At 70.8% G+C, this 57,671-nt stretch carries 48 protein-coding genes and 4 pseudogenes (1 of these 52 running past the window's edge); 28 read left to right on the top strand and 24 right to left on the bottom strand.

The window, feature by feature from the left end:
- From ABT129_RS31955 to ABT129_RS31945, 3 genes are all read left to right on the top strand, one after another.
- Nucleotides 1-1,719: the 3' portion of a glycosyl hydrolase family 28-related protein gene (locus ABT129_RS31955; protein ID WP_351908588.1), read on the top strand. Its footprint begins 240 nt before the window's first position; the window shows 1,719 of its 1,959 coding nt (coding positions 241-1,959); its start codon lies beyond the left edge, outside the window; it ends in the stop codon at nt 1,717-1,719.
- 100 nt (nt 1,720-1,819) lie between these two features.
- Nucleotides 1,820-3,616: an ABC transporter ATP-binding protein gene (locus tag ABT129_RS31950; protein ID WP_351908574.1), complete on the top strand. Its 1,797-nt coding sequence runs from the start codon at nt 1,820-1,822 to the stop codon at nt 3,614-3,616.
- Nucleotides 3,617-3,867: 251 nt separating this feature from the next.
- A complete protein-coding gene (locus ABT129_RS31945; protein ID WP_351908572.1) occupies nt 3,868-4,245 on the top strand; it encodes a PaaI family thioesterase in 378 nt (125 codons plus the stop codon).
- 109 nt (nt 4,246-4,354) lie between these two features.
- On the opposite strand, the gene ABT129_RS31940 is transcribed toward ABT129_RS31945, so the two are convergent.
- Entirely contained in the window at nt 4,355-5,521 is a 1,167-nt protein-coding gene (locus tag ABT129_RS31940; protein ID WP_351908570.1) for a cytochrome P450 family protein, read from the bottom strand.
- A gap of 281 nt (nt 5,522-5,802) precedes the next feature.
- Here ABT129_RS31940 and ABT129_RS31935 point away from each other — a divergent pair, with 281 nt between their 5' ends.
- From ABT129_RS31935 to ABT129_RS31925, 3 genes are all read left to right on the top strand, one after another.
- Nucleotides 5,803-6,042: a type II TA system antitoxin, ParD family gene (locus tag ABT129_RS31935; RefSeq protein ID WP_351908568.1), complete on the top strand. Its 240-nt coding sequence runs from the start codon at nt 5,803-5,805 to the stop codon at nt 6,040-6,042.
- Entirely contained in the window at nt 6,042-6,416 is a 375-nt protein-coding gene (locus ABT129_RS31930; RefSeq protein ID WP_351908566.1) for a toxin Doc, read from the top strand. The genes ABT129_RS31935 and ABT129_RS31930 overlap by 1 nt, the downstream gene beginning before the upstream one ends.
- 406 nt (nt 6,417-6,822) lie before the next feature.
- The gene (locus ABT129_RS31925) at nt 6,823-7,209 is read left to right on the top strand and encodes a barstar family protein (RefSeq protein WP_351908564.1); all 387 of its coding nucleotides are present in this window, start codon (nt 6,823-6,825) and stop codon (nt 7,207-7,209) included.
- Nucleotides 7,210-7,456: 247 nt separating this feature from the next.
- On the opposite strand, the gene ABT129_RS31920 is transcribed toward ABT129_RS31925, so the two are convergent.
- On the bottom strand, nt 7,457-9,364 hold the full coding sequence (locus ABT129_RS31920; protein ID WP_351908562.1) for a hypothetical protein: 1,908 nt from the start codon (nt 9,362-9,364) through the stop codon (nt 7,457-7,459).
- Between the two features lie 639 nt (nt 9,365-10,003).
- Between ABT129_RS31920 and ABT129_RS31915 the strand changes: the two genes are divergently transcribed.
- Together ABT129_RS31915 and ABT129_RS31910 are read left to right on the top strand one after the other, a co-directional pair.
- Complete coding sequence (locus ABT129_RS31915; RefSeq protein ID WP_351908560.1) at nt 10,004-10,813, top strand: NAD(P)H-dependent oxidoreductase; 810 nt, start codon at nt 10,004-10,006, stop codon at nt 10,811-10,813.
- Nucleotides 10,814-11,023: 210 nt separating this feature from the next.
- The gene (locus tag ABT129_RS31910; RefSeq protein ID WP_351908558.1) at nt 11,024-11,368 is read left to right on the top strand and encodes a hypothetical protein; all 345 of its coding nucleotides are present in this window, start codon (nt 11,024-11,026) and stop codon (nt 11,366-11,368) included.
- A 134-nt stretch (nt 11,369-11,502) separates the two neighbouring features.
- Here the strand turns inward: ABT129_RS31910 and ABT129_RS31905 are convergent, their stop codons facing one another.
- Entirely contained in the window at nt 11,503-12,027 is a 525-nt protein-coding gene (locus tag ABT129_RS31905) for an Imm21 family immunity protein (RefSeq protein ID WP_351908586.1), read from the bottom strand.
- Between the two features lie 182 nt (nt 12,028-12,209).
- On the opposite strand from ABT129_RS31905, the gene ABT129_RS31900 reads away from it, so the two are divergent.
- The gene (locus tag ABT129_RS31900) at nt 12,210-13,508 is read left to right on the top strand and encodes a HEAT repeat domain-containing protein (protein WP_351908556.1); all 1,299 of its coding nucleotides are present in this window, start codon (nt 12,210-12,212) and stop codon (nt 13,506-13,508) included.
- Nucleotides 13,509-13,887: 379 nt separating this feature from the next.
- Here ABT129_RS31900 and ABT129_RS31895 read toward each other — a convergent pair whose 3' ends face one another.
- The gene (locus ABT129_RS31895) at nt 13,888-14,484 is read right to left on the bottom strand and encodes a hypothetical protein (RefSeq protein WP_351908555.1); all 597 of its coding nucleotides are present in this window, start codon (nt 14,482-14,484) and stop codon (nt 13,888-13,890) included.
- A gap of 193 nt (nt 14,485-14,677) precedes the next feature.
- Here ABT129_RS31895 and ABT129_RS31890 point away from each other — a divergent pair.
- From ABT129_RS31890 to ABT129_RS31880, 3 genes and pseudogenes are all read left to right on the top strand, one after another.
- Nucleotides 14,678-15,093 (top strand): annotated as a pseudogene (locus tag ABT129_RS31890) (IS5 family transposase); the annotation flags it as partial.
- A gap of 83 nt (nt 15,094-15,176) precedes the next feature.
- Complete coding sequence (locus ABT129_RS31885) at nt 15,177-15,743, top strand: DUF4291 domain-containing protein (RefSeq protein ID WP_351908551.1); 567 nt, start codon at nt 15,177-15,179, stop codon at nt 15,741-15,743.
- A 203-nt stretch (nt 15,744-15,946) separates the two neighbouring features.
- A pseudogene (locus ABT129_RS31880) lies at nt 15,947-16,569 on the top strand (transposase); the annotation flags it as partial.
- Between the two features lie 60 nt (nt 16,570-16,629).
- Here ABT129_RS31880 and ABT129_RS31875 read toward each other — a convergent pair.
- The 6 genes from ABT129_RS31875 to ABT129_RS31850 form a co-directional block, all read right to left on the bottom strand.
- The gene (locus ABT129_RS31875; protein WP_351908549.1) at nt 16,630-16,962 is read right to left on the bottom strand and encodes a CPCC family cysteine-rich protein; all 333 of its coding nucleotides are present in this window, start codon (nt 16,960-16,962) and stop codon (nt 16,630-16,632) included.
- A 217-nt stretch (nt 16,963-17,179) separates the two neighbouring features.
- Nucleotides 17,180-17,521 carry a transposase gene (locus ABT129_RS31870; protein WP_351908584.1) on the bottom strand — a complete coding sequence of 114 codons (342 nt, stop codon included), beginning with the start codon at nt 17,519-17,521 and terminating at the stop codon, nt 17,180-17,182.
- Nucleotides 17,522-17,723: 202 nt separating this feature from the next.
- Nucleotides 17,724-17,978 carry a transposase gene (locus ABT129_RS31865; protein ID WP_351908547.1) on the bottom strand — a complete coding sequence of 85 codons (255 nt, stop codon included), beginning with the start codon at nt 17,976-17,978 and terminating at the stop codon, nt 17,724-17,726.
- A gap of 6 nt (nt 17,979-17,984) precedes the next feature.
- On the bottom strand, nt 17,985-18,905 hold the full coding sequence (locus tag ABT129_RS31860; RefSeq protein WP_351908546.1) for a squalene/phytoene synthase family protein: 921 nt from the start codon (nt 18,903-18,905) through the stop codon (nt 17,985-17,987).
- 496 nt (nt 18,906-19,401) lie between these two features.
- Nucleotides 19,402-22,074, bottom strand: coding sequence for a class III lanthionine synthetase LanKC (lanKC, locus tag ABT129_RS31855; RefSeq protein ID WP_351908545.1), 2,673 nt, complete (start codon nt 22,072-22,074; stop codon nt 19,402-19,404).
- 345 nt (nt 22,075-22,419) lie between these two features.
- Nucleotides 22,420-23,064 carry a GAP family protein gene (locus ABT129_RS31850; RefSeq protein WP_351908543.1) on the bottom strand — a complete coding sequence of 215 codons (645 nt, stop codon included), beginning with the start codon at nt 23,062-23,064 and terminating at the stop codon, nt 22,420-22,422.
- Between the two features lie 448 nt (nt 23,065-23,512).
- Here ABT129_RS31850 and ABT129_RS31845 point away from each other — a divergent pair, with 448 nt between their 5' ends.
- The 4 genes from ABT129_RS31845 (at nt 23,513) to ABT129_RS31830 (ending at nt 28,227) form a co-directional block, all read left to right on the top strand.
- Nucleotides 23,513-24,778, top strand: coding sequence for an alpha/beta hydrolase (locus ABT129_RS31845; RefSeq protein WP_351908541.1), 1,266 nt, complete (start codon nt 23,513-23,515; stop codon nt 24,776-24,778).
- Nucleotides 24,779-25,037: 259 nt separating this feature from the next.
- A complete protein-coding gene (locus ABT129_RS31840; RefSeq protein WP_351908539.1) occupies nt 25,038-25,622 on the top strand; it encodes a S1 RNA-binding domain-containing protein in 585 nt (194 codons plus the stop codon).
- Nucleotides 25,623-26,240: 618 nt separating this feature from the next.
- Entirely contained in the window at nt 26,241-26,546 is a 306-nt protein-coding gene (locus ABT129_RS31835) for a trypco2 family protein (protein ID WP_351908582.1), read from the top strand.
- A gap of 1 nt (nt 26,547) precedes the next feature.
- Complete coding sequence (locus tag ABT129_RS31830; protein ID WP_351908537.1) at nt 26,548-28,227, top strand: trypsin-like peptidase domain-containing protein; 1,680 nt, start codon at nt 26,548-26,550, stop codon at nt 28,225-28,227.
- Nucleotides 28,228-28,309: 82 nt separating this feature from the next.
- Here the strand turns inward: ABT129_RS31830 and metX are convergent, their stop codons facing one another.
- From metX to ABT129_RS31815, 3 genes are all read right to left on the bottom strand, one after another.
- Nucleotides 28,310-29,443 carry a homoserine O-acetyltransferase MetX gene (gene metX, locus ABT129_RS31825; RefSeq protein ID WP_351908535.1) on the bottom strand — a complete coding sequence of 378 codons (1,134 nt, stop codon included), beginning with the start codon at nt 29,441-29,443 and terminating at the stop codon, nt 28,310-28,312.
- A gap of 8 nt (nt 29,444-29,451) precedes the next feature.
- Nucleotides 29,452-30,867, bottom strand: coding sequence for a bifunctional o-acetylhomoserine/o-acetylserine sulfhydrylase (locus ABT129_RS31820; RefSeq protein ID WP_351908533.1), 1,416 nt, complete (start codon nt 30,865-30,867; stop codon nt 29,452-29,454).
- Between the two features lie 521 nt (nt 30,868-31,388).
- On the bottom strand, nt 31,389-33,980 hold the full coding sequence (locus tag ABT129_RS31815) for a hypothetical protein (RefSeq protein WP_351908531.1): 2,592 nt from the start codon (nt 33,978-33,980) through the stop codon (nt 31,389-31,391).
- 365 nt (nt 33,981-34,345) lie between these two features.
- Between ABT129_RS31815 and ABT129_RS31810 the strand changes: the two genes are divergently transcribed.
- The 4 genes and pseudogenes from ABT129_RS31810 (at nt 34,346) to ABT129_RS31795 (ending at nt 38,349) form a co-directional block, all read left to right on the top strand.
- Entirely contained in the window at nt 34,346-35,317 is a 972-nt protein-coding gene (locus tag ABT129_RS31810; RefSeq protein ID WP_351908529.1) for a LysR family transcriptional regulator, read from the top strand.
- A 350-nt stretch (nt 35,318-35,667) separates the two neighbouring features.
- Nucleotides 35,668-36,141, top strand: coding sequence for a hypothetical protein (locus ABT129_RS31805; protein WP_351908527.1), 474 nt, complete (start codon nt 35,668-35,670; stop codon nt 36,139-36,141).
- Between the two features lie 146 nt (nt 36,142-36,287).
- Nucleotides 36,288-36,734: pseudogene (locus tag ABT129_RS31800) on the top strand (NB-ARC domain-containing protein); the annotation flags it as partial.
- Nucleotides 36,735-37,290: 556 nt separating this feature from the next.
- Nucleotides 37,291-38,349, top strand: a complete 1,059-nt coding sequence (locus tag ABT129_RS31795; RefSeq protein ID WP_351908525.1) for a tetratricopeptide repeat protein — start codon at nt 37,291-37,293, stop codon at nt 38,347-38,349.
- 238 nt (nt 38,350-38,587) lie between these two features.
- On the opposite strand, the gene ABT129_RS31790 is transcribed toward ABT129_RS31795, so the two are convergent.
- Entirely contained in the window at nt 38,588-39,496 is a 909-nt protein-coding gene (locus tag ABT129_RS31790) for a hypothetical protein (RefSeq protein ID WP_351908523.1), read from the bottom strand.
- A gap of 126 nt (nt 39,497-39,622) precedes the next feature.
- Here ABT129_RS31790 and ABT129_RS31785 point away from each other — a divergent pair, with 126 nt between their 5' ends.
- From ABT129_RS31785 to ABT129_RS31765, 5 genes are all read left to right on the top strand, one after another.
- The gene (locus ABT129_RS31785; RefSeq protein WP_351908521.1) at nt 39,623-40,729 is read left to right on the top strand and encodes a DUF5954 family protein; all 1,107 of its coding nucleotides are present in this window, start codon (nt 39,623-39,625) and stop codon (nt 40,727-40,729) included.
- 245 nt (nt 40,730-40,974) lie between these two features.
- Nucleotides 40,975-41,730: a (5-formylfuran-3-yl)methyl phosphate synthase gene (locus tag ABT129_RS31780; protein WP_351908580.1), complete on the top strand. Its 756-nt coding sequence runs from the start codon at nt 40,975-40,977 to the stop codon at nt 41,728-41,730.
- An 8-nt stretch (nt 41,731-41,738) separates the two neighbouring features.
- Nucleotides 41,739-43,142, top strand: a complete 1,404-nt coding sequence (locus ABT129_RS31775) for an aldehyde dehydrogenase family protein (protein ID WP_351908519.1) — start codon at nt 41,739-41,741, stop codon at nt 43,140-43,142.
- A gap of 3 nt (nt 43,143-43,145) precedes the next feature.
- Nucleotides 43,146-44,252: an NAD(P)-dependent alcohol dehydrogenase gene (locus ABT129_RS31770; RefSeq protein ID WP_351908517.1), complete on the top strand. Its 1,107-nt coding sequence runs from the start codon at nt 43,146-43,148 to the stop codon at nt 44,250-44,252.
- 98 nt (nt 44,253-44,350) lie between these two features.
- A complete protein-coding gene (locus ABT129_RS31765; RefSeq protein WP_351908515.1) occupies nt 44,351-45,256 on the top strand; it encodes a class I SAM-dependent methyltransferase in 906 nt (301 codons plus the stop codon).
- A 77-nt stretch (nt 45,257-45,333) separates the two neighbouring features.
- Here ABT129_RS31765 and ABT129_RS31760 read toward each other — a convergent pair whose 3' ends face one another.
- From ABT129_RS31760 to ABT129_RS31725, 8 genes are all read right to left on the bottom strand, one after another.
- The gene (locus tag ABT129_RS31760; RefSeq protein WP_351908513.1) at nt 45,334-45,867 is read right to left on the bottom strand and encodes an EF-hand domain-containing protein; all 534 of its coding nucleotides are present in this window, start codon (nt 45,865-45,867) and stop codon (nt 45,334-45,336) included.
- 315 nt (nt 45,868-46,182) lie between these two features.
- Complete coding sequence (locus tag ABT129_RS31755; RefSeq protein WP_351908511.1) at nt 46,183-47,049, bottom strand: WD40 repeat domain-containing protein; 867 nt, start codon at nt 47,047-47,049, stop codon at nt 46,183-46,185.
- A gap of 326 nt (nt 47,050-47,375) precedes the next feature.
- Complete coding sequence (locus tag ABT129_RS31750) at nt 47,376-48,785, bottom strand: CLIPPER-2 domain-containing protein (protein ID WP_351908509.1); 1,410 nt, start codon at nt 48,783-48,785, stop codon at nt 47,376-47,378.
- Between the two features lie 591 nt (nt 48,786-49,376).
- On the bottom strand, nt 49,377-49,961 hold the full coding sequence (locus ABT129_RS31745) for a restriction endonuclease (protein ID WP_351908578.1): 585 nt from the start codon (nt 49,959-49,961) through the stop codon (nt 49,377-49,379).
- Between the two features lie 92 nt (nt 49,962-50,053).
- Nucleotides 50,054-50,215 carry a hypothetical protein gene (locus ABT129_RS31740; RefSeq protein ID WP_351908507.1) on the bottom strand — a complete coding sequence of 54 codons (162 nt, stop codon included), beginning with the start codon at nt 50,213-50,215 and terminating at the stop codon, nt 50,054-50,056.
- A gap of 374 nt (nt 50,216-50,589) precedes the next feature.
- Nucleotides 50,590-50,940, bottom strand: a complete 351-nt coding sequence (locus ABT129_RS31735) for a GYD domain-containing protein (RefSeq protein ID WP_351908505.1) — start codon at nt 50,938-50,940, stop codon at nt 50,590-50,592.
- Nucleotides 50,941-51,375: 435 nt separating this feature from the next.
- Entirely contained in the window at nt 51,376-51,777 is a 402-nt protein-coding gene (locus ABT129_RS31730) for a peptidoglycan-binding domain-containing protein (RefSeq protein WP_351908503.1), read from the bottom strand.
- A gap of 867 nt (nt 51,778-52,644) precedes the next feature.
- Nucleotides 52,645-53,457, bottom strand: a complete 813-nt coding sequence (locus ABT129_RS31725; RefSeq protein ID WP_351908501.1) for an aminoglycoside phosphotransferase — start codon at nt 53,455-53,457, stop codon at nt 52,645-52,647.
- Nucleotides 53,458-53,858: 401 nt separating this feature from the next.
- On the opposite strand from ABT129_RS31725, the pseudogene ABT129_RS31720 reads away from it, so the two are divergent.
- A pseudogene (locus tag ABT129_RS31720) lies at nt 53,859-54,129 on the top strand (transposase); the annotation flags it as partial.
- 175 nt (nt 54,130-54,304) lie between these two features.
- A complete protein-coding gene (locus ABT129_RS31715) occupies nt 54,305-54,754 on the top strand; it encodes a hypothetical protein (RefSeq protein WP_351908499.1) in 450 nt (149 codons plus the stop codon).
- Nucleotides 54,755-55,007: 253 nt separating this feature from the next.
- On the opposite strand, the gene ABT129_RS31710 is transcribed toward ABT129_RS31715, so the two are convergent.
- On the bottom strand, nt 55,008-55,211 hold the full coding sequence (locus ABT129_RS31710) for a hypothetical protein (RefSeq protein WP_351908497.1): 204 nt from the start codon (nt 55,209-55,211) through the stop codon (nt 55,008-55,010).
- A gap of 166 nt (nt 55,212-55,377) precedes the next feature.
- Here ABT129_RS31710 and ABT129_RS31705 point away from each other — a divergent pair, with 166 nt between their 5' ends.
- Nucleotides 55,378-56,118, top strand: a complete 741-nt coding sequence (locus ABT129_RS31705) for a class I SAM-dependent methyltransferase (protein ID WP_351908495.1) — start codon at nt 55,378-55,380, stop codon at nt 56,116-56,118.
- A gap of 926 nt (nt 56,119-57,044) precedes the next feature.
- On the opposite strand, the gene ABT129_RS31700 is transcribed toward ABT129_RS31705, so the two are convergent.
- Nucleotides 57,045-57,671, bottom strand: a 627-nt coding sequence (locus ABT129_RS31700) for a DUF4394 domain-containing protein (protein WP_351908493.1), incomplete at its 5' end; no start/stop codon positions are given.

The raw sequence follows: 57,671 nt of genomic DNA, 5'->3' as shown, positions 1-57,671 counted from the left end.
TCCGGGCAGCACGTCGAGTTCGTCCTCCCGCGTGCGGCCAACGCCCTCACCGTCCGCTACAGCCTCCCCGACGCTCCCCAGGGCGGCGGCATCACCGCTCCGCTCGACGTCAGTGTCGACGGACGCCACCGCAAGACGATGACGCTGACCTCCCAGTACTCCTGGCTCTACAACCAGTACCCCTTCACCAACGACCCGCGCGCGGACCTCCTCCACCCCGACTGGTGGATCACCGAGTGCGCGTGCGTCCCCGCCGCCACCACCCCGGCCCCGGAGATCACCAAGCCCTTCCGGCCCACCCACTTCTACGACGAGCAGCGGCTCCACCTCGGCCGCACCTACAAGGCGGGCGACCGGGTCCGCCTCTCCGTCCCCGCGGGCAGCCCCGCCGCCTGGACGGTCATCGACCTCCTCGACACCGAGCTGGTCGCCGCGCCGCACGTGGAACGCGGCGGCGTGAACGTCCTGGCCTTCGGCGCCGACCCCACCGGCCGGCGTGACGCGGCACCCGCCATCGAGCGCGCCGTCGCCCTCGCCCGCCGGATCGACCGTCCGGTCTACTTGCCGCCGGGCACCTACCGGGTCGACCGCCACATCATCGTCGACGACGTCACCATCGTCGGCGCCGGCAACTGGCACACCATCCTCAAGGGCCGCCAGGTCACCCTGGCCGCGCCCGCAGCCGACGGATCCCGGCACACCGGCGTCGGCCTCTACGGGAAGAGCGCGGCCCAGGGCGGCAGCCGGAACGTGCACCTGCGTGGCTTCGCCATCGAGGGAGACGTCCGCGAGCGGATCGACAGCGACCAGGTGAACGCGATCGGTGGCGCCATGAGCGACTCCACGATCGACCGCCTCTACCTGCACCACACCAAGGTCGGCCTGTGGTTCGACGGCCCCATGTCGAACGTGAGGGTCACGAACAACGTGATCACCGACCAGATCGCCGACGCCCTGAACTTCCACACCGGAGTGACCGACTCCCTCGCCCACAACAACTTCGTCCGCAACACCGGCGACGACGGACTGGCCATGTGGTCGGACACGACCACCGACGCGCGCAACGTCTTCTCCCGCAACACCGTCCAGTCCCCGACTCTCGCCAACGGCATCGCGATCTACGGCGGCGAGGACAACACCGTCAGCGGCAACCTCGTCGCCGACCCCGTCCGCGAGGGCAGCGGTCTGCACGCCGGCTCCCGGTTCGGGGCCGAGCCCTTCACCGGCACGCTCCGCTTCACCGACAACACCGCGGTCCGCTCCGGCACCCTGGACCTCAACTGGAAGATCGGCCTCGGAGCGATCTGGTTCTACGCCCTGGACAAGAGCATCGACGCCGACATCCAGGTCACCGGCGATCACTACCTGGACTCGACCTACAACGCGATCATGCTGGTCAGCGAGTACGGGGTGAAGGACAAGGTCGACGTCCCGGCCGTGCACTTCAAGGACATCCGCGTCGACGGCACCGGGACCTCGGTGCTCAGCGCCCGGGTGAAGGGCTCCGCCACGTTCGAGAACGTCGACGCCCGCAACGTCGGTGCGGTCGGCGTGAACAACTGCGGCTCCTTCAACTTCCCCGCCTCGGGCTCCGAGTTCGCCCTCGTCGACCGCGGCGGCAACGACGGCGGCTGGCTCGCGCCGTGGATGCTGCCCAACACCATCACGTGCGACGACCGACCCCCGGTCGTCGCCCCGCCGGCGCCCTCCACCTGGTGACGCGAGCGCGGCAGGCATAAGGGGTACGGGCGGCGCGACCGGTCCACGGGCCGGCGCGCCGCCCGCATCCTGCATTCCGACACAGCAGAGATGACATGCGATGCGACAGAGACAGCCCACCCCACGGACGACCGCCCTGCCCGGTGACCACACGTACAGCGGCGAGCACCCCGTTCGCACCCTCGGGCGGCTCCTGCGTCCCGAGCTTCGCCGACTGACGCTTGCGGTCCTGGCGTTCGTCGCGAAGCACAGCCCGATCTGGCTGCTGCCGCTGATCACGGCGGTGATCCTCGACGTGGTGGTGGAACACCGGCCCGTGTCCGAGCTGTGGACCGCCACCGTGGTCCTGCTGACCGTCCTCCTGCTGAACTTCCCCCTGCACCTCGTCTACGTCCGCTGCATGGGAACCACCGTGCGCGGCCTCGGCACCCTGCTGCGATCTGCCCTGTGCGCGCGCATGCAACAGCTGTCGATCGGCTACCACTCGCGGACCAGCGCCGGAGTCCTGCAGGCCAAGGTCATCAGGGACGCCGAGGCGATCGAGCAGATGCTCATGCAGTGCGCCGACCTCGGACTCGCGGCGGTGGTCACCCTCATCGGGGGCCTGGTCGTCATCGGGCTGAGGGTCCCGTCGTTCCTGCCGGTCTTCCTGATCGTCGTTCCGGCGGCGGGGCTGCTGGTGATGCGGCTCCGGGGCCGCCTGCGGGACCAGAACGAACTCTTCCGCCGTCGTGTCGAGCAACTGTCTTCACGCGTCGGGGAGATGACCACACTCATCCCCATCACCCGGGCCCACGGCCTGGAGCACGCGGCCCTCGGCCGGGTGAACGCCTCGCTGCACGAGGTCCGCTCGGAGGGCATCCGGCTCGATCTGCTCAACGGGCGCTTCGGCTCCCTGGCGTGGATCATCCTCAACACCCTCGGTCTGCTGTGCCTGACGGGTTCGGCGCTGGTCGCCCACCACGGCTGGCTCCCCGTCACGGCCGGCGACGTCGTCATGCTGAGCGGCTTCTTCACCGTTCTGACCGGTTCCGTCACCACACTGCTCAGCCTCGCTCCGGTCCTGAGCAAGGGCCTGGAGTCGGTCCGGTCCATCGGCGAAGTGCTCCAGGAGCCCGACCTGGAGCAGAACACCGGCAAGGACCGGGTCTCCACCGTCGAGGGCCGCATCGACTTCGAGAACGTGACCTTCGCGTACGAGGAGCCCGGCGCGGCGGACCGCAGGACGGCCGTCGAAGAAGTGACCCTGTCGGCACGGCCCGGCGAGACCGTCGCTCTCGTCGGGGCGTCGGGAGCGGGCAAGTCCACCGTCCTCAACCTGCTCATCGGCTTCATCCGTCCCACCGGCGGACGCGTTCTCCTCGACGGGACCGACATGGCCCGGCTCGACCTGAGGAGCTACCGCCGCTTCGTCTCCGTCGTGCCCCAGGAGTCGATCCTCTTCGAGGGCACGATCGAGGAGAACGTCACGTACGGTCTGCGTGACGTCGGCAAGGACGCCGTGCGACAGGCCCTCCGGCACGCCAACGCGCTGGAGTTCGTCGACAGCCTCCCCCATGGCCTCGACACCGTCGTGGGGGAGCGCGGCGCCCGGCTCTCAGGAGGCCAGAGGCAGCGCCTGGCCATCGCCCGTGCTCTCATCCGCGACCCGCGCGTGCTCGTCCTCGACGAAGCCACCTCGGCACTGGACACCCACTCGGAGGCCCTGATCCAGCAGGCGCTGAGCCGCCTGGTACGGGGCCGGACGGTCTTCGTGGTCGCACACCGCCTCTCCACGATCCGCGACGCCGACCGGATCGTTGTGATGGACCGCGGTCGCATCGCGGAGGCGGGAACCCATGACGAGCTCATCGACCGGGGCGGGCCCTACACGAGGATGCACCGGTCGAAGAGGTGAACCGGCCCGCTTCCACCCGGTCCGTCACCCGGACCGGCGGTGCCATGATGATCGCCATCGGCGTGTTCCCACGGGTGGCACGCCCGGCCGGAGGACCCCACGGGTGGCCCGCCCGGCATGCTGAGGAGCCCGTACCGCTCCACCCGACACGGCCCCGAAGGAGAGCGCGTAGGGAAGACCGGAGTCAGCAGGAACAGGCGAACCCCGCGGTCAGGAAGCGTGTCCAGGACAGCTTCGACCTCCAGGGTCTGATGTCCCACCTCGGCGCACACCTCGCTCACATCGGCCCCGGACAGGTCCGTATCGTGCTTCCGGCCCGTCCCGAGGTGGGTCAGCAGCACGGCTACGTCCACGCCGGTGCCACGAGTGCCATCGCCGACAGTGCCGGCGGCTACGCCGCGCTCACCCTCCTCGACGAGGACTCCGAGGTCCTCACCGTCGAATACAAGATCAACCTCCTCGCGCCCGCCGTCGGCGACCACCTGGAGGCGATCGGGACCGTCCTGAAGCCCGGACGGGCGCTGACCGTATGCGGACTGGAGGTGTTCGGCGTCCGGCCCGGCGGCGAGCGCAAGCTCGTCGCCACCGGCCAGCAGACACTCATCCGCGTCGACCGGCGCGGCCGGTGAGCGCACCGCTGCGGCCCTGAGGGGCGCCGTGGCAGCGACCGTTCCCCATGCCGACACCTCGCTCACGCACGGGCGCGAGCGGCTCTGGTCCGCAGCGGGTCCCACTTCTTCACCTCAGCAGGGGCAACGATTCCAAGCCCCGGATCAGCCGGGTCCGTCGCCACCGCAGCTCTCCAGGAGGGTGGGCGAGCCGGACTCCCGGGAACCTGAGCACCGACCGTAGGGCGATCTCCAGCTCGGCCTTGGCCAGGGGCGCACCGACACAGCGGTGGATGCCATGACCGAAGGCGAGGTGCGCGGCCGCGTCCCGGTCCAGATCGAGCTGGTCCGGCGCCGGGAACCGCGCTGGGTCCCGGTTGGCAGCCCCGAGGGCGACCAGGACCGGAACGCCGGTCGGGATGGTGGTGCTGCCGAGCGTGACGGCCTCCGTGGTGAACCGGAAGGTGGCCGTACTCACCGAGGAGTCGAAGCGGAGGAATTCGTCCAGCGCGGCAGGGATCTCGTCCGGGTGCGCCCGAAGACGATCCAGCGCGCCCGGGTTCTGGAGCAGCGCCAGGACGGCGTTGCCGAGGGCGCTCGCGGTGGTCTCGTGACCGGCCACGAGCAGCAGCACGGCCAGGGAGACCAGCTCCTCCTCGCTCAGGTGGTCGCCTCCGTCGCGCGCCGAGACGAGTCGGTCGAGGAGGGAGCCGCCCGGGTCCCGGCGCTTGGCGGCGATGAGGCCCGTCATGTACTCCGCCACCGCGTGAGAGGCCGTATCGATGACGTCGGGCCTTCCCGCCGCGAACAGCTCGGCGGACCAGCGCTGGACGTCGGACCGGTCGCCCTCAGGGACTCCGAGCAGCTCACAGATCACGGTGACCGGCAGGGGTACCGCCAGGCCGGCAACGAAGTCGAACGGTTCGCCGACGCGCCACTGGTCCAACAGCTCGTCCGTGACCCGGGCGATGAACGGACGCAGCTCCGCGACGGCCCCCGTGGTGAACGCCTTGGTCACCAGCTTGCGCAGCCGGGTGTGCCGGGGCGGGTCGCTGGCCAGCATGGTCTGCGCGACCGCGGGGTGCAGGCGACGTCGTGACTCCTTGCCTGAGAAGAACGCCGCCGTGTCCTTCGAGAGCCGAGCATCGCCGAGGGCCTCGCGGGCCTCCGCGTAGCCGGTGACCAGGTAGCCGGGACGGTCACCGGAACCGGCGGGCACAAGCCGCACCGGCCCTGCGGCCCGCGAGGCCGCGTAGGGCTCCGGGAGGAAGTGGGGGTCCTGAGTCGGTCCGCTCATGATCTCAGGCTCCAACGGGCTCGGACTGGCTGCTGTCGGCGACATGCCCGACACGGTCGACGGAGTCATCCGATCCACGGACCCCGCAGAGTCTACGGAGACAGCCGGAGAGCAGCGCTGATGGGTACTGCGCCGGCGGGCGGACGCGTTGGCACGTCCGCGCGGTTCGACGCTGCGGTGACATGAACGGTCCTGCGGGCGAAGCAGCGGTCTGGGACAGCCGACGGGCACCGGGACGACATCCATGGCGTGACGCGGTACCAAGTAGGTACCCTCGGGATATGCCGTCCTTGAACGTCACCTTCACCGAAGAGGAGCTGGAGGAGGTCCGCGCAGCAGCGGCCGCCGAAGGCAAGTCCCTCAAGCAGTACGTCCACGACCTGTCGCTGCGCGAACGCCGACGCCGCCAGTTCGTCCGCTACGCCGCCTCCTGGGGCGAAGCGCACCAGGCCGAGTTCGACGACGCCTTCCCCGACGAGGCCCCGCCCGCCACCCGCGACCGCGGGGCGGACGCCGCCTGATGATCCTTCACATCGACGTCCCCTGGCTCCTGGACGTCCAGGAACAGGCCGTCCCCGAAGACGTCAGCGTCGCCGACTACTCCGCTCTCGTCGCCGCAGTCGCCCGCCACAGAACCCGCATCCCGCGCCCCACCACGGCCGACCCCGACCCCGCCTGGCGGGCCGCAGCCCTCCTGCACACCCTGATCCGCCTGCAACCCCTCCCGCACCGCAACAGCCTGTACGCCTGTCAGGTCACCGCGTCCTACATGCACGCCTCCGGCGAGGGCATCGACCCGCCGCACGGTGCCATGGTCGACCTCGTCCGCGACATCCAGGCCGGCAAGACCACCGTCTACCAGGCCGCGGACCGCATCCGAACCTGGCGCGGCTGACCCAGCCCGCCACAACACCGGGAGGGCTCGGCGTCTCCCCAAGGGTGCTGGGCTTGAGCGACACCATCGACTGAACGGCGGCCGTGCCGCCCGCCCGGCGAGTGGACTGACTCACGCCGGTGCTCAGCTCCCCGACACCGTGCGGACCGAGTAGGGCTGGCAACGCTGGTCTTCGTCTCCGGGAACGACACCGGCGGCCTCGCGTCCGGGTACGACACCGGCGAGCTCGTGGACCTCGCGTCCGTCGAGGTCGGGCCGAGTCCGGCAGTCACCTCACGCGATGGCGAGGCGCAGCAGGAGGAGGCGCAGGAGCAGGCGCAGGGGGAGCCTGCATGGCCGCGTCGGGAAGGCACCCCACGTACCGCGCTGACAGCAGCCTCCGAGCGGGATCGCCTATCCTCGCTCGGTGACAAGGATCTACGTTCTTGACGGCAGCCGGATCGAGACGCTGGAGGACTTCTGGCGCGCGATAGGCGAAGCGGTCAACGGTCCCGGTGGCTACTTCGGGGGGAACCTCGACGCGTTCAACGACTGCCTCCATGGCGGATTCGGCACACCGGACGACGGTGACTTCACCGTGGAGTGGCACGACCACACCCACTCCCGCCGGGCGCTCGGCCACCTGGAGACAGCCCGTCAGCTGGAGATCAGACGGGGCCGCTGCCACCCCACACATCGACCCTCGGTGGCCCACGAGCTGGCGGCGGCCCGCGCCGGCGAGGGCCCGACTGTCTTCGACTGGCTGGTCGAGGCCTTCGCGTACGCGGCGCCCGGCACCCTGTCCCTGCGCTGATTGATGACTGCCGTCACCGCTGATCCTGTCTCTACGGCGGAGTGGCTGAAGTGAGTTCGCTCGCCACAGCAGTGAGGTCGGCGACTCTCGGCGCCCCCTAGGGCAGACCGTCAACACGCAACACCCAGGCGTCGTCAAGCGCCCCGCTTCCGCTGCACAACTGGGCCCAACTCCAGCCGTCCGGAACGGAGGGCGCCGAATTCAGGGTGAGGCAGCCTTGGCCGCGCCGCGCCGCGCCCGGCGGGGTTCAGCGTCCGGCTGCAACGGCTGCCGCGGCCGCGGTCAGGATGCGGTGCAGGACGGGGACCGGGATCGCCGGATTGGTGACCGCCGCGCATGCCGTGTCGCGGTCGTGCAGCAGCCCGGCGAGGACGCGAGCAGGCAGTCGCAGATTGCGCATCGCCGCCTGACGGACATGGGCCACTGGGTCGTTCAACATCCACACCGCGTCGGCCGGTGACAGCCGCGGGTCCTCGGCCGCGCGGTGGCGCACCTCGGCTGCGGGATCGCGGGCGAGACGCGCGACGTCGGCAGGCGTGGACTCCGGATCGTCCAGGGCCAGGCGGCGCATCCGCCCATCGGGGTCGCCTGCGAAGCGCAGCAGGCCCTCACGTGGGAAGTGGGGGTGGCTGCGAGGGCGGTCGGGGTGAGAGAAGCTGCCGTCCCACCAGCGCCAGACCTCCAGCAGCATCTCGGCCGGCGCGTCATCGCAGGATTCGGCGAGAAACAGGCGGACCGCCCGGTCCTCGTCCCCCGCCAGACGCTCCACGACGTCCGGTGGAAGACGCCGTGCGCGGGCCACGCTCCGGCGGATGAGCGGATGGGACGACGCCGAGAGGCGGCGCATCGCGTCGGCGTCACCGTGAAGGCCCTCGACCCAGGGCAGAGTGTGCGACTGCAGCAGCGGGTCGAAGTCGTGGCGCACCGCTGCACGCCGCTCCTCGTCGAGATCGGGCCGCAGCGCCACCAGGGAGCGGATGTCGCCGCAGGCGTCCTCCGCAAGGACGGCGACGCTGTGCGCACTGAGCCACGGGTTGACGGCCAGCGCTCGGCGTACCTCCGTATCCCCGTCCCGGACCACCTCCGCCTCCAGCTCGGGCGAGAGACGGCACTGCTCGAGCGCGCGCCGGGGCGCGGGCAGCGGTGTGAAGACCTCGCGAGGCATGGGGACGGTGGTGTGGTGGGCGAGGAGCGCCGCCGTATGCACCGCTTCGTCGGTGTCGGCCAGCAGCCGCGCCCGAAGCGGCGCGGCGAGGTCTTCCCACCGGGCGCAAGCAGTCGCCCGCACCCGGGGATCGGCGTCGGACGCGAAGCCGCGGAGGTGGTGTGCGGGGACTCCCGGGAGTTCCGCGGCCTGAGCGCGGGACGGGCCGGCGAGGAGGATGTCGTACAGGTCCTCGGGGAGTTCGACACCCCAGGCGCACGCGCGCTCGGCCCAGAGCACGCGTCTGCTCGGCGACGGTTCGGCGCGGACCAGACGTATCCACTGAGCGGATGTGAGCTTGGGCCGGAAGGTGTCGGCCGGTCGCGAGCGGACCTGCGGATCGGGATGTGCGACGGCGGCGTCGAGCACGGTGGGCCGGTCGCAGCCGTGCAGGAAGCCCACCTCCACATCCAGCAACCGGATCAGCAGCTCGTCCGGCGCGGCCGGATTGAACCCGATCCCCTCCGCCCAGTGCAAAGGCCATGCCGGCCGGCCGGGCACCGCCGCCCACACCTCGGCACGCTCGGCCTCCGTCTCGCGTCCGGCGGCGGAGGCTGCCTCCTGCAGCCGCTCCGGCAGTCTGTCGAGGGCCGTCACCCGAAGGCCGTCCGTGCCGGGCACCTCCGCCAGCAGCACCTGGCCGTCCAGGGAGAGCGCCACGAACCCGGGGCCGCCGGTCAGCCCCGGCACATCGCTGCCGGCATAGCGGACCCGAGTCCAAAGGGAGTCGTTACCGCCGATCCGATGGCCGAGGACGGCCACCAGGAATTCGCCGTCGGCATCTGCGAGGCGGCGCCACCACGCGCCGTCGAGCTTTCCGCACACCGCGCCGTCCGGCGCCGCGATTCCCCGGGCGATCCGCCAGCCGGCCTCCGGTGGCAGCAGGTTGCCCGGGGGCATGTCCTCGACGACCGTGAGTCCGGCATGGGGGAGCAGCTCGTGGAGTTCCACTCGGTGTCGCACGTGGTCATGATCCCCGCGCACTCGCAGCGGGACAAGTCACTCGGGCGAAGCGCGACCGGCCCCACCTGCCTGCACGTCCTTGACTGTGATGGTCTTCGGCCACGCCCCAACGACTCAAGTGGCCGCACCGGTACATCAGGGGCTTCCGCCCGCCACGGCAGAGACCGGGCCACGCGCGCCGACATCAGGCCGCGTCGAGCCGTCACGGATCTTCACGAATCGGCGCCCCTTGGAGTCGCCATTCGCCACGGACCGACATCGGACGGCGACCGACCTCGACGAGGAGCGACCAAGTCCCAGTTCCGCAGCGCCGGCAAGGGCACGTCACCTCCTTCGCCTGGGGCTCGGCGATGGCGTCGGGTGCCTACGACCACTCCATCCTCCCGACGCTCTCCGCATCGCAGTTCAGCACGCTGAACAAGCAAGTGCGTGACGCCTTCGCCGCACGCGCAGAGGAACTTCGCGGCGGGCGCCCGGGGGGACTGCGCGCGGCCATCTCCCACCAGGTGACTGCCTGAAGCGCGAGGGGCACCCCCATGACCGGTGGAGGTAACCGTCCACACCCGGTTGTCTCATGGCGGTCCGGGTACGCGCGCAGCGATCGTGCCCCGCCCGAAAGGAAGCCCCGTGCAAGTCCTCTGGCTCACCGCCCACCCTGAACCCCGTTCCCTCAACGGCTCCCTGCACCACGAGGGCCTCCGCTTCCTCCAGGAGCAGGGCCACGAGGTGCGCACGTCCGACCTGTACGCGATGGGCTGGAACCCGGTCGTCACGGCCGAGGACTTCTCCCGCCCCACCCCCGGCGAGGGCGCGGAGCGGCTGGTCGTCGGCAGCGCGGCCGAGGAAGCCGTCCGCCGGGGAACCCTGGCGCCGGACATCATCGCCGAACACGACAAGCTCGCCTGGGCCGACACCCTGATCGTGCAGTTCCCGCTGTGGTGGTACGGGATGCCTGCGATTCTCAAGGGCTGGTTCGACCGCGTCTTCGTCCGCGGCTTCGCCTTCGGTCTCCACGACGACCAGGGCCGCCAACTGCGGTACGGCGAAGGCGCGCTCGCGGGCAAGCGGGCCATGGTCGTCGTCAGCGCGGGCGCCCGCGAGGCCAGCTTGGGGGAACGCGGTATCAACGGCTCCCTCAGCGATCTGCTCTTCCCCTTGCAGCACGGCACTCTCTGGTACGCCGGCATCGACGTCGTACCGCCCCTGCTGGTCCATGGAGCCGACCGCATGGACGCCACCGCTTACGCAGCCCACGCGGACGCCCTGCGCCGACGTCTCAAGGACCTTCCTCACACCCGGCCGCTGCCCTTCCGCCGCCAGAACGGTGGAGACTACGACGAGAACCTGGTCCTGCGCCCCGAACTCGACTCGGCCACCACCGGCCTCGCCGCCCACTACTCCACCGCAGCCGAGGCTCCCACCCCGGGCAGCACCTGACTAGCACCCGGGATGGCCAATGCCTTCCCCTCAGCCCTGCGGCCGCGATCCGCATCGCTGCCGCATCGGCCCCAGCCCCCCCCCCGCGTGCGGTCCACCCCCGACCGGGTGACGGCGGGGGCAGCTCGGCCGGGACGCGGTCCGGGGTGTGCGGTGGCGCCGTCAGACTGCGAAGGGCCCGACCACCACCGCGTACACCGGAGCCCTCTCATGCCCCAGCCCTCCGCCCTCGGGCCCACGGAGCCCGAGGCCTTCCTGGCCGTGTGCAGCCACACCCACCTCTTCCCCGGCGCCCGCTGCCGCCTCCAGGGATTGCCCGACCCCCAAGCGTTCGTGGCCAGGCCCCAGCCGGTCGAGGTGCTCCTGCGCTTCTCGGACGCGGTCGTCACCGACGCTGAGGTTCGCACCGACGGCCCGGCCGACGCGGTGCTGTCCGTTCCGGCCTACACGACCGGGGCGGGCACGCCGATCGAGGGCCGTGTCTGGCTGGTCCGGGAGTTCGTCCGCACGGGAGACGAGGTGGAGCTGACGATCGGCGGGATCGCCCCGGTCTGAGAGCCCGCCTGCGCAGCTGGCGTCCGTTCGCCCGTACATACGGATGGACGGACAGACCGGGCGCGGTCGGCAGCAACCCGCAGGTCTGCGCTAGCGCGCCGCGACTGACCACACCTGACCGAAGCGCTCCCCGTTCAGGATTCGGCGGGCAGGAGCTGGACCAGGCCGACCCAAGTCTCTTCGCCCACCCAGGTCTGCGTGGCGCGGACCCTCCAGTGGCCGGCGGGCACCGGGACCGATGCCTGGGCGGGCATCCCGCCGTCGGGATATTCGATGCCCAGGTCGGAACCCGCTTCGGCGGAGTCCATGAGCACCGCCGGACCGTCCGAGTCCCAGATTCCGCACTCCTCCCACACGGTGGCCGGGTCCGCGAGGACAGCGTCCGCCGCAGCGATCAGTCCGGCCTCGGTTTCGGCGGCGAGCCACCGCAGGAACGCTCGGTGCTGGGGCAGGTAGCAACTGGTCGCCGGCTCGTCCGCCAGTACAAGTGCCTGGGCACCGTTCTTGTCGATGGGTATCACACCGGCCAGATCGTCCACTGCGCAGGCCCGGTCGTAGTCGTCTGGAGCGGTGGGGTCTCCCGCCGTAAGACCACTCTCCGTGCACCCACCCCAGGAGGCCAGGGCGGAGACGGGGACGACGACCAAAGGGCCGCCCATCGACTCCACCCATACAGGTGAGGGGAGGAATACATCGTCTGCGCTGGATGAAGAGGCGATCATGCAGTCAGTGTGCCCTCACCCGCTGACAACGTCCCAGCACTCATTGGAACCCAGCACGGGGAACGGCTCAACGTCTTGTGGCAAGCAGCAGTTAGCAGGACAGCCCTTAGGCTGCACCCATGCTGACCAGCGAAGACGAGTCGAGCAAGGCGTACAAGGCGTACGAGGCGTACGAGGTCGTGAGGCGACTGGCTGCCGGAGTTGCTCTGGACCTGGCGCTCGATGTGACGGACCCGGAGTCCTGGATCGGCCTTGACTTCGGGGCGCGTGAACTGGCCTGGCAGCGGCCGGAGCAGTTCCACTCGAACGCGTCGAGATCCGGGCGGCGGCTCAACCGGGAGCAGGACGCGTCACCGCCGAACGTCACTTGGTCCCAGAATCCCGATGACGCCGAACTCGCCCTCGCTCTCTGCCACCCAGACGGCCGGATTCGTGAGGCCGCGCTGGAACACTCAGAGGAGCGCCCCGCGCTGCTCGCGCTGGTCGTCATCCGCTGCGCGGACTGGGTGGGGCCGGTACGTGAACGTGCCCGTCGGCTCATGGCCGGCTCGCCCTCGCACCAGCTGGTCGAGCACACGGCACTGATCCTGCGGGTCGGCCGTCGTTCCCGAGGCGACTTCGCCCAGGAGCTGCTGACCGCGGCGCTGCGCACGGGCCCTGCCGCACAGGTCGGGGCGCTGCTCGACAGCGGCGACCGGGCCACGGCCCGCCTGGCACACCGCATCGTCGTCGAACGGAGATTGCTCTCCACGACACGGCTCGCTCAGACCGCCGCCCGCCACCGCGACGTCGTCGTGCAGGATGTGTGCGCCGAAGCGGCAGTGGCCGCCCTCGGCGAGGGCGCCTGCGACGGGTTCGCCGAGGTCGTGGTGCCGCTCCTCGGCTCCAGGCAGCCCCGAGTCAGGTCGGCAGGGGTGACCGCGCTGCGCCGTGTCGGGCGGCACGCCGACGCGGAGCCGTACCTCACCGACCGGTCAGCCGTGGTCCGGGCGTGCGCCCGGTGGGTGCTGCGTCAGGGCGGTACCAACCCGGTGCCGCTGTACCGCGCGCTGTGCGCCGCCCCCGCTGCCCGGCCAGCCGCCGTTGTGGGCCTCGGCGAGTGCGGTGTGCGTGAGGACGTCGACCTGATCCGGACGCTCCTCACCCACCCCGTACCCGGCGTGCGTGCCTGCGCGGTGGCAGGGCTGCGGGCGCTGGACGCCGTACGAGTCGATGACGTACGACCGCTCCTGGACGATCAGTCGGCGGCGGTCGTCCGCCAGGCGACTGTTGCGCTGCTGCCATGGGCCGACCGTGTACCGCAGGAGCCGCTGCGCGGACTCCTGGCCGAAGGCCGGCCGCGCCACCAGCGGGTCGCCGCGTTTCGGTTGCTGCGGGCCGCCGGGATACCCACCCAGGGAGTTGCCGAACAGCTCTGATCCGACCCACCGGACAAGCCTCGGCCGGCCGGCTGGACGCCGACGGGTCCAGGAGTCCCTGCCTCGCTGACGAACAACGAGGAAACGCCGGCTTGGCCTGCCCGGTAGGACGAGGGGCGGAGGTGCAGGAGAAGCTACGGGTATCCGGCGGGATTTCCCGCATGTTCGACAGCAACCGTCCCGGTGACAGCAACCGTCCCGGTGACAGCAACCGTCCCTGTGACGGTGACGTCACCGGCTGGTTCGGAGCACCGCAGAGGACATCTTCGGCCTGCCAGGCGAGTACGCCGAGCCTGGCGGGTTCATGGCGGACGAGGCGGCAAGCCGGAAGAGGAAGGGCGCTCGGAGTGGGAGCCCCGGGGCGTGGGCGTCTCCCCGCTCAGCGAAGACCGCGCTTCTCGCGTTCGGCTTCGATCAGCTCCTCCATGAGTTCCTCCGGGGCCACCCTGTACTCGGTGTCATCAAGGGCGTCGTAGTCGTGGGTGCTGAGGGGCAGCCCCAGCTCAGCCAGCTCAGCGGCCAGTTGTGTGAACGCGATCCGCTCGTCGGGCTCATCCTGGTAGCCGGCCCGCTCGGCGGCGGCCCCCTCGGCCAGGGTGAGGCCGACCGGACGCCAGAAGGTGAACTCGGTGTCCAGCTCCGTGAGATGCCAGGCCCGGTCCGTGGGCTCGTCGGGGTGCAGCCAGTAGCCGATCCACCCCTTTCCGCCCTTCGCCACGAGCTTGACGTACGTGGCCATCTCGGCGGCTGCGGCGTTGATGGCCTGCATCTCGGGGTCCGCGAGCTCCGTTTCGCTCAGGTAGCTGGTGTCCAGGAGCGGGTGGACCTCTCCCGCCTCGAAGAATTCGAGGACGAGAAGGTCGGTGAAGTCCGTGCGGCCTTCCCACTGCGCCACCAGCAGAATACGCAGATCGTCGGGTACCGGACGGCCGTCCAGTCGCTCGCGGGAGAAGTCAGCGAGCCGTTCGTCGTACATGCGCCCTATCCAGACGTCGAAGCAAGATCCTCGCGTCAACGTAACAGTGATGTCTGACAAGAGGCCGTCTATGCGGGCGACCGCCGACCACGCCCGTGATCCAGGATCGCCACAGCTCCTAGGGCGGGCGTTTACTGGAAGGGAATCTTGGGTTGTGAACGATCACGGTTCATGGGTTGGGGAATCTCACTGACAGAGGAACAGCACCTGGCAGCGGATCCTCACCCACCTCCAGTCCCTGGCCGACGCGGAAGCCGCGATCGCGTGGGACTTTGGCGTCGCCGCCACCGTGTGCCGCGCCCATCAGCACGCGGCCGGGGCCCGCAAGCAGGGCAACTTGCAGAAGGAGCCACCGGGCGGCACCTGCGCCGCCACGGGACCCGCTGCACCATCCCGGACGAGGCCGACCAGGCGCGCAACCGCAAGAACCGCGGCTCCCGAGGCGGCCGCCCACCGAAGTTCGACCCGCAGGACGACAAGACTCGTCACGCGGTCGAGTGCGCCATCAACCGCCTCAAGAGACACCGGGCCGTCGCCACGCGCTACGACAAGCTTGCCGTCCGATACGAGGCGACCGTCCTCGTAGCGGCCATCAACGAGTGGTTCTGAGCAGCACATTCGAACCGGCCATCGGGGGCGGTAAGGCAAAATCGGCTCGCCGGGCCGGCGGACCGGATGGCAGGGTGCGGCGCATGACGCCCCCGTATCAGATTCGTGCTGACTACGACGCTCGCACGATCGTGGTCTACCAGGCGTACGCGCCTGCCATCGCTGACGCGGCACTGCGGGCAGGCCGCTTCGTTGCGCCGTTCTCGTTCCACCGAATGACGTGGATCAAGCCGTCGTTCATGTGGCTGATGCACCGCAGTAACTGGGCCCAAAAGCCGGGCCAGGAACGTGTTCTGGCGGTGCGGATCACTCGGGAGGGCTGGGAGGACGTCCTGTCCCAGGCCGTGCTCACGACCGCCGACCCGGCGGCGCTGGCCCAGGCAGCCGTACATGTCCAGTGGGACCCGGAGCGCTCGCCGCGCGGAGCGGCACTGAACCACTACAGCATCCAGGTCGGCATCAGCCGCCACTTGATCCGCACATTCACCGACGACTGGATCGTCAGTCTCACGGACCTCACCCCGCAGGTACGCAAGGCCTCGACACTGATCCAAACCGGGCACGCCACCAAGGCTCATCGACTGTTTCCTGTGGAACGCACCTACCCAATGCCGCAATCACTGCAAGACGTCGTTTCTCCAGGTAGATGACAGGCAACGTGCGAGGGGTCACCCACTGCCCACCACATCACGAGCACTTCCGATACACGGCTTAGCTTGTCATTTACGGTCTGGTGTCGAGCGGGGCTGGAACTTGATCGGTGCTTTTGCAGTTCAGCGGGGGCGGTGGCCTTCGTCTGATTCTGTTCTCCGTCACAGAGTGGACCAGCGCGAAGGGCGTGGTCGTGGGATTCGTGCATCAGGGCGCCCTGCGGGATGCGCTCGCGGAAGCGTCACGCTTCCGGTCGGAGTTGTACGCGTGTCTGACCGCGCGGGGCGACGCCTTGTTCGAGATGTGCGACGCGCTGTTGTGCACGGACGGACCCGTGAGGACGCTGGTCGATCTCGCGCTCGCGCCTGAGTATCGTCGTGGTCACGGGGCTCTGTACGGCGGACTCAATCAAGGCCGGATGGATGTCGTCCGGCTGCGTCGGGCCCTTGTCGGGGTGCCGCTGCCGAGGACGGAAGGCCGTAACGACCACGGACACCCGGCTCTACGGGAATGAGACGGCTCAAGCGTGGGACCGGCTGCACCCACGGCTGACCCGCCGAGCCGCCTGGCTCGACCATGGCGGACCGCTGCCCCTCATCGAGCACTGTCATCCGCCTGGCCGTGGAGAGGCTTCCCAGCGGCGGGGTCAACAGGCCGGTATGGCTGTGTTGGTCGGGCACCGGCGCCACCAAGGCGGACGTCGACCGCTGCTGGCAGTCCTTCCTGCGACACTTCGACATCGAGCACATGCTTCGCCTGTTCAAGCAGTCCCTTGGCTGGACTCGACCCAAGCGTCGAGACTCCGCCACAGCCGAGTCCTACACCCGGCCCGCGCACCACAAGGTCGGCACCAAGCCCAGACGAGCCGCAGGCTGAGCAGCCGTGTTACTGCTCTTCGGGAAACGGAGCCCGGACGTACTTGACCCACCTTGGATCGCACGCACCTGTCTCTTCGAAGTTGCGTTGTGCCTGAACAAGGCTGAGCGATCCGTTTGGGCCTCCTCGGACAACGTCGTCATCGTGCTCGTCCTGGCCGTCGTCCTCCCAGTAGCACACCGTGCATATCTCGTGAGCGCCACGGGCCTCCAGAGTTAGGCAGCCGCAGCAGGGACACGCGTAAGGACCGTTCTCAGGGCCGAGAACGATGTTGAACCACCGGGGATCTGGGGCGCTGTCTTCACTGGTCACCACATGACAGATACCAGTACCCGCCGACATCGCGTGACCGCAGCCCCTCGCAACAGCAGCAGAGGTTAAACGACAAGCTTTGGGCCTGTTGCGAAAGTGACTGAGGAGGCGATCCCGAACACCCCCGTCGCTATCCTGGGTACGACCCTGATGCAGGGCGCAATGGTGGGAAGAAGAGTGCGGCGGGCCGCAGGAACGCTGACGTTCCTGGATCTGCTCTGGCATCCGGGGCGTCTCATCGAGCAGTTCACGGGAACCGCTGGCGACGGCCCGGTGGCGCCTGAGTCGGTTGATCCCGCACTCGACCGCGTGCCGCTACTTGCAGTCGTCCCTGTCGAACTTCGGCGGTCGTCCGCCGAGGCCGCCACGCCCCAGCCGATTGCGGACCCGGTCCGGCCGGCACCGGAATGGTGGCCTTGATCCCACGTCTACGCAGGTAAGCGCGGTTGCTGCGGGAGTCGTATGCCTTGTCGGCCCGCACCCGGTCCGGGCGTTTGCGCGGCCTGCCCAGCCTGAGCCGGGGCACCCGGATCGCCTCCAGGACTGGCTCGGACTGTGGTGAGTCACCCCGCCGGCCGACTGTGATCACGAACGACAAGGGCTTCGGCCTGTGCTCCACCGCGAGGTGGATCTTGCTGGTCAGGTCGCCCCGGGACCGTCCGAGCGCGTGGTCCGGCGGCTCGACGAAGGTGCCGCCGGGCGGTTCCTTCTTGGAGATCCCGTTTTTCGCCGCCCCGGCGGCGTGCTGGTGGGCCCGGCAGACGGCGGAGTCCCGTTGACCTCCCAGGTGATCAAGCCCTCGCGAACGCCCCTGCCTGAAGGTGGGTGAGGATTCGCGCCCACGTGCCGTCCCTCTGCCAGCGCCGGAAGAGGTTGTAGACCCGATCCCACGGCCCGTACCTTTCGGGAACTTCGCGCCACGGCGCACCAGTGCGAGTCCGCCACCGTATGCCGTCCATCAGACGCCGCCGTGTCCACACCTGCGGAGGGCCCGGCTTGATGCCCCGCGGCAGCAGCGGTTCAAGCCGATCCCACTGCCCGTTCAACAGGCTTTAGTCCCCTGGCTTCTTGCTACTCCGCAGCCCCTGCCGGGCTCGGGCGCCCGTCTCGCGCAGCAGCAGGAGGGCGGCCGCGGGCGCCGGGGGACCGGAGGTCCGGGTGGCCAGGGACGCTCCGGCGCGGCGGACCGCGTCGAGGCGGAGGTGCTGGACGCCGATGAGGGCCCGCAGGAAGGGCCGGTACGACGGGTTCACCACGTTCGGGAGGGATGCGGCCGCAGCCAGGTCGGTGGCGGCCCGGTCCGCCTGCTCCGCGACGAGCCGGCCCAGCCCGGCGCCGGGCCGGGAGAGATCAGCACCGTGGCGGGCCACCGCATCGGCCGGTACACCCGTCCGGCCCGCGCGCACGTCCTCGGACAGGTCCTCCAGGAAGTCGAAGCGCTGCATCGCGCGGATGAGCCGGTGGCAGCCGTCCGTGAACACCAGACGCGCCGGCGCGTCCGCAGGCGCCAGGAGGCAGGCCGTGAGCATGAGCGCGGGGAGGGAGTACGCGCGTACGTACTGCTCTAGTTCCTCGTCGTCGGCGATGGTCTGCCACGCGACCTCGCGCTCGCAGCCTCGCAGGAACGCGTCCACATGAACACGCACCTCCGGGTGCAGCTCGGCGGTGCGTACCAGGCAACGCAGCCCGGGCAGAGCGGAGTCACCTTCGACGAAGGCCTTCTGCACGAGCCCGTCCCACTGCGCCAGCGCGGCGGTTCGTTCCTCCGGGGCCCCGCGGTCGATTCGGCCGTCGGTGTCGTGCATGAACGCGACGGCGGCCATGACGTGCGGCAGCAGGGTGGCGGGAAGCAGCAGGCGCGCGGCCGCGTACTCGGCCGGTGCGAACCTCCGTACCGCCCGTCGTTGTTCCGTGTAGTCCTGCCGTAGCCGTGGTTCCCTGACCCCAGCCCGGTCGAGGGCCCGCTTCCACATGCACGTCTCCCGTCGTCGTCGGTGACGAGCCTACGGGCACGGGCGCGGGGTCGTTCGAGGGGCGACGGCTAGCCGGGAGTCCACCAGGGTCGGCGTCCCCCGAACGTCGAACGTCGAACCCCGGACCCAAACCCCAAACCCCGAACCCCGAGTCGGCGATCGACCCGCGGCCGACGCACGACCCGCGCCGGTGAACCACCAAGATCGACGAACGACCCGGGCCGGGACCGGTGGCGCGGCCACCGATCCCGGCCCTCCCCGGATGCCGACCGGCTACATCGGTTCGGGGAAGATGTCGCTGATGCTCCAGGCGACGCTGAAGCAGGGAGGAAGGGAGTAGGTCTCCGGCTCGGGATCCAGGGCCTGGAGCGCGAGGATCTGGCTCATGGGTGCTCACCACCTTGTTCTCGGGGGCTTGTCGGTTGGTCACTGCCTACCTCGGCACGGAGCTGCCTGCCGCCGTGCCGAGGCGTTCATGAGGGCCCGCTCGGTGCCGTCAGTGGGCTGCGGGGATCCGGGGACGTGCGCGGTGGGACTCCGTCAGGAGCGGTCCGGTCAACAGGCGGTGGAGGACCAGTAGGACACCGGCTCCGCCACTGGACAGGTCGGCGGTGAACCGCTGCGAACCCGCTCCGAGGAAACGGACACCGCGCCGGTACGGGACGGCGTACTTCAGCAAGCCGGTCGCGGCGCGCACGGCGTCCCCGCGGGCGGCGTCCGCTCCGGTGAGCTCGGCGTGCTCGGTCAGGAACCAGGTCAGTCCGGCCAGCCCCCGGTACAGGCCGGCCTCCTTTGTTGCGCAGGAGACCCGGATACCGGCCACCAGTCTCGGCAGCGCCGCAGCGCAGCGTTCGTCCGGCGCGGTGGCCACGTAGCGGGTGAGTACGGCCGCGACGCCCGCCGCGCCCGTGGCCAGGTACGGCATGGCACGGGTGAGCCGGGTGTTGTCGGAGATGGACAGGGAACCGTCTTCCAGCGGGAAGGTCCGGTCCAGCTCTTGGTGGAGCAGTGCGCGGCCAGCGTCCAGGTAGTGGCCCTCGCCGGTGTCGCGGGCCAGGCGGTGGAGGAAGAGAGCGGGCCCCGAGCGGCCGTGCAGCAGGCCGCGGGCGTCGTGCTCGCCGAGGGTGGCCGGTAGGTCGGGGGTGCGTAGCAGGCGGTCCCCTGCGGCGGCGGCACGTTCCAGGTGGCGGCTCTCGCCGGTCAGCCGGTGGAGGGCGAGCCAGGCCAGGCCGACTCCGGCCCGCCCGCCGGCCAGGGTGCCGCAGGAGGCGGTGAGCGGGTGGTCGTCGGCGTCCCGGAGCAGGTCGTCGGCCTCGTCCAGCAGGCCGATGCCGGCCAGTACCTGGGCGATGCCGGCCGAGCCGACGAGCAGTCCGGGGGGCAGTGCGTCGCGCTGCGCGAGCATGTCGCGGCGCAGCCGTTCGCGGATCTCCTCCGGCACTTCAGCCCCGGCGCGGTGCAGGGCGTGCACCACTCCGGCCGTGCCGTACGCCAGGCACACGTTGTTGGTCCGGAGCGCCTCGGGCGAGGGCGGGAAGGCCCACTCCGGCCGGTCGGCGTCAGCCATCTCCAGCAGCCCGGCGGCCACCTCCTCGGCCAGCCGGGTGAGGCAGCCGCGCGGATCGGTGTCCAGTTCGGTGGGGGAGGGCAGGTGGCCGGGACGTAGGTGGCCGGGACCGCCCTGGTCCTGCGACTGGTCCTGCGCCTGCTCCTCCGCCAAGCCCTCCGTCAAGCCCTCCGTCAGGTCCTCCGACAAGCCCTCCGTCAGGTGGAAGGCGGTGGCCCGCTGCCACAGGTCCTGCGGCGGAGCCACGTCCGCCAGGTCGCGGCGCAGCAGTGCGAGGTTGGCGGGCGCGTGTTCGGCGATCTCGTTGAGCGGCGCCAGGAAGGCGAACGCGACCGCCGACATGCCGTACCGGTCCCGCAGCAGAGGATCGGAGTCGGACCGGAGCAGGCGGGGCGGCGGTGTGAACCCAGGGGTGCCCATCCCGGAGGGCGCCGCCGACAGGGCCGAGGCCGCCTCGAAATCCACCAGCCGGACCTCGCCCGAAGATGTGACCATGACATTGTCCAGGCTGAGGTCCCCGAACCGGTAGCCGGCCACGTGCAGCCGCTCCAACGAGGCGTCCAGGCCGCTCAGCAGGTGCCGGCACGCCTCGTAGTACGCGGCGACGGACTCGGCCGTGCGGTCGGCGCGGGCCAGTGGGGAAGACCGGCTCAGCCAGCCCACCAGAGGCTGCCCGGCGATGTACTCGGTGACGAGGAAGTCGTGCTCCCACTCCGTGAAGTGGTCCAGCGGCTCCGGGCCCACCCCGGGGTCGGCCGCGTGCAGCTCGCGCAGCACGCCGTACTCGTGCCGCAACCGCTGCTGCGCGTCGGTCCCGTCGAAGACCAGACCGTTGTGGGCGCGCGCCTCCTTGATGAACACGGTGCGGCCGGTCTGCCGGTCCCGGGCCTGGTAGCTGCCGCCGGCGTTGCTCAGGCGTACCGCACGGGTCACCTCGTAGTCCCGGATCAGGATCGGGCCCACGTGCGGCTCCTCCTCCTGCTCGACGAAGGGGTCCGCGATCCCTGCGGGCAGGTGCCAGACGGGCAGCCGCAGGTCCAGGACCTCGCGGCCGGATCCGTCGCGGACCAGCCCCTCCCGGGTACCGTCGGCGCGCAACCGGCTGAGGGCACCGAAGGAGCCGTAGCGGTAGTGGACCGTCCGCGAGTCGCGGAAGCGCCGGTCGGTGAGGACGTACGGCCCTTCCTCCCCGTCGAGCGCGTCCCGCAGGCGCTCCAGCAGCCGGCGAGCGGTCTCCGTGTCCGGCGGGTAGACGGCGCAGAACTTGCCCGCCTGGGCCCGCCCGGAGTGTTTGTGATGGAGGAACAGGAAGAAGAACCGGGCGCTCAGGTGCTTGAAGGGCACGCCTTCGGAGAAGCAGATCCCGGCGACCGTGTCGAGCACGTGCTGCGCCCGGTCCAGCCGCGCCGACACATGGATCTTCCAGCCCTGCTCGGCGAGCTTTGTCCCCGGACTGCCCCAGACCGTCCAGATGCCCTGGGCGGTGCCGCGCGTGCCCGGCGGCACGTCGTGGGGAGCGAAGCGCGGTCCGGGGTCGGCCACGCTGGGGAGCGGCAGATAGTACTCCCGGTCCGCGAGCGCTTCGCCGAATCCTTCGAGCACGGAATCTCCTCGCAGGGTGGTAGCGGGCGGCCACAACGGCTGTGCGAGACGCTAGAACCGCGAGGTATGGAAGCGGTTCGCCGGCGGCATGCGACCGGTATCGGGCAGGATCAGCCTCGCTGCCGGTGCCGGGCTCGCTCTCCCGACGCTCCCGCTCGACCCTGCGACGAGCGGTGTCGTGGCGGGGTGGAGTCACCAGCGCCTCCGCCCCGGCCACATCAAGGTGAACAGGAAGCAGGCCACGCTCCAGGCCAAGGCCACTGGTCGCCCCGCCGCGCCGGGCGCCGTACCGCCGCCGCCCCGGCGCGCCTCGTGGCAGGCCGCCGCCGGGTCGTCCCCGTGGTGTCAGGCGACGAGCTCGTAGATGCTCCGGGCCGTCAGCCACAGGCCGACCAGCAGGGAGAGTGCGACGATCAGCTGCTCCTGATGCCGCCCCAGCCAGTCCCGCAGAGCGTTCAAACGGGCGTTCGCGACCGCGGGCGACCGGACGACGTACATTTCCATCACGATGAGGCTGAGCGTGGCCAGCAGGCAGTAGCCGGCCAGTGCGAGCCAGTCGGAGAGGGTGGAGAGATCCGCGTCGACGGCGGTCGCGGCACCGGCCCCGACCAGTCCCCAGGGCTGCAGGATCCACGCGAGACCGGCCGCGGTGACGGCGGAGGCGTTGTCGATGCGTGCGGTCCATCGGGGCGGCCCGTGCGGGCGGGGCGGGCGGCGATGCCGGTACGTGCCGTACAGCACCAGCGCCACACCGAGGGCGAGCTTCACCGCGATCGCCGCGGTCGAGGGAGCGCTGTGGCTGGCCAGGGGCTGGCCACCCGTCAGCAGTACGACGAGAGCGATGACCACCACCAGGTTGGCCAGCCACGACAACAGGAACGCCAACCCCTGACGAACACCGCGCCGCGAGGAGAGCAGCAGGATGAAGGCGCTGTTGTGCAATGGCCCCAAGGTGATGGCCAAACCGATCACGACCAGGTCGAGAACCACCGGATCAGCCACTCCTGGGTCTCGGGGCTGTCCACCTCTCGTGGACAAGAAACCGGCCGGCAGGAGCATCAGACATCGCCGCGCGACCGCACCCCGACTCTGCAGCCGACGACCCGGCCGGTCAAGCAGGCCACGCCCGCGACGCCTTGTTCCGTACGAGTTCCACCCGTCTCTCGTCGACGACCGAGCCCGTGCCGCGGCCTTTCGTCGACGACCGAGCCCGTGCCGCGGCCTTTCGTCGACGACCGAGCCCATGCCGCGGCCTTTCGCCGACGACCGAGCCCGCGCCGCAGCCCTTCGCGCGACACGCCTTCGCTCACCCGTCACCGCGAGGTTCTCCCCCTCATGGTCCGAGGGGAGTCTCCGGTTCCGGGGTGGGGCTGACCACACCCCGGGCCGGGGGGCCGTCGGATGTCCCGGTGATCAGCATCTCCGTAGCGTCTTCGTCATGACCCACACCACGACCAGCACCCGCTCCCGGCCGTCCACGCAGCGCAGGCGAGTACGCCGCTGCCTGGCCGCCGCTACCGCCGTCGTCCTCACCGCCCTGACCGCCGCTCCGGCGGTCGCCGCGTCCGGACCCCACCCGGTGCGGCAGAGCGCCGGGCGCGGAGCCCTCCTCGGTGTCACTCCCGTCGCCGACCTGAGCCGGAGCGAAGTGGCCGCGTTCCTCAAGGGCGCCGACATCGACCCGGCGACCGTGCGCCACGGGGTACGCGCCTACCGGCTGACCTACCGGACCGTGACGCCTGGAGGCGAACCGACCACCGCGACCGGCCTGCTGGTGCTCCCCAGGGGCGGCGAGCGTCGGCTCGACCTGGTGGCGGACACCCACGGCACGATGGTCCACCGCGACTACGCGCCGTCCGTCGCCACGGACTTCGGCCTCTTCGCGCCCTATCTGCACGCCGCCGCGGGGCGTGCCGTCGCCGCCCCGGACTACCTCGGACTGGGCAAGGGCCCCGGCCTCCATCCGTACATGGACACGACCTCGGCCGTCTCCGCCTCGCTCGACATGCTGCGGGCCTCCCGCACCGCCTCGCGCGCGCTCGGCAGACCACTCACCGGAGATGTGTACGGAACCGGGTTCTCGCAGGGCGGCCAGGTCGCCATGGCGCTGGGCCGCGAGCTGGCCCGGGGAGCGGACCGGCACTTCCGGTTGCGGGCGCTCGCGCCGGTCGCCGGACCCTACGACCTGCGGGGCGCCGAGGTCCCCGCTCTCCTCGACGGTCGTGTCAACGACATCAGCGGCGTCTTCTACATGTCGTACTTCCTGACGGCGCAGAACCGGCTCCACCCCGTCTACGCCGATCCGGCCGATGCCTTCAGGCAGCCGTACGCGGGGTACGTGGAGCAGCTCTTCGACACCCGGCACACCGAGGAGGACATCGTCACGAAGCTGCCGGGCTCGGTGAAGGAACTGCTGACCGACGGCTTCTACGAGCGGTTGCGCCACCCGGACGGCGGACTGCTGGCCGCGCTCAAGGCACAGGACGGGACGTGCGACTGGAAGCCCGGAGTTCCCGTACGGCTGCACACCGCAGCCGGCGACACCGACGTGCCGATCGCCAATTCCGTCAACTGCGCGGCCGATCTGGCCCGTAACGGTGTGCGGGCCCGCGTCATCGACCACGGGAAGGCCGACCACAACGGCTCCTTCAAGCTGGCGGGGCCGCAGATCGTGCGCTGGTTCGACGCGCTCGCGCACAGCTAGCCGACCGACCCCGGCCTGCGGGGTCCGGCAGCCGGATCCTCGGTGCCGCCACCAACCTGCCTTGGGGTGACGTCATCGGGGCGACCGACGGACGCGCCGTGGTCGACATGGCGCGCGGATTGGCGAGAGCCCCCGGCCGGCTGCCGAGCGTCTCCGGCCAGGACGTGTCCGACCGATCAGGGTCCCGGCTGAGGCACAGCGAGGGCTGAAGGTCGTCGAGGCATGGTCGGCCCGCGATGTCGTGTGCCAGGGTGTCGGTATGGATTGGCAGTCTGAGAGCCCGGAACTCTGGGCGTTCCTGGAGTCCCTGAACGACGGCGACATACTGTCCGGCACCGTCGCGGCGATCGAACGGTTCGGGGTCTTCGTGGCCCTGGACGACGGCCCTGCCCATCCCCTCTTCCCCGGTGTCGGGTTCATCGTCATCCCTGAACTGTCCTGGCGGCACATCGACGCTCCCACCGATGTCGTTCAGGTGGGGCAGCGTGTCTCGTGCGAGTTCCTCCAGTTCGACACCTACAACGCGGAGGCCAGACTGTCCTTGAAGGCACTGGAGCCCGACCCCCTCCAGGCTTTCGCCGACCGGACAGCGGTGGGCCAGGAACTCCGCGGGACGCTGGAGAAGGTGCTTTCCTTCGGCATCCTCGTCGACCTCGGGGACGGGATTGCCGGGCTGGTTCCCTTCAGGGAAGCCCCCGGCCGGCCTGCGGCGAGTCCGCTGGAAGACTTCGAGGTCGGAGAGGAGATCGCGGTCGTCGTCGCGGAAATCGACCCGCCGAGACGTCGGGTTCTCCTCTCCAGGCCGCAGGGTGGCCGGCACGAAGGTGTCGCGTCGACCACATGACGGCCGGCGGCCAGAACGGAACAGGAGGCTGCGCGTACGCAGCCCCCACGCCTCCGTGACCATCATCCAGCCCGCGCGAACACCGTGACGCGGCGGCACCGCGAGGGACCCGGCCGGCCGGCCGACCAGCGCTCCGTACCACTCGTAGGCACCGAGAAGGGCGACGATCAGCAGGGCCGCAGCCACCACAAGGCAGAGGCGAGGGCCGACGCGCGCGATGGTCCCGCGCCGATCGGCGGACCGCTTCCCGCGCGGCTCCTCGGTCACCCAACGGGCTCCGAGGGCCCTGGGCTCGGCCGCGTCTCGCACCGGCACGGCCAGCCGGACCGACCGGGCGAGGGCCTGGACTGCCGCGGCGTCGCGCCCGTCTTCGAACCGTGCCCCGACCAGCATCGGCCGAGGCTCTCCCGCCGAGAGGGAACACGGCGCCATGAAACGCCGGACGACAGCTGTTCGTGCCGCCGGTCACCCCCGGGCGGTTTCCCTCTGACGGGCCGGGCGCCGGCCCGTGCGCAGGCCGATTCTCCTGCGCAGACCAGGAGGCGTTGGGCAGACTGATGCCCGGTGGGGCCCGCTGCTGGAGCCGGGCTCCGGAGGTGGGGTGCCAGGGTGACCGAGATGGGGTTGGCGGCGGCTATCGAGGAGCTCCGCCAGGAGTTGTACGCCGCGCAGGACGCCGGTGCGGGGCAGCAGTTCGCCTTCGAGATCGACGAAGCGCAGCTGGAGCTGCTTCTCGAGGTGCGCGCCGAGGGCCGGGGAGAGGGCCGGCTCTCGTTCGGGGTGGCGACCCTGGGCGGGAGCGGGATGGCCTCCCAGGCCCGCACCCACAAACTGACGCTGAAGTTGAACGTGAAGGATCGCGCCACCGCGGGGTCACGGGTCGAGATCGGCCACCGGGAGAACGGCTCCTGGGGAGAGGACTGAAGTGGACCCGCGACGACTGGCGGACGTCCAGGCGGGGGACGCCCGGCGTTCCCGCATGGTCGGCACCGGGTACCTGATCGCCCCGAGACTGGTGCTCACCGCCCGGCACGTCGTGATCGACCCGGCAGGGGACAGGGCCTGGGAGCGGATCGAGGTCCGGGTGGGGCATCCGGGTGACCAGTACGGGCCGGTGACGCGGTGTGGGGCCACGGTGCGCTGGGTCGGACAGGCCGACCCCGACGTGGCCGTCCTGGAGCTGGATCAGGAGGTGGAAGCGGCCGGGACCGTGGCCTGGGGCCGGCCCAGCGGCAAACAGGCCCTGGAATACAACGGCATGGCGTTTCCCCGGCACGCGCGCGGCGAGGGTGGCCGTCGGATCGTCGAGCAGCTGCGAGGCAGCCTGCCCCCGCTGGCCGGGGGTGGCAGAGACCACGACCTGTACGTCCTGGACCAGGCGGCCGCACCGAGCCCTCCCACGAAGGAGGATGCGCTGCCGTGGGGTGGGGCGTCCGGGGCAGCCGTGTTCTGCCAGGAGCTGCTGGTCGGCGTGCTGGTGACCGACGACACCCGCCACGGCCACCGGCGGCTGCACGCCGTGCCCGTGCACGCCTTCGTCGGCGACCCGGCGCTCCAGAGGATCCTGACGGAGCACGGCCTCGCCGTGCCGCATCCCCAGCCTGTGTCGGCCGACCCTCCGACCGGGACGCCGGACGAGGGAGCTCGCCTCCGGGTGAGGGCGGTGGCGACCTGGGCGGTGCCCCTTCTCGCCGTGGGCGTGCTGTTCACGGCCTTCGACCTGCCCGGTGGGCGAGGCGCAGGCAACCCGAAGCAGCCTCCGCCCTCGGCGACCGCCGGCCCCCCGAGCGCCCCGGACGGCCTGGCCGGTGCGGCGGACAGCACGGTCGGCGGGCTGCCACGCGGGACGCGGTTGCGGATGACGGCGACGGTCAGCGGTCTGGACGAGTCCATGGCGGTGACGTTCGCCGAGAGTGATCTCGCCGGCCTCACGGATGTCCTGGAGATGAGCGCCATCCCCGCGGCCCCGATGCCCGCGGCAATGAACCGGCATGTCGAGACCCGGGGCTACCTGCTGGCCGGGGCACTGGTCAACCTGGTGGTCGACGGCCTTGACGGCAACGTCGAGATCACCAAGGTCCGCCCTGTCGGCACCGTCAAGGAACCGATCCCGCTCGGCGCCGCCTTCTACTTCCCGAGCCAGGGCGGCGGAGTCGTACGCGCGATGGACTTCGACATGGACGACACCTCACCCGTCGCCAGAATCCCTCCTGGCGCCACGGACGCGGGCCCTGTCGGCGAGCCCTTCTTCACCTCCCGGAGGATCACCGTGAAGCAAGGGGAGTCGGAGAGGCTCGCATTGAACTTCAGCACGGTCAGAGCCGCGTACGTCTTCAAGGTGGCCGTCAACTACGTCGCGGGCGGCAAGCAGTTCAGCCAGTTCATCGAGGACGGCTCGGGCAGGCCTCGCGTGTTCCGGATCAGCGCGGACCCGTGCCCGTGGGACGGCATGCGCGGCCGCCTGACCGAGCAGGACATCCGTACGCTCGGCACGATGCACTTCCGCCACGTGAGAACGGTCGACAAGGAGGCTGTGGAACAGGGCTACCGACTCATCGCCGCCGATCCCGCGAACCGCGCCATGGGGGAGTCCCTCTGTCCCTGAGGCTCGGCCCTGAGGGCCTGCCCTGAGCCTCTGCCCTGAGCCGGGCCCGGGCCGGCCACCGGCTCGGATTCCCCCTTACGCCTCAGCGCAGAAGCTCGGCCACCAACTCAGCCACCTGCTCCACCTCGATGAGGAACCCGTCGTGGCCGTACGGCGACCCGAGGACACGCGGCCGGTCCGCACCAGGGATGCCCGCCGCCAGCTCCGCCTGCTGAGCCGGCGGGTAGAGGCGGTCGGAGTCGATCCCGGCCACAAGAGTCCGTGCGGTCACCCGGCTCAGCGCCGCCCGGATGCCACCCCGTCCCCGGCCGACATCATGACCGTTCATGGCCTCGGTCAGCACGACGTAGCTGCCCGCGTCGAAGCGTCGGGCCAGCTTGGCCGCGTGGTGGTCGAGGTAGGACTCGACCTGGTAGCGGCCGCCGAGCCAGGGATCCTCCGTGCCCTGGGCGGTACGGCCGAAGCGGGCGGCCAGTTCGTACTCGCTGCGGTAGGTGACGTGGGCCAGGCGGCGGGCGAGACTCAGTCCGCCGTGCGGGCCCCGTCCTGTGTCGTGGTAGTGACCGCCCCGCCAGTCGGGGTCGGCGCGGATCGCCTGCAGCTGGACCGATGCCCAGGCGATCTGCTCGGCGCTCGCCGCGGCCGTCGTGGCGAGCAGCAACAGCGCGTCGGTACGCTCCGGGTGGGTCACGGCCCACTCCAGCGCCCGCATCCCGCCCATCGATCCGCCGATCACCAGCGCCCAGCGGGCCACGCCGAGCGCGTCGGCGAGGCCCACCTCGGCCGCGACCTGGTCGCGCGGTGTCAGGAAGGGGAAGTCACCGCCCCAGCGGCGGCCGTCCGCCCGGCGCGAGGACGGTCCGGTACTGCCCTGACAGCCGCCCAGCACGTTGGGCGCCACGACGAACAGGCGGTCCGTGTCCAGTGCGCGCCCCGGCCCGATGAGTCCCTCCCACCAACCGGGAGTGGGGTGCCCGGGGCCGGCCGGACCGGCGGCGTGACTGTCGCCGGTGAGAGCGTGCAGTACCAGCACCGCGTTGGCACGGTCCGGCGCGAGCGTCCCCCAGGTCTCGAACGCCAGTCGCACGCCAGCCAGTTCGCCCCCGGCCTCAAGTCCCAGCGGCGTCTCGCGGGTGTACCACCGGCGCCATCCGGCCGGGTCCCCCTCCCGCCAGGCCCCGGAGGCCGGCGGCAGAGGAACCTCGGACGGCGGCATGACGATGCTCAGGACACGCCCTCGGACGACTCGTCCGTGGACGCACCCTCGGACGACTCGCCCTCGGACGCACCCTTGGCAGCCCGGAAGCCCGCCTCAAGATCCGCCTTGAGGTCTGCGAGGTTCTCCAGTCCGACCGACAGGCGCACCAGACCGGGCGAGGCGCCGGTCGCCGCCGACTGCGCCTCGTCCAGCTGGCTGTGGGTGGTGGAGGCCGGGTGAATGATCAGACTGCGGACATCCCCGATGTTGGCCAGATGGCTGAACAGCTCGACAGCGTCCACGAACCGCTTGCCCGCCTCGACGCCGTCCCGCAGCTCGAAGGAGAGGACCGCTCCCGCCCCGCGCGGCAGGTAACGCTGCCCCGCCTCGTACCAACGGTTGGACGGCAGCCCCGGGTAGTGCACGGCGGAGACCTCGTCGCGCTGCTCCAGCCACTCGGCCAGGGCCTGCGCGTTCGCCGAGTGCCGCTCGATGCGCAGACTCAGCGTCTCCACGCCCTGCAGCAGCAGGAAGGAGGAGTGCGGAGAGAGCGCGGGGCCGAGGTCCCGCAACAGCTGGACACGCAGCTTGATCGCGAAGGCGCCCGGGCCGAGCGCCGGCCAGTACCGGAGGCCGTGGTAGCTGGGGTCGGGTTCGGTGAAGTCGGGGAAGCGGTCGGGGTGCGCCCCGAAGTCGAAGGTGCCGCCGTCCACCACGACACCCGCGACCACCGTGCCGTGCCCGCCGAGGAACTTCGTCGCCGAGTGGACGACGATGTCTGCGCCGTGCTCCAGGGGGCGGAGCAGATAGGGCGTGGGGACGGTGTTGTCCACGATCAGCGGGACCCCCGCCGCGTGGGCCACGTCGGCGACCGCCCGCACGTCGAGTACGTTCCCGCGCGGGTTGCCCAGCGTCTCGGCGAACAGCGCCTTGGTGTTCGGCCGGATCGCCGCCCGCCACGCCTCGGCATCGTCGGGGTCGTCCACGAAGGAGACCTCGACGCCGAACCTGGGCAACGTGTGCCGGAACAGGTTGTACGTGCCCCCGTACAGCGACGTACTGGCCACGAGGTGGTCCCCGGACCCCGCCAGCGTGAGGATCGCCAGGGTCTCGGCCGCCTGCCCGGAGGACAGCGCGACCGCCGCGACACCGCCCTCCAGCGCGGCGATCCGCTGCTCGAAGACGTCCTGGGTGGGGTTGTGGATACGGGTGTAGATGTTGCCGGGCTCGGCCAGCGAGAAGAGATCGGCGGCGTGCTGCGTGTCCCGGAACACGAAGGACGTCGTCTGGTAGATCGGCGTCGCCCGCGCCCCGGTCACCGGGTCGGGCGTCGCACCCGCGTGGATCTGCTTGGTCTCGAAGGACCAGGCCGAGGTGTCGGGCCCGGCAGGCTCGTCCTCGGGAGTGTGACCGGCGGCGACGGCGTCGATGGGCTGGCTCATGACGGTGCTCCTTGTGCGGGTGCGCGCACGGCTTCGCGCCGTGCGCGGGGCGGGGCAGCGAACGGGTGGTCCCGAAGGACCGGGCCGAGGTGTCGGCCGGGGGTGGCTCAGCGCGCAGCGGGACACCACGTGGCGGCGGCGGACGCGAGAGCACACGCGCGGAGGGTGAGCAGGAAAGGCGCGGAAGCGGTCACACGCTCACGAAAGCACAGCCGCGCCCCGCGAACCAGCGGCCTGCGGAGCGCGACATACAGCGTTCATCCACGGGCCAGAGCAGCCGTCGGGCCACGGTCGCCATCGGCGTGCCGGTCAGCAGACGCCGGCGCGTTCCCGGAGAGCCGGCGGACGATGTCGGAGCCTCACGCCCGGCCGACTCCGGGCCGACCGAGCAGTGCAGGGGCATTCTCCGAGCGCCGGAACACAGGACCAGGAGCCGCCGCCGGTGGGGCTCCCTGGACGGAAGCCGGTGCGGTGCCACGGGGCACCGCACCGGCATCCTTGCCTACGTCACCGTGCCGGTGTCAGCGCAGCGGGATGGAGTCGATCACGCGCTGCGGAACCGTCCATACCCCTGTGGTGTGGGCCACCACCGTCCGACGGCCTCCGTCGACCAGCCAAACGGTGGCCGCGTCCGGCGATTTGATGCGTGTGCCGTCGGCGATCGTGGTGGTGAGTGCTGTCCATATGCGGTGGGGTACCACCTGCATGGGGCGGTCGGCGTAGCCGCTGGCGGTGAGTTCTTCCATGCTGTTGAAGGGGATCTTGGCGCCTCCGACGATGGCTGCCTGGCCGGCGGATCCTGCGTCCTTGATGCGTGTGCCGTCGGCGATCGTGGTGGTGAGTGCTGTCCATATGCGGTGGGGTACCACCTGCATGGGGCGGTCGGCGTAGCCGCTGGCGGTGAGTTCTTCCATGCTGTTGAACGGGATCTTGGCGCCTCCGACTATCGCCGCCTGGCCGGCGGAACCCGCGTCCTTGATCCGCGTACCGTCCGCGATCCGCGTCGTCATGGCGTCCCACACCCGGGCCGGCACGATCAGCAGAGGCTCCGCGCCATAACCCGAGCCTTCCAGCTCCTCCATGCTCTGGAAGGCGACCAGAGCTCCGCCGACCACGGCGCCTTGGGCGGTGCTGTCGCTCTTGCCGACCAGAGTGCCGTCCGCGATCTTCGTGGTCATGGCGTCCCACACCCGTGCGGGAACGACCTGGCGGGGCTTGTCGCCGTATCCGGCGGCGTTGCGTTCCGCCTCGGTGTGGAAGTCGACGCGTGCTCCGCCGATGACCGCGGCTTCCGAGGTGGCTCCGCTCTTGGCCAACCGCGTACCGTCCGCGATCTTCGTGGTCATGGCGTCCCACACCCGTGCCGGAATGACGTGGCGGGGCTTGTCGCCGTATCCGGCGGCGTTGCGTTCCGCCTCGGTGTGGAAGTCGACGCGTGCTCCGCCGATGACCGCGGCTTCCGAGGTGGCTCCGCTCTTGGCCAACCGCGTACCGTCCACGATCCGCGTCGGCAGGGCGCTGAACGCCCGGCCGGGAACAGCCCGCACCTTCGAGGCCCAGTCCGTGCCGAAGCCCGAATCGACCACCTCTTGCGGACTGCTGAAGTTCACCCTGCCTCCGCCCACGATGGCGGCCACCGGAGTGGAGCCCAGCGAGCCCTGGATGAGCGTGCCGTCCTTCGGGATGGGCGGCAGGGTGTGGAAGTGCCGCGCCGGAATGCCCTGGACCTTCGAGGGCCAGTTGCTCCCGTAGCCGGAGTCGATGACCTCCTGGGGGCTGCCGAACGGGATGGCCGCACCACCGAGGATCATCGCGACGGGCGTGGAGACACCGTTGGCGGCGCCTTGTACGAGCGTGCCGTCCGCGGGGATCGTCCCGAGGTTGTGGTAGCTGCCGGGGGAGATCGCCACCACCTTGCCCGCCCAGTTGGCGCCGTGGCCGGAGTCGATGACTTCCTGCGGGCTGGCGAAGGGGATCAGGGCGCCGCCGACGGTCGCCGACACCGGCAGGTCCGTGGAGCCGGCCTTGGCCTGCACGAGTTGACCGTCCGCCGGCAGGGTGTTCATGTGATCGCGCGCGTCGACGGACCACGACGACACCTTCACCGGCGTGCCGCAGGTGACGGGAGCGGCGCAGGTCTCCTGCCACAGGGGAGCGCCACCCACGAAGAGGTGGATCCGTCCGCGCTGGTCGATGACGGTGGCCCCGTTTCGCGGCGTGGCCGGCCCGGCGTTGATGACGGCCTGCGTGGTGGGACGCGGCGTGGTGGTGCAGATGCCGTCGCCGCAGGTCGCCTGCCACACGGGCGCGCCACCCACCATCTTGTAGACACGACCGGTGTCGGTGGTCGACAGAAGCGTGCCGTCGGCCAGCCCGTGCACGGAAGTGACCGGCTGAGGGCCAGGGGGAGGCGGAGGTGTGCCGCCCGACGGCGGCGCTCCGCCGCCGCCTCTCCAGCCTCGCCCCTCGGGCGGACAGTAAGTGCCGGCGGGACCCGTCCACACGCACATCGTCTGGGCGACCGGGATCTTGGCGACGCGGTACGACGTCGTCTTGTTGCCGCGGCACCACAGGATGCCCAGCGAGTAGACCATTTCGATGGTCGTGGTCACCTCGTAGACGACGTACATGTTCGTCACGTACGGCTGGAGGTGCATATAGGTGCCCGGCTGGACGATGGGGGAGTACTCGTCCGACTCCGTCGTCTCCGTGACGACCGTCTGTGACCATCCGGCCTCCAGAGCGATCTTGACGACCTGTTCGGCCTCGATGGACCCGCCCACCGAGGTCTGTACGCTCAGAGAGATCTTCTCTCCGTACGTAGCCTTCATCGGTATGGCCGCACCGGTCGCGTTGTAGGTGCTCTTCACCCTCCCGGCCGGGGTCACATCCGTGCTGCGGGAGAGCAGACGGCGGGACACCTGGTTGTCGCGGAAATCGTCCGGCGTGCAAGGCCACCAGAATCCGGCGGCCTTGGCCTGACCGGAAGCGGCGGCCGCGACGGTCGGTGACGCCAGTCCGGCCGCCCCGGCCGGCGTGGTCGTCGCGAGCAGAGAGGCGAAGGCGGCGAACAAGGCCGCCAGGAGTGCGAGATGTCTGTTCCGTTTACGCATTGAATTCCCCGTGTCGGACCCCGATGGGGTCGCAGTGCCGCAACGGGCTCCCGCTGGAAGCGAGAAACCGAGCAGCCCTAGAAGTCACCCTCGTCAGAGGGCGAACGTGTCCACCCGCCGCCCGCGGGCAGCCGTGGACACCGGTGTGTCACCCCCACTTCCCCCGTTGCCCGACCCCTGCCCCACACCACGGCCGCTCTGAGCCTCCGCGGTCCGGACCGGTCCCAGCGCTCAAGGACGCCGCACGCTCGCGCATGCCGGTACGGCAGCTCAGGAGCAGGGGCACGCTCAGCTTGCCCGGCACGAACTGCGGCTGTCAGCACACCAATTATTCAAAAGACAGGGCGATCGATAACCTCCACCTCATGACTCCTGGTCGAGGCGCTGAGACCGCCGGCTCCGGTACCGCGACGCCGGGAGAACCGAGCGTCCATCAACTGCGCCTGTTCCTGGCCCTCGCCGACGAACTGCACTTCGGACGCGCCGCCGAGCGGCTGTTCATCAGCCAGTCGGCCCTCAGCCAGCAGATCCGCGACATGGAGAAGCGCCTGAAGACGCCGCTGTTCGCCCGCACCAGCCGGATGGTCGACCTCACCCCGGCGGGGCGGGCACTGCTGCCCGAGGCACGTCTGGTCATCGAAGCCACCGACCAACTGCGCCGCACCGCCGCCGCGCAGTGTCGGCAGAGCGACGGTCGGCTCGTGGTGGGCACCGTCGGCGCCGAGGCCGCCATGCCACACACCCGCGCGGTGCTGCAGGAACTGCAGAACCGGCACCCACAGATGACGGTGCAGCTGCTCGGTCTGAACATCGTCGACCACATGGCCGACCTCGTCCGGCAGGACATCGACGCCGTCTTCCTCCGTCCTCCCGTACCGGACGGCATCGAGCTGCAGCACCTGGCCACCGAGCCACGGGTGGTGTGCCTCTCCGCCGACGACCCTCTGGCAGCCCTCCCCCACCTCACCCTGGCCCAGCTGGAGGACAGGGCGGTGGTCGACGTACCCGCCCAGGTACCGCGGACGTGGTGGAACTTCTGGGCGGTCGATCCGCGTCCCGACGGCAGACGCGTGACGTACGGGCCTGTCGTGACCGACATGGAGTCACTGCTGCACACGGTCGGCCAGGGCGAGGCGGTGTGCTTCCTCCCCGCGGCCGCCCGGACGTTCTTCCCCCGCCCTGGCATCCGCTACCTGGACGTCCTCGACCTGTCGCCGTCGACGTGCGCGCTCGCCTGGCTGACGAAGCGCCGCGCGGAACCGACCATCGTCGCGATCCGGCAGGCGGCCCGCGCGGTCACCCAGCGAGCCGCCGGCGACCAGACGCTCCACCCCTGACGCGACCACCGTGGACACCGGGAGGCTGCTCCAGGACGCGAACCGGCCGGCTCGCCTCCGTGGGAGATCCCGTGCCCACAGCCACAACCACAGCCACAACCACAGCCACATCCTGCGACCGACTGACCGACTGACCGACTGACCGACTGACCGACTGACCGACTGACCGACTGACCGACGGGCGCCGACGGCTCCGCCCGCTCCGACTGCGGCGGACCGTGTCGGTTGTCACGGCCGCTCGCTCGGCGGAACCGGGGACACCGGCGCCGCCTGTCTGATGGAGTGACGTGGGGAGGCACCGTAGCGGTGCCCGCTCCAGTAGGGACCGGACTCTCAGGGGAAGGGCAAGGATGCTGTCGGAGGCGATGACCGCGCTGGCCGCGGCGGGAGGCACGGCGGTGGTGCAGGCTGCGGGCACCGACGCCTGGGCAGGGCTACGCGGACAGATGGCCCGTTGGTTCGGCCAGGGGAATCCACAGCGCGAGCACGCCGAGCTGGAGCGCCTCGACCAAGCCGCCGCCGAGCTCGAGGCCGCGGCGCCGCCCCAGGCGGAGCGGGTGCGGATCCGTCAGGAGGCGGCGTGGCAGGCCCGTATCGAGGCTCTGCTCGAAAGTTTCGGGGACAGCGAGCAGGGCCGGCTCGCGGAGGGCCTGCGCGCTCTCCTGACCGAGCAGCCGTCCCCCAGGCATGTGTCGGTCGGCCAAGGTGGGCCGGCTGTCGGGGGAGACATCAGCATCCAGGCGGACCGTGGATCCGCAGCCGCCCTCACCATGGGGAATGTGACCCTGGGAAACCCTCCTCAGCCGGGTTCGCAGCAGGACTGAGCGCATCCGGATCAGGCTCGGCCCCGCCGCCCCACCACGGTGGCGGCATCTTCGCCGACCACGGCGGCTTCGCCGTCGGCCACGCCGAGCAAGTCCACCACCACGCTCCGCCCCGCACTCCAGCCGCCTGGCCACGCCAAGTCGGCGTGATCCCGCCCCGCGCCCTCTCCTTCCAGCACAGGACCGAGGCCGACCTGCTGCGGACGGCGGCCGACGGCGGGGGTACGGCGGTGCCCGGCCAGGTCCTGACCGGAACGGGCGGGGTGGGCAAGACCCAGCTGGCCGCCGACTACGCTCGCAGCGCCTGGGAGGGCGATGAGGTCGACATCCTGGTGTGGATCAGTGCGAGCAGCCGATCAGCGATCACGGCTGGGTACGCGCAGGCGGCCGTGGAGATTCTCGCCGCGGAACCGGGCGACCCGGAGAATGCCGCACGGTCGTTCCTGGCCTGGCTGGAACCGAAAGCGGTCCAGCGGCCCTGCCGGTGGCTGATCGTCCTGGACGACGTCGCGGATCCCGCCGACCTGCACGGCTGGTGGCCGCCGACCGGGAGCCACGGGCGCGTCCTGGTCACCACGCGCCGGCGCGAGGCCGCCCTCACCGGAGAAGGCCGACGCCTGGTGACGGTGGGCCTGTTCACCCCGCAGGAGGCCGCCGCCTACCTGACCGCCGTGCTCGCCCCGTACGACGAAGGGGCGACCGAGCACATCGACGGCCTCGCCGCCGACCTGGGACACCTGCCACTCGCCTTGGCCCAGGCCACCGCCTACATCATCGACACAGGCCTGACGTGTGCCTCGTACAGAGCGCTGCTGGGCGACCGGATCAGAAAGCTGGGCGACCTGCTGCCCGAGTCCGGAGCCCTGCCCGACGACCAGACCGTCACCGCGGCCGCCACCTGGTCCCTGTCCCTCGAACGCGCCGACCAGATCCGCCCGGTCGGCCTTGCCCGCCCGATGCTCCAGCTGGCCGCTCTGCTCGACCCCGGCGGCATCCCCGCCGCGGTCCTGACCAGTCGGCCCGCTCTCACGCATCTCGCCGAGCACCGCACCCTCAGCGGCACGGACGACCCTTCTCAGCCGGCTCCGGTCCCGGCGGAGGACGCCGTGCTCGCACTGCGAGCCCTGCACCGGCTCGGTCTTGTCGACCATGATCCGGACGCCCCCCCACCAGGCTGTCCGTGTCCATCAACTCATCCAGCGTGCCACCCGGGACAGCCTCACCCTTGTCCGCCACGACCGGACCGCTCTCGCCGCCGCCGATGCCCTGCTCGATGCCTGGCCCGAGGTCGAGCGGGACACCGTCCTCGCCCAGGCGTTGCGGGCCAACACGGATGCCCTGGTACACCACTCGCGCGATGCCGCCCTCTGGCGGCCCGACGGCCATCGGGTGCTCCAGACCGCCGGTGACAGTCTGGGGGACAGCGGACAGGTCACCGCCGCCGTCGCGTACTTCGAACGCCTCGTGGACGCCACGCGACGGCACCTCGGGCCGGATCATTCCGACACCCTGATCGCCAGATCCAACCTCGCTCACTGGCGGATGGAGGCGGGGGACGTGGCCGGCGCGCTCACCGCCTACGCCGAACTCGTCGCACACATGCGGCTTGTCCCCGGCCCGGATCACCGCGCGGTCCACACCGCCCGGGCTGGGCTTGCCTTCGCGAAGGGAGAGGCCGGGGACCCGGCCGCGGCCGCCACCGCCTACGCCGAGGTGCTGGCCGACCGGGAGCGGATCCTGGGCGCGGACGCGCTCTCCACCCTCACCACACGGAAGTCCCTCGCCTGGTGGCAAGGCCGGGCGGGGGACGTGGCCGGCGCGGTCACCACGTACACCGAGCTGCTGGAACGCGTGCAGCGGGTTCTGGGGCCGGATCACCCCAGTGCGCTGACGGTCCGCTGCGAACTCGCCCACTGCCGGGGAAGGGCAGGGGACTGGGCCGGGTCGGTCACCGCGTACGGCGAGTTGCTTCGGCATGCCCTGAGGGTGCTGGGGCCGGACCACCGCGACACCCTGACCATTCGGCACCACTTCGCCTGGGCACGGTGGGAAGCCGGGGACGAGGTCGGCGCGGACACCGCGCTCACCCAGCTTCTGGAGGATGCGGTGCGCGTCATGGATGCGGACCATCCCACGGTCCTGGCTCTACGACGCGACCTCGCCCACGTACAGGAGACAGGCGACCGCACCACCGCGCCAGACTCCTGAAACCGCCGCACGACCTGCCTGACACGGCCACGACTCGGGGAGCCCGTTCCGCCGCGTGGGCAGTTGGCGGCGGCGGACCAGGCCGGAGAGACGACCGGTCCAGTCGCGGGCCGCCGGGCCGGTGGCGAGACCGCACTTCCCCGCCAGGGGCTCACCCGCCGCTCGGCCCGCGCCGTACGAGCCCACGAAAGCGCGCGGGACCCGCGAGCCGCAGGATCGGCCGGGGCGCCGATCGGGTTCAGTTCACCGGCATGCCGATGCCCGGCAGCCACAGCCGACCGTGGTCGTTGACCGTCAGCTCCCAGGCCACCAGCTCGTCCGGGCAGGACGAGCGACGGGCGCGGACGTCGGCGACCAACAGCCGGGCGGCCGAACGGGCGGCAGCGGGGTCCTCCTCCGCGAACACCGCCCGCCACCAGCCGCGGTCGCGCACCTGCCAGCCCCGCTCCCGCATGGCCTCCTCCAGGCCCGGCTCCTCGGCCGTGGTCCGGTGGTCCACCATCAGCGACAACTCCCCGCGGTCCTGGCTGTACCCGACCCGCAGGTGCCGCGGCCAGTCCCGCGCGCACCCCACGACGAAGGACGCCCAGTCGCCCGGCACCTGTACCGGCAGCTGCTCCATCCACGAGTCCAGGAGCAGTTCGAGCGAGGACTCCAGGTGCTCCCAGGACGCCGCCGTGTGGTGGCCGTCCCAGCGAAAGGCCGGCCAGTCGCGCGTCGGCCCCCGGTGCAGCAGCCAGAGGTAGGGGAGCGCGTCGAAGCCGTGCGGCCGGTCCGGCTGCCAGCCGACCGACCCCGACTCCACGGCCGTGTACTCGCGCCCGTGCAGGTCCGACGCCCTGTGCACCGAGAGCGTGGCACCCTGCGGGCTGCCACCCAGGAGCACCACATGCGCTCCGGTGTGCCAGCGCACGCTGGGGCCGGCAGCCGAACCGCCGTACAGAGTGGGCTCGCCGAGCTCGGCCGCCACCGCGTCGTACACCGGCCGCAGTGCCTCGCGCCGTGCGGCGCGGCCGGACCCGGGCGGGTGCGGTGCGACGAGCACGGCGGGCGCGTCCACATGCGCGTCAGGGCGGTCGCGCAGGGCGCGAGCGCGGACGGCGGCGTCTGCGGGACCGGAGAGCGAGGAGGGCGTGCCGATGACCATGGCGCCATCGTGCCAGGCGGTGGGGCGGGCGGTCGACGTGATGACCGCCGAGGGGGCGTGTACGGCCCGGGTGAACGATCCGGTGAAACCGTGATGCGAAGGCACCGTTGCCGCCACAGTGGTGGCATGAGCGGAGAGAGCACAGGGGCCGACAGCTGGCCGGTGGTGGTGAGGGTTCCGGTGGAGCCGGTGGAGGCCGCGATGGAGGCCGACGCCCTCGACGCGGCGATCCGCAACAGCGCCCTCGCCGTCAGAGGGCCCCTGTTCGGTGTCGCCACGCCGAGCGAGGACGGCGGCCGGGGTTGGCGGGTGGTCGTAGAGGTCACCCACGGGGGCCCGCAGGACGCCCGCGACGCGCTGAACTCCCTGCTGTGGTTCCGGGCGAAGGACGAGGCGAACAGCCGGGAGGAGCGGCGTGCGCTGCTGGCGGCGGTCGCCCGGCTGGAGAGCGAGTGCGTCGACGAACTCACGGTCCTCGGCACCCGCTACCGCGTGGTGCGGGCCGAGGAGTACGCCGGCACCGACGAGCACGGCGACATCGAAACGCCTCGCCCCACCGATCCCGAGCCTCCCGCCCCTGACTGGAGCCCCGGCGCGGCCGTAGCCGGCCGGAGAGTCGACGACGACCTCGTCCTGGACCCGGAGGCACCTGTCACCCCCCTCCAGGCAGCTGAGCGACTGTCGCTGCGCTCCCTGGCCTACACCGGCGCCAGGTTTCCCGCCCCTGTGCTGGAGGATTCGGCGCGGGCCGTCGAAACGCACCCCGACGTCCTGCTCATGCCGGCGGCGTTCCTGATCGTCGAGCGGTCGGGCGACGGGCCGTGGACACCGGGCAGCGGGCTGCAACCCACGGCCCACGACGCACGCCGGACCCTTGACTTCGCTCTGGCCTGGATGGAGCCGCGCACGCGCGGCCTGATTCCCTACGATGCCGACCGCGCCGTCGACGCCCGCACTGCGGCCGCTGCCGACGGCCCGGAGGCCGCCGAACTGGCGGAGTTCGCGAAGGCGGCGGACCGGCTGCGCGCGGGCCGCTGCGACGAGGTGGAGGCCCACGGCACCGTCTACCGGATCGCCCGCTCCCGGCGCCTGCTGCGCTGGGGCCCCGACGGGCCGGAAGGACCGCGCCCGTCCGACGTCAGCGCCCACGCCCCGGCCGCTCTCCACCCCCGCCTCGACGAGGACGGCGCCGTCCACTTCGACGAGCCCGACCAGGACGATCCCGCACCGTGAGGGTGCGACGGGTCCCGTGCGGCGTCCGTGCCGTCAAGCCGAAGAGACGCCCTCACGTCACCTACGGAGCCCGTTTCACCCCGCTATGCACGGCGTGCTCAGCGTAGCCATGCACGCCCCCCGGAGAACTCCGCGCGCTCTACCGGCGTCCCCGAGGTGCGGAAATGATGAGCGCACCGCACATGAACCAGGCGACCCGCACCCCTGCCCTCGGGCAGGCGGACATGCGGCGGAAGGAGCTCATGGTGTTGCTTCTCATCTCCCCGGACGGTGTCGAGGAAGCCCTCGACTGCGCGAAGGCCGCGGAACACCTCGACATCGTCGACGTCAAGAAGCCCGACGAGGGCTCGCTCGGCGCCAACTTCCCCTGGGTCATCCGAGAGATCCGCGACGCGGTACCGGCGGACAAGCCGGTGTCCGCCACCGTGGGTGACGTCCCGTACAAGCCCGGCACGGTGGCGCAGGCCGCGCTCGGCGCGGTCGTCTCCGGCGCAAGCTACATCAAGGTCGGCCTCTACGGATGCACGACGCCCGATCAGGGCATCGAGGTCATGCGCGCGGTCGTCCGAGCGGTCAAGGACCACCGCCCGGACGCGCTCGTCGTCGCCTCCGGCTACGCCGACGCCCACCGCATCGGCTGCGTCAACCCGCTCGCCCTGCCCGACATCGCCTTCCGCTCCGGTGCCGACGCGGCCATGCTCGACACCGCGATCAAGGACGGGACGCGACTCTTCGACCACGTACCTCCGGAAGTCTGCGCCGAGTTCGTACGGCTGTCCCACGCATCCGGTCTGCTCGCGGCCCTCGCGGGCAGTGTCGGGCAGGCGGACCTCGGCCAGCTGACCCGCATGGGAACGGACATCGTGGGCGTGCGGGGAGCGGTCTGCGAAGGCGGCGACCGCAACGCGGGCCGGATCCAGCCGCACCTCGTCGCCGCCTTCCGGGCGGAGATGGACCGCCAAGCCCGGGAGCACGCCACCGGCGTCCCCGCCGTGGGCTGACCGTCGGCATGCCGACACCCGAGACCGGCCGCGTCCCCGGACGCCGGGCCGCGCACTTACCCGTCGTCGACCCGGCCACCGGAGAGACCTTCGACGAGGCCCCCGACCAGCAGCCCGACGAAGTGGACGACATTGTCGCCCGCGCCGAGCGAGCCTGGCACGGCTGGCGCTCCGACCCCGCGGCCCGCACCGCAGCGCTGCGCGGCTCGGCCGACGCCGTGGAGGCGGCCGCCGACGACCTGGCCCGCCTGCTCACCCGGGAGCAGGGCAAGCCCCTGGCCGAGTCGTACGCCGAGGTCGCCCGCGTCGCGGCCCGCCTCCGCCACTTCGCCGACCTGGCCCCACGGACCCGCCGGATCGACGACGGCCGACCCGTACACAGCGAGGTCCGCTGGCGCTCTCTGGGACCCGTCGCCGCGATCGTGCCGTGGAACTTTCCCCTCCAGCTCGCGGCGGCGAAGTTCGCACCCGCTCTCGCGGCGGGCAACACGGTGATCCTCAAACCGGCACCGTCCACCCCGCTCGCCACCCGGCTGCTCGGCTCCGTCCTCGCCGCCGTCCTGCCCGAGGACGTCCTGACCGTCGTCACCGGACGCGAACCCCTCGGCGCCCGCCTCGCGTCCCACCCGGGCATCCGGCACGTCACCTTCACCGGCTCGGTGCCCACCGGGCGTGCCGTCGCCACGGCGGCGGCCGCCTCGCTCGCCCGGGTCACCCTGGAGCTGGGCGGCAACGACGCCGCCATCCTGCTGGACGACGTCGACGTGGACGGGATCGCGGACCGGCTGTTCTGGGCCGCGTTCCGCAACTGCGGGCAGGTCTGCATGGCGGTCAAACGCGTCTACGTCCCCGCCCGACTCCACCCCGAGGTCGTCGAGGCCCTCGCCCAGCGCGCGAAGTCCGTCGCCGTAGGGCCCGGACTCGACCCCGGGACCCGGCTCGGCCCCGTACACCACCTCCCGCAACTGACCCGGGTCGAACAGATCACGGAGCAGGCCCTGGCTGACGGCGCCCGGGCAGCGTCCGGCGGCCACCGCCTGGACGGGCCGGGACACTTCTTCGCTCCCACGATCCTCACCGACGTACCGCCCGACAGCCCGGTGGTGACCGAGGAACAGTTCGGCCCTGTCCTGCCGGTACTGCCGTACGGGAGCCTCGACGAAGCCGTCCACGCGGCCAACGGCACCGGCTTCGGCCTGGGCGGCTCCGTCTGGGGCACCGACCTCGACCGGGCCGAGACCGTGGCCGACCGGCTCGAATGCGGCACGGCCTGGATCAACCACCACGCCGAACTGTCCCTCGCCCAGCCCTTCGCAGGGGTCAAGGACAGCGGGGTCGGCGTCGCGGGCGGACCGTGGGGTTTCTACGGCAATCTCCGGCCCTTCGTCGTCCACCGCCCGAGGGAGACGTGACGGATGAGGTTCAAGGCCGCCGTACTGCGCGCGTACGAGGACCCCTTCACGGTCGAGGAGGTGAACCTGCGGACGGAACCGGCCGCCGGCGAACTCCTGGTCGAGATCGCGGGCTCCGGGATGTGCCGGACCGATCTCGCGGTCCGGAGATCCGCCGGCCGCAGCCCGCTGCCGGCCGTCCTCGGCCACGAGGGCGCCGGGGTCGTGGTGCGATCGGCCGGCGGTCCCGACGGCGCGATCGACGTGGGCGACCACGTCGTGCTGAGCTTCGACTCCTGCGGAGACTGCCGGAACTGCCGCGGAGCAGCCCCCGCCTACTGCGACTCCTTCGCCTCCCTCAACCTCTTCGGAGGACGCGAGGAGGAGCCGCCGAGGCTCACCGACGCGACCGGGGGAGCGCTGGCACCCCGATGGTTCGGACAGTCCTCGTTCGCCGAGTACGCGCTCGTCCCGGCCCGCAACGCCGTCCGGGTGGACCCCACCCTGCCGCTCGAACTGCTCGGCCCCCTGGGCTGCGGCTTCCTCACCGGCGCTGGCGCCGTGCTGAACACCTTCCGAGCGGGCCCCGGCGACACCCTGGTCGTCCTCGGCGCCGGAGCCGTGGGCCTGGCCGCGGTGATGGCGGCCACCGCCGCCGGCGTACGGACCGTGGCCGTCGACCGCCACCCCCGACGGCTTGACCTCGCCGAACGGTTCGGCGCGGTACCCCTGCCCGCCCGGACCGCCGCACTGCCCGAACAGATCCGACGGCTGACCGACGGCGGAGCACAGTACGCCCTGGACACCACGGCCTCCGTTCCCCTCATCAACGACGCGCTCCACGCGCTGCGCCCCACCGGGACCCTCGGACTGGTGGCACGCCTCCACACCGCCCTGTCACTCGACCCCGGCACCCTCGATCGAGGCCGCGGCATCCGCCACATCTGCGAGGGGGACGCCGTACCCGGACTGCTGATACCCCGGCTGACCGCACTGTGGCAGGCCGGACGCTTCCCCTTCGACCAGCTGATCCGGACCTACCCGCTGGCCGACGTCAACGAGGCCGAACGCGACTGCGACGCGGGCCGCGTGATCAAACCCGTCCTGCTCCCGGAGCGAACGACCCGATGAGCGAGGAACCCGGCAGCGCGGAACAACCCGTCCGACGGACGGACCCCCGTCCCACGAGCAGACATCTCACACTCCCCGCTCCCGCCAACGGAGGAATCATGGCCGACACGACGCCGCGACGGACAGACACGGAAGGCGTGGACGGAGGAGTGGGCCTGACCGCCCTCCTGGTCGCCGCGGCACGGGCGATCGAGACCCACCACCACGACAGCCTCGTCCAGGACGTCTACGCGGAACACTTCGTGCGCGCCGCCCCGGTCTGCACGGACTGGCCGGTACGCATCGAGCAGGCCCCGGACGGGCACGACAACCCGCTGTGGGGACGGTTCGCCCGCTACTTCGGTCTGCGGACCAGGGTCCTCGACGACTTCCTCCTCCGGTCGGTACGCACGAACACCCGCCAAGTCGTCCTGCTAGGAGCGGGGTTGGACACGCGCGCCTTCCGGCTGGACTGGCCGTCGGACCTGACGGTCTTCGAGATCGACAGGGCGGGCGTACTGGCCTTCAAGCAGCGGGTGCTCACGGACCTGTCGGCTGCCCCGAGGGTGAAGCGTGTCCCCGTGCCGGCCGACCTGCGCGCGGACTGGGTCACTCAACTGACCACCGCCGGCTTCGACCCGTCCGCGCCGAGCGTCTGGCTGGCCGAAGGGCTCCTCTTCTATCTCCCGAGCTCCGCCGAGACGCACCTCATCGACACGGTGGACACACTGACCACCGGGGGCAGCGCTCTGGCCTTCGAGGCCAAGCTGGAGAAGGACCTCCTGGCGTACCGCGACAGCGCGATCTACTCGGCGACGCGCGAGCAGATCGGCATCGACCTGCTCCGCCTGTTCGACCTGGGCCCGCGACCGGATTCCGCCGGCGACCTGACGGCCAGGGGCTGGTCCACCTCGATGCACACGCCCTTCGACTTCACCCTCCGCCACGGACGCGGCCCGCTTCCCGTGCCGAACGACGCGCTGGAGGGCAACCGCTGGGTGTTCGCCCACAAGCCCCGGCCCTGACCGGAGCGGGCGCCGGCACCGCGGCCCCGGTCAGGTACGGCGGACATCCTCCCGGAGGCGCCGGCTGACGACCGATGTCAGACGGCGCCGACGCCCACCAGCCGGTCGCCCGGGATTCCAGCCATGTCCGGCGCGTAGTAGTCCTCGATGCCGGCCGCCCACGTAGTCACGAGGATGCGGTCCTCGGAGTCGGGGCCGAAGGCGTCGAAGAGCGCGTGGATGTTCGCCTCCTCGAAGCCGATCGCCGTCATCAGAGAGACGAAGAGGGGGCGCTCGATCCGGCCGTCCTTGTCGGGGTCGCCGAGTGCGGCGAGCGCCTCGGCGAACTCGGCGATCGTGGGTCCGAAGCGCTCGGGGTCGAGCACGAACGGACGGAACTCGTCGACGGTGACGACACCGTCGCCGTTGGCGTCCAGCTCGGTGGCCAGCGTCGTCCAGTAGCGGCGGAACGCGGCCCGGATGGCGGCCCGCGCGCCCTCGTCCGACGTCACCGCCGCCTCCAGGACACGGTCCGTCATGAGGTCGAAGTCGTCGGAGTCGATGACCCCGTTGCCGTTGGCGTCGAAGAGGGAGAAGACCAGCTCGACCCGCTTGGCGGCCTCAGTTCGCATTCCCGTCACCTGTCTTCCGCAGGCCCGTCGATCACGGACCCGACCCAATGAGTGCTTCCGGATAACCGTGCCGGGCCGGAGGCGTGACGGTGAGGGGAGCCCGATGACCGGAAGGAGTGAGTCCACCGACAATGAGTGCGAGACGTGGGCCACGTCGTCCCGGAACTGCCCAGACCGTCACGTACGCCGGAGTGCACCCGGGCACGGTGAGGAGTCGTCCATTGCCACCCGCGGTGAAGGTCACGACGACGGTGCGGGTGGGAGCGGACCAGACGATGGCGCGGCGGGTCGCGGACGAGGCGAGGGCACACCGGATCACGGGCCAGGGCCAACGGGCCCGCTGTGCGGGCCGGGACCCGCCGTCGGCGCGCAGGCCCGCCGGTAAGGAGCCTCGGGGATTCTCTCCCGCCACTCGCGTCGGTCGAGGCCGCCGCCGAGGCGGGAGCACAGCGCCGCCGCCACGTCCTCGGGCGCGACCCGGTGTTCCTGGAGTGGAGTGTTACGGCCCTGGGAGCGCAGCGTGCGGCCGTCGTGTCCGAATGCCAGGCCGGTGATGTCGTCCCCGGAACCGAGCAGGGCCGTGCCCAGAGCCTTGCGGGATTCCACGTCCCACAGCCTGACGCGCCCCAGTTCGTCGCCGGTGGCGAGGGTCTTGCCGTCGGCGGAGAACGCCAGGGCGGTGACGGCGCCGGTTCCCCGGCGGCGGACGGCGAGCAGCTTCCCGTCAGGGCGTATCGCCATCGCGGACGGGCCGTTGGGGAGGCCCACGATCCGCTGCCCCCGCGTGAGGTCGATCAGCTCCGACTGGTTCCCCGAGAGAATGGCGTAGACGACCGGTGTTCCGTTCTGCCGGACCGGCGCGAGGGTCCTCACGCTCCTGGCGACGTGGGCGTCGTAGGGAACCGGGAGGCCGGGCAGCGGGCGCCTCGTGCGCACGTCCCAGAGGGTCTGTTCCTCTGGCAGGCTCAGCGGCGCATGTCGCACCCCGGCCACGCACAGGGCGAGGCGCCGCCCGTCGGCGCTGAGGGCGACGTCGCCGCCGTCCGCGGCCGCGTCGGCGGCGAAGACCAGCTCTCCGCTGCGGACGTCCCACACCTCCGCCCGTCCCTGCACGGCCGCGGCCAGCAGGCGGCTTCCGTCGCCCCAGGACGTGCTGGTCACCGCCGACTTGTTCTCGCGCACGATGGTGCGCCGAGTTCCGCCGCGAAGGTCCACAGCCGGATCTCAGCCGGACGGAAGGGCTGATCATCGAAGCGTCCGCCATGGATCGTCGCGACCGCCCACCGTCCGTCAGGGATGGGCCGCAGACGGCTGGAGAGGTCCAGCCGGTTCAGATCGCGGGACAGGAGCGGCGGAAGCGGCTTGGGCGCCCCGGGGACCGCGTGGCTCGGGCCCTCGCGCAAGAGCGAGGGCCCGAGCCCCTTCGCGGCTGTCAGCCGACCGCTATGGGGTTGGGATGAGGGTGCACGCGCTTCAGGGCGGACGTGGGCCTCAGAGCCCACGCCGGCTCAGGTCCGGGGCACGCAAGGGGCGCAGCAGGCCGGGGCGGGTTCGACGCACACGGTGACGGAGTCCGTGTTGTCGGCCGGATCGGGGTCCTTCTCGACGGCGGTGACGGTGGCGGTGTTGGTGACGCGGACGGCCCGGGTGGCCTTCGCCCGCAGGGTGAGGGTCGAGCGGGCGCCGACGGCCAACGAGCCGACCGACCACAGCCCGGTCTCGGGGGAGTAGGAACCGAGGTCGGCGTCGGCGGACAGGAAGGCGAGCCCGTTCGGGAGCCGGTCGGTGACGGTGACGCCGGTCGCCGGGCTGGGGCCGGCGTTGTGGACGGTCAGGCGGTACGTCACGGTCTGCCCGACGGTCACGGTGGTCGCGTCGGCGGCCTTGGTCACGTTCAGGTCCGCGGCCGGGCGGACCTCGGTCACGGCCTCGTCGGACGTGGACGTCAGTGGCTCCGGGGTGGAGCCGAGACGGTTCTCGTACGTGGCGGCGGCGGTGTTGGTGACACGGGTGCCCGCCGTCTTCAGACCGAGCGTCACCCGGTACTCGACCGTGGTGCCTCCCGGCAGAGCGGCGGTGTTGGCCAGGCTGCCGCCCTGGGAGGCGGAGGCGGAGGCGCCGGTGCCGAGCCGGAAGACGACCGTGCCGGCCGCCGCGTCGTAGGCGGCCTGGTCGTCACCCGTTTGATCGGTCTTCACTCCGGCGTTCGGACCGTCGACGATCCGCAGCGACCCGGGCACGTACGTGGTTCCCGCGGGCACGACATCGGTGAGGGTGAGCCGCTCGGCGGCTCCGCCCCCCTCGTTCTTGGCGGTGATCCGGTACGTGACGACATCACCGACGTCCAACGGCCCCGTCGGCACGGCGGTCTTGGTGAGAACCACGTACGGGGCGGTGCCGAAGAAGACACCGTCGAGGAAGTTGCCGATGCCGCGGTTGCCGCCGGCGGCCGAGACGGACCGGAAGGCGAAACGGGTGGTGGTCTGCCCGGCCGGGACGGTGTAGGTACCGGTGTAGTACCCCCATGCCGTGTTGCCGTCGGTGAAGGTGCGCTGTTCGACCGCGTTACTCGGGGCGCCGATGTCCAGGGCCATGGTGTCCTGCCCCTGCCGGCCGCGGTGGTAGAGCCGCCAGTACAGCTTGGTGCCGGGGGTGGTCGGCAGGTCCTGGAACAGGGTGGAGACCTGGTTGGCGTTGAGCTCGGCGAACTGCTCGCCCTCCGCGGAGGGCACGCCGTTGAAGCCGGAGTGCCACAACTCGACCATGTGGTCGGTGGCGGTGGTGAGCCAGCCCGGGACGTGCCGTGGAGCCTGGGTCTGGGACGCGTCCGGCAGGAAGGCCATGTCGGTGACGGAGGGCTGCTCGAAGCTTCCGTTGACGAGGGCGACACGGAGCGGGACGGAAGGAGGTGTACTCATACTGACGTCTCCAATCGGTCGATGGTGCGCGGCGGCCCCGCTCCTCCCGAACTCCGGTTACGGACAGGGCGGGAGGACGGATCCGGAACGCTCCGTAGCTCACCGCCTCCACAGCGCCGGGTACAGCCGGAGTGGAGAGGTCTTGGCCAGAGCCGACCGGCGGGTTTACCTCTGTCGACACGGTGTGCCACCGCGCTACCGCCCACCGCCGCGCTCTCCACATCACCCCGCCGGCCACCCCTGGAGCACAGCCCGCGCGCGTACCTCCCGTGCTGACCTGATGACACCGCTGCCTGGCACCCATGCGCCACACGAAAGACTGAACCCAATGCGGCCAGGGTGACGTACGTGCGTACGAAGAATGGGCCGGCTCAACGAGTGACGAAGGCCCTGAGAGAAGGTTCGGAGACAGGGAAGCCCCGTCGCGCGCGACCGGTGAGCGGCAGGGCTCGGTGCAGCGGGTCGCCAGGTCTCTCCACCGGACCGCGCGAATGGAGGCCCGCTTCGGCATGTCATGACCGACGCTCCCGACCGGACACGAAGAGGCCCGGGGAGCCGTAGCTCCCCGGGCCTCTTCGTGTCAGGAGCCGGTCAGCCGGACGTGGGCCGACGCGGCGGCGGTACGGCCCGCAGCAGCTCCCACAGAGGCCGTGAGCCACTTGCCCAGTCACCCAGCATGGTCCGGTCGACGAGGTGCAGCCGCTGAGAGCGGGCGAAGTCGACCGCCGGTTTCGAGAACCGTCCGTTCGTGACGAGCACGACGACATCGCCCCTGTGCACCGGCCGACCGGTGCCGTTGAGGACCTGCAGATCCGGGCTGCCCACCGCTGCTCCGGACAGACCTGCCCGCCGGTGCTTGCACTGGATCACCCAGCGCCGCCCGTGCGGGTCGGTGGCCTTCACGTCCGCGCCGTTGTCCCCGGCGCCGCCGACCTGCACCGCGTCCGCACACCCGTCGCGCTGCATCAGATCCCGAACCGCAAGCTCGAACTGCCGGTGATGCAGAGCGTCCAGCTGCGTCAGGGCGTACCGCAGCCCCTTCATACGTACCCGCTCCCACTGCGCGGCTCGTTGCCGTCTGACCACCCAGGCGGCCGCCGCCCCGCCAACGAGCAGCATCAGGACAACCGGGACCCATGGGTGCGCGCGCAGGAAGTCCACGACCGCCGCCACCACTGCCCCCGCGACGACCAAGCCGCCGAGGACGAGGAGAAGCTGCTCGGTGCCGCCACCCCTCCGTGACCGCCGTCTGGCCGGGCGCCGCCGACTCACCGTACGTCTCCGGTCCGGTCCCACTTGATCGGGTACGACACCGTCGGCAGCGGGCGCGGTGCGGTCTGCGTCTGCTCCGGCCGGCGCACCGGATACGAGACGGCCGGGGCCGGGCGGGGCGTCTTCTCCCACTCCGGCCACTTGATCGGGTACGTCACAGCCGACGAGGACCTCGGCGCCGGCAACCCCTCCGTGCCCGTTCCGCTGCGCGTCGATGAACTGGATCCACCGAAGACGAATACGGCCGCCACGATCCCGACGGCCAGCGCAGTCTGCTCTCTCGTCCCGGCCGGCGCCCTCCAGTGCGCCTGGACCGGTGTTCCGTCCCGCTTGGTGTACCCCTTGATGAACGGCAAGACCGAAGTCCCCCTCCGTTGGGCGATCACGCGCTTCCCGCGCAACCGACCAATGTAGGAGGCGCCGCTGACAAGGGGTCATCTATTGGCCACTCATCGTGATCTTGAGTCGTAGGGGCAGCCGAGTCCGCAGAACCGCGGAGGAGGAAAACGGGGATGTACGCAGCTGGCGGAGCTCACTCGGCCACATCTGGACTGGTGAATCCTCCCGGCGCCCGGTACTGGACCCGTTCGGCTTTGCGCAGGGCGTCCATGGTCTCGTCGACGGTCAGGAGAACTGTCGTCTCGAAGGAGCTGAGCGCGCCACCTCCGCTGATCGCCAGCGCAACCGCGGCCATGGACACGTTGTCGGGGGCCTCCCACAGGTTGTATCCATCGTGCGTGCCGAAGGCGTACCAGAAGCCGTGGAGTCTCCCACCGACGGACTCGATGTACGCCTGAGCGGCCCGCGCGCGGTCCTCGGGGTGGGCAGTCAGCCTCGCCCAAGTCTCCGGTGTGTAGCTGAACCTCGACAGATAGAGCGGCATGGGATCTCCCTTTCGTTCCACCAAGGGATGCCCGGAGCGACGGGGAAAGGCGCCGGATGCCGCCCGAGTGTCCCCCGAACGGCTGGGGACCATGACCGGCACGGCCACACCCAAGGGGCCGGGGGCAGCATGAGACCTGGAGGCAATGGACCGGGTCATGACATAGACCCCGGGGAGGACTACTGACTGAGGGCGCGGCCGTGTCGGTCCAGGCAATGCCGGTGGCCCCGCGCGAGTGCGGGGCCACCGGAGTGAGGTCAGAACGGAGAGGTCAGACCTTCATGAGGGTGAACAGCGGGGCCATGGGCAGGGTGCCGAGGGCCGCCGCGAGCTCGTAGTCACCGGCGGCGATGGCCACGGTGAACAGGGCCATGAGCAGGACGGCGGGGGAGTTCCTGGGGCGGCGCCGTCCCGGACTGTCGGGTCGGCGGCGTGTCAGTGCGCCTGGTCGGTCGCGTATCCGAGGCAGGTGTGGGTGTTGCGTCCGACGACACCATCGACGCCGAAGCTGCACCAGCTGTAGTCGTTCTGGAACCGCTTCACCCAAGCTCGGGTCTGCGATCCGTAGTAGCCGTCGACCGTGAGGACGTTGCCGTAGATCTGGTTGATCCTGCTCTGGACGTTGGGCACGCAGGCGTCGTAGTTGGTGTTGTAGCTGAGGGTGCGGGTGGGGGTCCACAGCGTGTACGGGAGCGCCGGGTTCTGGTACCAGGAACCCATGCACACGTCCACGGCAGACGCTGGGGTGGCGGTGGCGACCACGGCCGTACCGAGACCGACGACCATCGCGGCAGTCGTCGTGAGGGCTGCGACACGCTGCTTGAGTTGCATCTTCATGCTGGTATCTCCCCTTTTTGCAGTGGCTGTTGACTCTGGGAAAGCCCGGCTGGGACCCCGTGGCGCTCATGATGCAGCTCACGGATCTGCGCCGAGGGGCGGTGCGCTCTTGGTCGTCGCCGGTGCGGCAGCGGCCGCCGACGCGGCGGGAGCAGCCCCCTAAGGGAAGAGGACCGGCTCGCTTGCCGGGGACGCGGTCACCAGTCCGAAGACGGCCACCGCTACCGTCGACACGGCCACCTGAACGTTTCTCTTCTTCGCTGTGGTCCCCATCCAGTCGTAGTGATCGGTCAGATGGCCGGCAGCGCGTCGTACCTGAGCCGCGAGGTACAGGGTGACCAATCCGGCCCGGCTCGATGCCAGCGTCCCGCGCCCGGCCCGCTGAGACGTCCGCCCCCGGGCGGGACCAATTCGTCCTGCCTCAGATGTAGGTCGAAAGGTGCTGTACCGCTGGGGAGGGACGTGACGTAAGGGGGAACAAGTAGCAGCTGAACAGCTAGTACTTGTCCGGCCGAGCATGTGACTATTCCGTGCCGGAGTCGTGCCTGTGGACATGGGGCGGGGCGGGGCTCGGCCCTGCCGGGGTGAGCTGGGGGACGGAACAGCCGACGCCAGGGCGCCTGGCAGAAGCGGCTCAGGGCGCGGGCTTCGCCGTCCCCGGAAGCGGGTGATCGCCGCGATGGAGGCCCGACACGCCGGAGCTGCCGCGGGCTAGGCGCCCTGCTGCGGGGAGATGCCATCCGAGCGGGAACGGATAACCCCCCTGCCCCGCAGCCGGCCCGCCGGCATCGTCGTCACCTGACCCCTGCGAGGCAGCTCCGCTGCCCGCCGGAGCACCTCGGCGGTACAGCTGCCGACGGCCGGAGTTCAGGGCGAAGCCCAGTACGCGGCCCACACCCTGGCTGCCCGGATCGTCTCCTCCAGCCCGGCCGTTCCGTACGCCTGCCAGTCCTCCCAGGAACGGGCCTCGGCTTCGGTGAGGACGACCAGCGCTTCGCGCGGCGCCTGCGCGAACGCGGGGACGGTCCGGGCCCAGGCGGCGGCCTGCTCGCAGGTCTGCTTGCCGTCCAGGACAAGCCGCATCCCCCACAGGGCGGTGTCGATCCAGGCGGGCCCGCGCATCGCCCACGCCCAGTCGGTCATCCATACCCGCCCGCTGCGCTCGATCATGAAGTTGGTGGCGCACGGATCGGAGTGCACGAGCCGGTTTCCCGCCAGGAGGGGCGCATCAGCCGGGTCGCAGTACTCCCCCCACCGCTCCCACGGCGTGAGGTGGACTTCTTGGGGAGCGGGGTGCCGGCTCAACTCATCCAGGACGGTGGCGACCGGTTCCAGATGGTCGCTGCCTTCGCCGAACCACGCCCACGCGCTCGCGTCGGCGCCTTCGAAGCAGACCAGGAGCCAGCCGCCCGCTTCTTCCTGCCACAGCACCTTTGGGGCGCTGTCAGGCAGGAAGGGGTTGACGGCCGCCTCCGCTTGAAGCTCACCGATCCGTTCGTGCTCCAGCGGCAGGCCCTTGACGAACACCATCTGCGTCTCGGACGGCCAGAACAAGGAGGCGAGCGCGGAGCTGGTGCCGTTCTGGACCTCGGCTCTGGGGCAGTCCTTGCCGACCCGGTCGGCGATGGCACGCCGGGTTGCTTCGGGGAGCTTCTCGAACGGGGGGCGGTTCACCCGCATGCCTGCTCAGCGTCCCGGCGGGGGCTGCTGGGGGTGGTTCGGTGGGAAGGGCGGATTCTTGTCCGGCCGGGTGGGCGGGTATGTGGACGGCCGCCCCGGTGGTGGTGTGGAGGTGGGCCTGGGTTTCGGGTGGCGCTCGAGCAGGGGGATCGTCATGACGGTGAAGGTACTTGTCGGCACCAGGCCCCGCCTGGTGTTGGACGAGACTGACTGGTTGTCGGCCAGGCCGCCGGTGCAGGTCGCTTCAGGGCGGCAAGAGCCGGTCGATGTCTCAACGTCCCTCGGATCCTGCCGGACCAACCCGCGAATGAATTGCTGGTGAACCTGTCCCGGTGGTCTTCACCTCTTGCTTGTCGATGGTGATGGTGCCGCCGCCCGCCGGGATGGTGCCGTCCCGTCGCGGGCCCCGGCGTCGGCGGCCGGCGAAACTGCATGCCGACGAGGGCTACGACTACGACCACATGTCTCCGATGGCTCCGCCAGCGGGGCATCCGCCCTCGCATCGTCCGTAAGGGCATCGAGTCCTCACAACGGCTGGGCCGGCACCGCTGGGTGGTCGAAGGAACCGTGTCCTGGCTGGCCGGCTGCCCCAGACTCCACCGGCGCTACGAACGCAAGGCGGAGCACTTCCTCGCCTTCGTCGGCATAGCAGCGGCACTCATCGGCTATCGGCGGCTGGCTTCCGGCAGCAAGGCCCGAGCCGGAAGGCTCGATCGCTCGCCTCGCAACCCGGCAACAGTTGCCAAGGTTTCAAGCCGGGTTCCCTCTGATCCGTGTCGGGATCATGATTGTGGCGAATGTGGGAACTGGGAGACGCCCAGGTCACCTGCCTTGAGGGAGGGGCTCAGTGAATGATCGACCAAGGGTATTTCTCTGGTTGTTGGTTGCTGCCGGAGCGTTCGTCATTGCGGCACTGGCCAACTTCCTCATAGACCTGACCGAGGCCCCTGACGACCCTCCACTCACCGTCAGCGACGTGCGAGGGGTCTGGTCGGCCTCGGACGGTGGACGTCTGACGGTCAGGGCGGACGGTTCTGCAGAGCTGGAGGAGGTGCCAGATCCCGGGCCGGGTTGCGGGGAGGCTGAGAGCAGGGTTCACACCGGTCCGGCGAACTGGGTATTCGACACATTCCCTGACGAGTCTCCGGGGATCAGGCTCGACTATCCCGGCGCCGCCACCGGCCAGACGTGCAGTGTGTACCTCTCCATCTCGATCTCTGATGAATACGGAAGCAAAGGGTTTCTCCCTCATGACGCCGACCCGACGTACGTGCGCGGCACCACGCATCAGCACTGACCGCAACAACGGACCCCACCGATCGGGACACCATAAGAAACGACGTCGTAGTCAAAGGTGCTCAGTCCGGTCTGAACGGAGTCATGAGGGCCAGGCCAAGCGCTCTTGCGGGTGTCTCACCAGAGGGTGAGGTAATAGACGCCGGCAGGGGGATAGGGGTCTACGCCGGGGGAGCGGTTGCCGCCGAGTTCGTCGGGGACGAGTGAGGGCATTGCGGCGATGAGGGCCGTGTTCCCGGCACGGAATCGACCGTTCAGGTCGAGGAGGGGGCGTCGAGCCCGAGAGGGATCGCGGTGTCTGACGCAGTGACGAACAAGCGCGCGTTGGTGTCGTCCTGAAGGCGGAAGCCGCCCAGCCGCGGAGGAATTCTGCCGCCCGGCTTGTCTTCGGGCTGAAGCACCAACGTGAACGGGTACTCGCCCGCCCAGTGCGGCTCCGGCATGTTGACGAAGTTCATGCCGTATCTCATTGTTCTGCTGGCTGAGGCAACAGAGTGGCGTCGACGGGCGAGGACGTCGTGCAGGGCTGTGGCTCGTCTGGCGGATCTTGGTCCGGGCCGGGGCGAGGGCCAGCCGTGCCCAAATCGTGTTGACGCCCCCGGCTGGCAGTGCTGGAGTCGGTACGTGGACAGCATCCCCGCCAACCGGCGGCTCTGGAACCAGATCAGCAGCGCCTACCAGCACGAGCACGACCCACAAATCGGCGCCGCACCCCGGCTGTGGGGCATGTACTCCATCCCCGACGCGCACCTGCACGCCTTGGGCGACGTCACCGGCAAGCGAGTCCTCGAACTCGGTTGCGGCGCCGGCCAGTGGTCCAGGGCGCTCGCCGCCGAGGGCGCCACCGTGGTCGGGCTCGACCTGTCCGAAGCCCAACTCGACGCAGCAGCAGGCGCGATGGGAGCGATCCGGTACCCGCTGGTGCAAGGTGCCGCCGAGCAACTCCCCTTCGCAGACGACAGCTTCGACCTGGTGTTCTGCGACTTCGGTGGGCTCAGCTGGGCGCCCCCGCACCTGGCCGTCCCACAGGCCGCACGCGTCCTGGTCCGAGGCGGGCGCCTGGTGTTCAACGTCGCCAGCCCATGGTTCGAAGCCTGCTACGACGAAGCCGCCAGCCACGTGACCACGACGCTGCAGAAGGACTACTTCGGGCTGAACAGCATCGCCGAAGACAACGGCGCGACCAGCTATCAGCTCACCTACGGCGGCTGGGTCAAGGTCCTGCGCGGCGCGGGTCTCGTCATCGACGACCTCATCGAGCCGCGACCCGAACTCGGAACACCCAACGGCTACAACGAAACCGACCCGCCCGACTGGGCACACCGCTGGCCGGCGGAACTGCTCTGGGGAACCCACAAACCGTAGGTTCCGTCTCTCCAAGACACCACACCGTCCGCCGGACGCCCCACAGCTACCTTCGCCAGCTCCATACCGACCTCCCGCCCTTTCGGGTTCACTGGAGGACGACTGGTGCTCCGAGCGCACGGCGGCCTGTCCCACGTAGGTGATGTAAGTCAGGAGCCGCTCGGGCTCGCTCGGCCAGTCCGGATCGTCGGCAGCCAGGCAGGCCAGTTCACCGAGGGGAGTAGGGCTGTCGGCGAACTGCGCCAGCCGGCTCCCGAAGGTGTCCGTCATCGCGGTCCCTTTATCAGGCCTGTTGCGGGGCCTTGGCCGCGTCGGGCGCGTCGAGCGTCTTCGCCGCACGCCCGTTCGACCAGGATGGAAACGGTACGTCTGCACGCGTGCCGTGCGCGTTCGCGGTGCGCGGCGTCGACCGTGTCCTACGCACCCGGGAGGACCGTGACCCAGCTCTGGGCTGGCAGGGAGTTGTGTCGCCGTCTTCGCTCTGCTGCCTTCCGGACAAATGCCTTCCGGACGAACCAGTCCCGCAGCCGGCCTGAAGGTCTTCCGGCCTTGGCGATGGGCTGTACGGGTGATCGTGTACCCACTGGGCCATCCATTGCGGATGGTGTGTCGAATGTGGGATGTCGACGGCGCTGCCCTTGGGGTTTCGCCGTTGGTGACGCGCCGCCGGGGGCCAGCCCGCCTGCGGCGACGCGTCTTCCGCTTCCTGTGCCGGGTGCCTGGCTCGGAAAGCGGTGGGGCCACAGGCGTATTCCTCCTGGCAGAGGATGCTCCTGGGGCTTCCGCCCAGATCCTGGTGGTGCTCTGTCCGGCAGGGTCTGGGCGGGCTATCGGCGGTTGCCTCGTTGCGGCAGGGCTCCGTGTCCCATGGCTCTGCGACCACAGCTACGGTGCGGATACGGCAGCCGCAGAGTCGGAACCGCTCTTCAGACGGAAGGTGTTCCCGCGGTCTCCCGGTCTCGCGTGATCCGCTTGCGGGCAGCGATCGCGCCGAGCAGAACCATCCCGCCTACTGCCGCGCCGGTGGCGTTGAGCTCGGTGCTGCTGGCGGCGGCGAGGGCGCCGCCGCCGGTGTTCATGGCGCCCTGCGGTGTGCGGTTGAGGGTCACGGCGAGGTCGGTGACTTGCAGGGCCTTGGGGAAGGAGCCCTTGTGGCCGACTGCTCCGGTCAGCAGATTGACGGTGTAGAGGCCGGCTGTGCCGTCGACGTTCAAGGTGGCGTAGCCGTGATTGGTGCCGGCCTTGGTGTTGTAGTGGACGTCGAAGCCCGCGGAGGGGCCGACCTTGACGCCGAGCCCGCCCGTGGGGGCGAGGCTGCCCGCGTTGGCCGGTGACTGCAGGGAGACGCGGTCGGCCTTGGTGTCGATGTCGAACAGCGTGGTCGCGGTGTCGGTGCTGAGGTCGTTGTTGGTGTACCCGGCGCCGGTGACTCCCATCGCGGTGGGTGTCTCGGTGGACGGCGGTGTGGCCGGGTTCTTCAGCGTGCCGTCGACGGTGGTCGTCTTGGGTGCGGCCTCGTCGTCGATGTTGTGACGCAGATTCTGGCCGGTGTC

Origin of the sequence: Streptomyces sp. NPDC002057 (assembly GCF_040296665.1) — a bacterium.
In the GTDB taxonomy this organism is placed as follows: domain Bacteria; phylum Actinomycetota; class Actinomycetes; order Streptomycetales; family Streptomycetaceae; genus Streptomyces.
The sequence above is the reverse complement of the archived record's forward strand: the minus strand, read 5'-3'. Positions and strand labels throughout refer to the sequence as shown.

Excerpts from the sequence above, each read along its gene's own strand:
- ABT129_RS31775 (WP_351908519.1), top strand. The coding sequence starts at position 41,739 with ATGCCGACACCCGAGACCGGCCGCGTCCCCGGACGCCGGGCCGCGCAC.
- ABT129_RS31815 (WP_351908531.1), bottom strand. The coding sequence starts at position 33,980 with ATGCGTAAACGGAACAGACATCTCGCACTCCTGGCGGCCTTGTTCGCC.
- ABT129_RS31945 (WP_351908572.1), top strand. The coding sequence starts at position 3,868 with ATGTCCCACCTCGGCGCACACCTCGCTCACATCGGCCCCGGACAGGTC.
- ABT129_RS31875 (WP_351908549.1), bottom strand. The coding sequence starts at position 16,962 with ATGTCGGCGGGTACTGGTATCTGTCATGTGGTGACCAGTGAAGACAGC.
- ABT129_RS31820 (WP_351908533.1), bottom strand. The coding sequence starts at position 30,867 with ATGAGCCAGCCCATCGACGCCGTCGCCGCCGGTCACACTCCCGAGGAC.
- ABT129_RS31840 (WP_351908539.1), top strand. The coding sequence starts at position 25,038 with ATGGATTGGCAGTCTGAGAGCCCGGAACTCTGGGCGTTCCTGGAGTCC.
- ABT129_RS31895 (WP_351908555.1), bottom strand. The coding sequence starts at position 14,484 with ATGTACGACGAACGGCTCGCTGACTTCTCCCGCGAGCGACTGGACGGC.
- ABT129_RS31940 (WP_351908570.1), bottom strand. The coding sequence starts at position 5,521 with ATGAGCGGACCGACTCAGGACCCCCACTTCCTCCCGGAGCCCTACGCG.
- metX (WP_351908535.1), bottom strand. The coding sequence starts at position 29,443 with ATGCCGCCGTCCGAGGTTCCTCTGCCGCCGGCCTCCGGGGCCTGGCGG.
- ABT129_RS31905 (WP_351908586.1), bottom strand. The coding sequence starts at position 12,027 with ATGGGCGGCCCTTTGGTCGTCGTCCCCGTCTCCGCCCTGGCCTCCTGG.
- ABT129_RS31935 (WP_351908568.1), top strand. The coding sequence starts at position 5,803 with ATGCCGTCCTTGAACGTCACCTTCACCGAAGAGGAGCTGGAGGAGGTC.
- ABT129_RS31835 (WP_351908582.1), top strand. The coding sequence starts at position 26,241 with ATGGGGTTGGCGGCGGCTATCGAGGAGCTCCGCCAGGAGTTGTACGCC.
- ABT129_RS31790 (WP_351908523.1), bottom strand. The coding sequence starts at position 39,496 with ATGGTCATCGGCACGCCCTCCTCGCTCTCCGGTCCCGCAGACGCCGCC.
- ABT129_RS31805 (WP_351908527.1), top strand. The coding sequence starts at position 35,668 with ATGCTGTCGGAGGCGATGACCGCGCTGGCCGCGGCGGGAGGCACGGCG.
- ABT129_RS31885 (WP_351908551.1), top strand. The coding sequence starts at position 15,177 with ATGACGCCCCCGTATCAGATTCGTGCTGACTACGACGCTCGCACGATC.
- ABT129_RS31735 (WP_351908505.1), bottom strand. The coding sequence starts at position 50,940 with ATGCCGCTCTATCTGTCGAGGTTCAGCTACACACCGGAGACTTGGGCG.
- ABT129_RS31760 (WP_351908513.1), bottom strand. The coding sequence starts at position 45,867 with ATGCGAACTGAGGCCGCCAAGCGGGTCGAGCTGGTCTTCTCCCTCTTC.
- ABT129_RS31770 (WP_351908517.1), top strand. The coding sequence starts at position 43,146 with ATGAGGTTCAAGGCCGCCGTACTGCGCGCGTACGAGGACCCCTTCACG.
- ABT129_RS31730 (WP_351908503.1), bottom strand. The coding sequence starts at position 51,777 with ATGAAGATGCAACTCAAGCAGCGTGTCGCAGCCCTCACGACGACTGCC.
- ABT129_RS31950 (WP_351908574.1), top strand. The coding sequence starts at position 1,820 with ATGCGACAGAGACAGCCCACCCCACGGACGACCGCCCTGCCCGGTGAC.
- ABT129_RS31810 (WP_351908529.1), top strand. The coding sequence starts at position 34,346 with ATGACTCCTGGTCGAGGCGCTGAGACCGCCGGCTCCGGTACCGCGACG.
- ABT129_RS31785 (WP_351908521.1), top strand. The coding sequence starts at position 39,623 with ATGAGCGGAGAGAGCACAGGGGCCGACAGCTGGCCGGTGGTGGTGAGG.
- ABT129_RS31860 (WP_351908546.1), bottom strand. The coding sequence starts at position 18,905 with ATGTGGAAGCGGGCCCTCGACCGGGCTGGGGTCAGGGAACCACGGCTA.
- ABT129_RS31725 (WP_351908501.1), bottom strand. The coding sequence starts at position 53,457 with ATGCGGGTGAACCGCCCCCCGTTCGAGAAGCTCCCCGAAGCAACCCGG.
- ABT129_RS31845 (WP_351908541.1), top strand. The coding sequence starts at position 23,513 with ATGACCCACACCACGACCAGCACCCGCTCCCGGCCGTCCACGCAGCGC.
- ABT129_RS31900 (WP_351908556.1), top strand. The coding sequence starts at position 12,210 with ATGCTGACCAGCGAAGACGAGTCGAGCAAGGCGTACAAGGCGTACGAG.
- ABT129_RS31930 (WP_351908566.1), top strand. The coding sequence starts at position 6,042 with ATGATCCTTCACATCGACGTCCCCTGGCTCCTGGACGTCCAGGAACAG.
- ABT129_RS31910 (WP_351908558.1), top strand. The coding sequence starts at position 11,024 with ATGCCCCAGCCCTCCGCCCTCGGGCCCACGGAGCCCGAGGCCTTCCTG.
- ABT129_RS31795 (WP_351908525.1), top strand. The coding sequence starts at position 37,291 with ATGATCCGGACGCCCCCCCACCAGGCTGTCCGTGTCCATCAACTCATC.
- ABT129_RS31750 (WP_351908509.1), bottom strand. The coding sequence starts at position 48,785 with ATGAGTACACCTCCTTCCGTCCCGCTCCGTGTCGCCCTCGTCAACGGA.
- ABT129_RS31710 (WP_351908497.1), bottom strand. The coding sequence starts at position 55,211 with ATGAACTTCGTCAACATGCCGGAGCCGCACTGGGCGGGCGAGTACCCG.
- ABT129_RS31765 (WP_351908515.1), top strand. The coding sequence starts at position 44,351 with ATGGCCGACACGACGCCGCGACGGACAGACACGGAAGGCGTGGACGGA.